This window comes from Dethiobacter alkaliphilus AHT 1 (genome assembly GCF_000174415.1).
Lineage (GTDB): Bacteria > Bacillota > Dethiobacteria > Dethiobacterales > Dethiobacteraceae > Dethiobacter > Dethiobacter alkaliphilus.
Genome location: NZ_ACJM01000005.1, coordinates 1 through 57,671 on the forward strand (window position 1 = coordinate 1; position 57,671 = coordinate 57,671).

Below are 57,671 nucleotides of genomic sequence, written 5' to 3' on the forward strand. Positions count from 1 at the left end.
AAACCACGGATTTTTTTGAACTCCCGTGGTTTTTTATTTTTTCTCTATTTTTTTCATTTGTATGCCAATTTGTAGAGGTTGCCCATTATCAACGGCAAATACAAAATCATGCATTGCTGGTTGACAGAGCATCAGATTAGCTGTATGATGAAGTCAACAGAGCCCACCACGCCTCTTAACAATGCGGACCAGGGTGGGACATTTTTATTTCTGGAGAAGATCATGGGCAATAATAGTGAGAAGGCCAGGATCAAAAAGCCAACCACCTTTGGAGAGCAAGTCAATATATTAAAAAGCAGGGGCTTGGCAATTAAAGATGAAGAGCGGGCTATAGAAACCCTTAGCAGAATAAATTATTATCGGCTAAGTGCATACATGCTTTCATATAAGGCCGATAATAAGTTTTATGAAGGGGTATCATTTGACGATGTCTATAGTCTTTATGAGTTCGATAAAAAGCTACGCAGCATGATTATGGGCGTGTTGGAAACTATTGAAGTTGCTTTTAGAACACATATTTCATATATAATCGCTCATAAATATGGGGCGACAGGCTACGAAAACCAGGAGAACTTTAGAAATACAACTCATCATAGTAACATGATGCAAAAAATTAAAGAAGAAATAGAACGAAGTGATGAGGTTTTTGTACAGCACCACAAATCAGCTTACGAAGGAGTTTTCCCTGTTTGGGTTGTTATTGAACTGACTTCTTTTGGTCTGTTGTCAAAAATTTACAACAACATGAGAGACGATGATCAAAATAAAATAGCTGGCGATTACTATAATACAAAGGGTGAGTATGTTAAGTCTTGGCTGTACGCTTTATCAGTTTTTAGAAATATTTGTGCGCACTACGGAAGATTATATGACAGGCGTCTAAAAATCACCCCAAAATTATTTAGGGGTGACATGAAAAAGGGGATAAAGAATGATACGGTATTTTCTGTACTTTTTATCACCGGTAGGTTGCTACGGAACAAAAGTGAGTGGAAGAATTTTGTGACAAACCTTACGGCTTTAATCGAGAATACCGAACAAGTAGACTTGAAATTGATGGGTTTTCCTGATAATTGGGAGGAAGTACTTAGAACAATATAGTTGCGTGAGATTATGGCCAATGGGTTTTCCTTCCGGCTCCATACAAATGCAGAAACCATGAGAGCTTTGAACTGCTCCCGTGGTTTTTTTATTTCCCTGAACTCTTTGCTTTTCCACCCACCTTTCAAATTTGTTTGCAAGAATATTTTCCACAATAACAGAACGGTGGACTTTGTGTATCGGTACAGAAATGGCCGGCGTCAAAGCAGATTCTCCATTGTTGATGTCTTAGAGAAATAAAATGATTTTAAATGCCGGAGGATATGACCAGGATTGAAGATACGCCCTGCGGTACCGTCGGAATTGGCGGTGTTTTTTTGTTGTCAATTTGCCATACTAAGCGGTATGGGGGTGGGAAGATGGCACGTGTTGTTTGCAGGGCAGTGTATTGTGCGCATAATGTGGGCGGCGATTTTTGTAACGCCGCAGGAATCACCATAAATGAAAATAAGTCGGGTGAAGAAGAAACAGATTGTAGTACTTTTTTGCCAAGGGATTTTTCCGCATCGCTTTCTTCCATGGATAATGTAAACTATGCCGGCATGGTGGCCCGTGCTTTTAGCCGACTGCCGCTGGCTAATCCGGATGTAGAGTGTGAAGTGGATTACTGTGAATATCATAACGGAGATAAAGGTTGCGCAGCCGGAGAAATCCAGGTTCTAAGCGCCAATGCGCTTACCTCGGCGGAAACCTTTTGCGGCACGTACCGACCTAAATCGATAGGAGATTATAAATGATAGAATTTTTTAAACTTTCCATTGTGAAATACTAGACAAAACATTGAGCCCATGTTATTATTAGAACAAGCACAGAGAATTACTAACAATAAGGTAGCGGTTTTTTATTTAGGATAAAATGTGAAGAAGGTAACAATCAGTACGTAGTTGCTTGAAAATTCAGAGGAATAAATATTTTAACAATAGGAAGAATAGTTGGGGGAAATACTACTGAGAAAGGGAGGTAAACAGCATGGCAACCACTCAAATTCAAAGCCTTTCCGAAGCGAGGGATGAACTCCTCCGCGAGTTCATGCTAGCCTCAGGGAATTACAAAGCTGAGATTCTGGCAAAGATCATGGAATTAGATGAGCAAATTGAACAGCGCCAAAACTGACAAAATGCCGACGATGCATAAATCGTCGGCATTTTGTGTTTCTGCTAAACCTGCACATCTTCGCCTGGATTTAAAACCAGGCAGCGGCTGGAGGTGTTTTTCTCCACCTTGTTTTTAAATTCCAGCGGATCGGCGGCAATCAGCGGCCAGGTATTGTAATGGAAGGGGATAACCGTATCTGCACCCACGAACTTGGTGGCGTACACCGCATCATCAATGTCCATGGTGAAATTTCCGCCGATGGGGACTAAAAAGAGGTTAATGCGCTCTATTTCGCCCAGCAGTTTCATGTCACCAAACAGGCTGGTGTCTCCGGCAAAGTAAACAGTAAACTCACCGAAATTGAGGATGAAGCCGCAGGCATGACCTCCGGCAATGCCGGCTCCGTGAAAGGCCGGGGTGACACGGACATAACCAAATTCAAACTTTGTTTTTCCACCCACATGCATGGGATGTCCTTTGACATCCTCTTTTTCGCATTCCTGGATAATTTCAAAGGTAGAAATTACTGTGGCTCCCGTTCTTTTGGCAATTTCAAATGTGTCCCCCAGATGGTCGGCATGGGCGTGGGAGACAAAGATGTAATCTGCCTGCACTTCATCTGCTTTTACAGTAGCCTGTGGGTTATCGGTGATGAAGGGGTCAAAAAGATACGTTTTGCCGTTCTGCTCCAGTTGAAAGCAGGCGTGGCCGAGAAAGCGGACATTAGGCATTACATTTCCTCCTAATCTCTTTTTTGTATAGCATACTTTTGTTTGTCTGTATTATACCATTTTTAACCTGTGAGACAAGGAGAGGAAAATAAATGCAGGAATAATCAGACAAAATGACGAAATATCGCAAAGATGCTTAATGACTACCATGATTGCGTATGCTAATGATGATAAATGTGAGGAGGGATTTTTGTGGAAAAGGTTGATGTGGCCATTATCGGATGCGGTCCTGCCGGACTGTCTGCGGCGGTAAATGTAAAAGCGCGAAACCGAAGCGTATTGTTGGTGGGTCCCAAGCTTTGCAGCTCGGCGTTGCATAAGGCTCATAGGGTAAATAATTATCTGGGCATGCCCGGATTATCCGGTGATGAACTGCGTAAGAGCTTTATTCGCCATGTACGGGAAATGGGTGTTGATATTACCCAGGTAAGTGTTTCAGGCATCTTTCCCATGGGAGATTCCTTTCAGCTGCAGGTCCAGGACGAGTTCTGGGAAGCCAGGACAGTTATTTTAACCACTGGAGTTTTTGCGGCTAAAAGCCTGCCCGGTGAAAACACATATGTGGGCAAAGGTATCTCTTACTGCGGTACCTGTGACGCCATGTTCTACCGGGATAAAACCATTGCGGTGCTGGCTGATGACGTGGAGCATGAGGATGAAGTGCGCTTTTTAGCGGAAGTGGCCAAAAAGGTCTACTTCCTGCCCAAGTATGAGAAAACCGGTGAACTGCTGCCCAACGTGGAAGTCCTCCGTGATAAGGTAAAAGAGTTTCAGGGCGGTGAAAGAATGGAAACCCTGCTTTTGGCTGAAGGCGGGGAGCTAAATGTGGACGGAGCCTTTCTGCTAAAAGAGCAGATGCCCATGGCCCAGCTGGTAAACGGTTTGGAATTGGTTGAAAAGCATATTAAAGTTGATACCAATATGGCTACCAATATTCCCGGAGTTTTTGCCGCCGGAGATGTGGCGGGTAAGCCGTATCAGGTAGCCAAGGCTGTGGGGCAGGGTCAGCTGGCTGCATTAAGTGCGGTGGCCTATGTGGACAGCAAGAAAGGGGCGCCGGTTTAAAAAATAACGTTTTATTAATCCAACGACACCCGTATTCTGCGAGAATGGTAGTAGAATTTTCTGAAAGTGTGATTTGTGTCATGTTCCGGCACAAATGCCACAGGATATAATGTAATTACATCAAAGAGGAAGGGTGATGGAGTGATGGACGTTTCAATTGCTGATTTACGCAAAGCGTTTGAAGAAGTGGGTTATATTACCGATGAACAGGTGATTATCACCGTTTATCTGTCTTTAAAGCTGGAAAAGCCGCTTCTCATTGAAGGAGCCCCCGGTGTGGGTAAGACGGAACTGGCGAAGGTGCTTTCCCAGGTGTTTGCCACAGACCTGATTCGTCTGCAGTGTTATGAAGGACTGGATGAAAATAAAGCGCTTTATGAATGGAATTATCAGCGGCAGCTGTTAAAGATTCAGATTTCCAAAGAGACCGCCTGTACAGAGGACTTGGAACAGGATTTGTTTTCCCGGGAATATTTGCTGGAAAGGCCTTTGTTAAAAGCAATTCAGGCTGAGGAGAAGCCGGTTTTGCTGATTGACGAAATTGATAAGACCGACGAAGAGTTTGAAGCTTTTCTTTTTGAGGTTCTTTCTGATTTTCAGGTCTCAGTTCCCGAGTTGGGCACGCTGACTGCCAACCGGATCCCCATGGTGGTGTTGACCAGTAACAATGAGCGGGAGCTCTCCGATGGGTTGAAAAGGCGCTGTGTATACCTGTATCTTGATTACCCCAGCGTGGAGCGGGAAATCGATATTATCCAGGCGCGTGTTCCCCAGTGCGGTGAAAAACTGGCCCACGAAATTGCCCGTGCCGTTTCGCTGGTGCGCAATGAACAGGAAATTAAGAAAAAGCCCTCCATTGCCGAGACGCTGGACTGGACCCGGGCGCTTTTGGCCATGGATAAGGATCGCTTAAACAAAAACGGTGTGGAGCAAACGCTGAACATGGTCCTGAAAACCAAAGGAGATATGGAGGCTTTCGAGAAAAAAATCGGAGCCGAACGCCTGGCGGAATATGCACGGTCGGATAAGGACTGATTGCGATGAAAAATTATCTGGAGATTAATGTGGTGCGCTTTATTCATCTGCTGCGCCATGCCGGTATCCGCATTGGCAGCGGAGAGGTAATTGATGCCCTGCAGGCCCTGACGCTGATGGATTTATCCGACAGGGAAGCGGTGCGTGCCGCCCTTAAGGCAACGCTGGTGAAACGGCCCGGTGAGCAGCAGGTGTTCGATAAAGCATTTGATATATTTTTTGCACCGCCGGAGATGCAACAGGAACGCCAGGCCGACTACCAGCAGAAACAGGAATACCGCCAGCAGATGCTGGATGAGGCCACCGAAGATCTGAGTTTTCAGGGAACTCCCATGGATATCTCCGACCAGGAGAAGACGGTGTATGCCAGCATTCCCGAGCAGGATCGGGAAAAACTGCAGGACTATATTAACAAAACGGCGGGCGGCAAGAATGTGGAAGAGCATTTTCGCCCCTTATTGGAAAGTGTGGTCAAAGGGTCGCTGTCTTACTGGCGTAAGAACCTGCGCAACGAAATAGATTTGTCTGAAGCGCCCAAAACCGGCGATGAAGAACTGGACGCCATGGTTGAAGGGGTGGGTAGCGGCGGTGGCGACGGCTCTTTGTTGGAAGAAGACATGCAAAATATTGCCGATAAAGATGTTCCCCGGGCCCGTGCCTTAATCCGTAAACTGGCACGGCAGATGGTGGCGCGGATTAGCCGGCGCTACCGGCAGAGCAAAAAGCACAAGCAGCTTGATTTACGTAAAAGCATCCGTCATAATATCCGCTTCGGCGGCACCATGTTCCGTCTGCGCTACCGCAGCCGCCGGATACAAAAACCTAAAATTGTGCTGATTTGTGATGTTTCCGGGTCCATGGCCCGCTACGCCAGTTTCGTGATGCAGTTTATCTATGGTATTCATGATGTGGTGGGCAGTATTGAAAGTTTTGTCTTTTCCGAGGACGTGGAACGGGTAACCGGCTATTTCCAGCACGGCTCGGATTTTAACGCCACCATGCTGGAGGTAGTTAACCGCTCAACGGAATGGGGACGCGGCACTAACCTGGGAGCGTCACTGAAGTCTCTCAGGCAAAAATACCCGGATGCCCTGTCCGGCCAGAGCTATGTGCTCATTGTCAGTGATACAAAAACCATGGCTTTGGAAGACAGTGTGCAGGAATTGGAGCAAATTAAAAGAATCGTTAAAGATGTCATCTGGCTCAACACACTGCCCGATGATGAATGGGACGGGAAATCTGTGCAAATGTTTCAGAAAATAGTGCGGATGTATCCCTGCAATACGCTGTCTGATTTAGAAAAGGTCATGCGGCAAAAAATAATAGCCTAGGTACAGAACAGGAGGATGTAACATGAAACAGATTGCTATAGCCGGTAAGGGCGGTGTGGGCAAAACCACATTTACAGCGCTGATGCTGCGCCATATCCTAAAGAACAAGGCCAATAAAACAGTGCTGGCGGTGGATGCGGACCCCAACGCCAACCTAAATGAAGCGCTGGGCCTGGAAGTGGAAGACACCATTTCCACCATGCTGGAAGAAACCAAAAAACCCGGTGCTATTCCCACCGGCATGACAAAGGAAATGTTTATTGAATACAAACTGCAGCAGGCCTTGGTGGAAACTAAGAGTTACGACCTGTTGGTGATGGGTAATCCGCAGGGTTCCGGCTGCTACTGCTATCCCAATGACTTGTTGCGCAAACACCTGGAAACGCTGCGTGATAACTATGACTATGTAACTGTAGACAACGAAGCGGGCCTGGAGCATTTGAGCCGCCGCATCATCAATAACGTCCACACCCTGATTGTGGTCAGTGACGCTTCCGCCCGCAGTATTCGCTCTGCCGGCAGAGTTCATGAAATCGTAAAAAATGTGAAACTGGACTTGGAGGAAATCGGCCTGGTGGTCACCAAAGTAACAGGCAATGAAATTGAAGACCTGCAGCCGGAAATCGATAAAACCGGTCTGAAGCTTTTGGGCACCGTGCCGCTGGATCCCCTGGTTGCCGAATATGATGTAAAGAGCAAGGCGCTGGTGGACCTGCCCGACGATGCACTATCGGTGCAGGCGGTGGAACAGATTTTAAATAAGATCAACCTGTAGTTAGTACAGATAAAGCCTCGCATTCCCCACTTTAGGGATGCGGGGCTTTTGCTTGCATTTATTAAAAATTGCTGACAAAAAGTAAATCGTGGAGGAAATCAATAGCTTTGATATGAAGACAAACATATATATTTTAGCTCTCTACCGCCGTCGCTTTGTAACTTGCAAAAGCGTTTTTATTTTTGAGGAGGTATACAAATGAGGCGCAAAATTATTATGTTAATGCTATTGCCGGCGCTGATGTTGTTATTAGCCGGCTGTAATGAGATTGAGGAAACCTTTGCAACGGATAGCCAGCCGCCAGGAATAAAAGAAGAAGAGACAAATTCCGGCGATGATTTAACGACTGAGGATGATGCGTCAGATGAGCAAGAAAATGCAAAAGAGGATGCAGAGAAAGAAGAGGAAACAGAGGGTAAGGAGGAAAAGGAGAGAGAAAGCATACCAGAAGACAGGGAGGAAGAAATAGAATACAGAGTCAAAAAAGGAGACACCCTAACTAAAATTGCGGCCAGGTACCATGTTGAAACAGAGGCAATAATTAATAAAAATGAACTGCACAATCCCAATTTAATTAAGGCGGGAGAGTTGCTCGTAATACCACCGCCAGGGGTGGAAATACCTGTTCCTGATTCTCTGAAGAGGCAGAAAGCAGAACAACCTGCTTTGCGGGAGGGGGGCAATAAACCGGCAGAATTAGATTTTAAAAGAATGTCGGCAGCTCAGCTTATTAACGCGCTCTCATATATGAAAATGCCCATCAAGGGGGCAGCTGTAACCTCAGTAAACGGACAGTTACCTAATGCCCCACGTAGCTATCGTAACGGTGTGCATGAAGGGTTGGACTTTTACAATACTGCAGGAAAGTCTGTACGGGCGGTGGCGGATGGGAAAATAATCCGGGCTGATCATGACTTTAAAGAGATGACGCCAAAAGAGTATGATAAAGCCATAGAAAGGGCAATGGCAGCCAGTATTACCCCGGAGGAGATTTTGGACAAGCTGCGCGGAATGCAAGTTTGGATTGAACATAAGGATGGTGTAGTGACCAGATATTGTCACCTGGATAGTATTTCTTCCGATGTGAAGGTCGGCCAAAGCGTAAGTCAGGGGCAAACAATTGGCAAGGTGGGCAACACAGGTACAAAAAACTCTGTGGTTGGGGAAAATTTAAGTGCCAGTGGTGCGCCGCATTTACATTTTGAAATCTGGTATCAAGGGGCTTTCCTGGGCCAGGGCCGTCCTTTAAGTGAAGTGCGCAAGATTTATACGCAAGTTTTAAGGTAAACCAGGAGCAAGGTAAGAAATAAGCACAAAAGGAGTCACCGCAAAAAACGACCGTCTCCAAATGAGGCGGTCGTCTCTATATGCTTTAGTATTATAATCTAAAGCGCACAAAAAGCACCTTGTCTGTGAAGTTAATGGGGGCGCGGCAGCTTCCAGCCAAAACGAATGGCCAGCACCCGCAGGACTATGACCAGGAGGGTAGTGACAGCCATGGTAGCGTTTTGGGGTGCCTGCAGTGAATTTAAGGCCAGATAGGTTATGCCACCTAATATACAGCTCACGGCATAAAAATCCCTGGTGAGCACAAAGGGAATTTCGCCGGCCAACACATCGCGGATCATGCCACCGGCTACTGCTGTGATGGTGCCCAGGATTACTGCACTGGTGGCGGTAATATCCACCGACAAGGCTCGGGTCACACCAATGGTGACAAAGGTGCCCAGTCCCACCGCATCGGCCAGAAGGACAATGGACTTGATGCGCAGCAAGTACTCCACAAACAGGTAGGTAAAGAGGGAGCCGATAATTGCCACGTAAAAATAAACGTCCTGCCGAAAAACAAACGGTGGGAACTGCCCGATTAGCACTTCGCGGAGAGTACCGCCGCCGATGGCCGTCACAGTGCCCAGGACAATTATGCCAAACAGATCCATATTTTTTTTGACTCCCACCATGGCACCGGATACGGCAAAGAAAAAGGTGCCGGCCATATCTAAAAAGAACAGTAAACCCATAAAATCATCTCCTTGTGATTGAAAGAAATTCCTTTCTCTTTGTTGAAATTCCTGCCAAGGAGTATGTATTGGCAAAATGACACTAATAAATTTGTATTATTTGCCTTTTAAAGGTAAAATGAAAGGTGACTGTTTTGGAGGACATGATGATTCATTATACATTTTTACCAACTGTACCGGGAGTATTTGTGCGCCGCTTAAACCGCTTTGTGGCTGAAGTGGAATATGGGGGTCAGTTATGGCAGGCCCATATAGCCACCTCAGGCAGGCTGGGAGAGCTGCTTGTGCCCGGTGCCGAAGTTTTGCTGGAGAAAAGTGCAAAAAAAAACAGGCGCACCGCTTATAGCTTGCGGGTTGTGCGTTATCAGGGGGTGTGGGTTTCCATCGATGCCCAGATTCCCAACCGGTTGGTGGCCAAAGGACTGCAGGAAGGACTCCTGCCGCCTTTTGCAGAGTGCGAATTTATTCGCAGTGAGCCCGCTTATGCCGGCGGACGGTTCGACTTTCTCCTCTCCGATGCGGGGCAGGCCACCTATGTGGAGGTCAAGTCGGTTACGCTGGTGGAAGAAAAGGTAGGTTTGTTTCCCGATGCTCCCACCGAGCGCGGTCGCCGTCATCTGCAGCATTTGGGGGAGTTGGCCAAAGGAGGCTGCCGCTGTGCGGTAATCTTTGTTATTCAGCGAGATGATGCGGAAGCCTTTACCCCTAATGAACGCACCGATCCGGCTTTTGCCGGGGAGTTGAGGCAGGCGGTTGCCCACGGTGTGGAAGCTTTTGCCTATCGCTGTCAGGTGCGTCCCGCCGGAATTACCCTGACGGAGTCTGTGCCTGTTTTAGTCTGAAGATTAACTTCTTTGCGGAGGTGCTGTGAGTGATAACCCGTTATCGCAATCGCCGGGAAGCCGGAGAAATTCTGGCCCGGGAACTTGAAGGCTATAAGAATTACGACACAGTAATATATGCTGTGCCCAGAGGTGGTGTTCCTGTGGCGCTGCCGGTGGCAGATGCTTTGGATTCCCAGTTGGACCTTATTATCCCCCGGAAAATTCCCGCTCCCCATCAGCCGGAAGTTGCCATCGGTGCGGTCTGCGAGGACGGAGAGGTGCTGTTGGACCCTTATTTGGTTCAGCGACTGGGAATTAGTGATGAGTATATCAATGAAGCGGCAGCCCGTGAAGTGTCGGAAATCAAGAGGCGCCTGCAGGCTTACCGCGGCAAGCGACCCGTCACCGATTTGTCCGGGCGCACAGCCATGGTTATTGATGACGGAGTTGCTACCGGTTTTACCATCACCGCCGCGCTGCAGTCCATCTCTCGCCGTGGTCCCAGGGAATTGGTCCTGGCCGTTCCCGTGGCCCCGCCGGATACGGTGGAGACTCTCTCTCAGGAAGTGGACCGTATTTATTGCCCGCTGCAGCCGGAAAATTTTTATGCTGTGGGCCAATTTTATGATGATTTCAACCAGTTGACAGATGACGAAATTAGTCGGATGCTGCAGAAAAGGGAAACGCAGTACCCGGGTCGAACGTAAGATATAGAGAGAAAAGCCCCTGCTAGGGGAAATGGAGGCTAAAATGAAACTTACATTTTGCGGAGGCGCCAGAACGGTGACCGGTTCCGCCTTTTTGCTGGAAGCGGCGGGGAAAAAGTTGCTCATCGATTGCGGCCTGTTTCAGGGAGGAAAACGCCTGCGGGCCAGAAACTTCAGTCAGTATCCATATAATCCTGCGGAAATAGATTATATTATTTTGACCCATGCGCATATAGACCATTCGGGCCTGATTCCCCGCCTGGTAAAAGACGGCTTTCGCGGCCGAGTTTTGGCCACTCCGGCCACCACGGACCTGGCAAAAATAATGCTGCCCGACAGCGGCCACATTCAAATGATGGAGGCCGAGTGGACCAATCGCAAAAATAAACGGGCCGGGCGGCCTGAGGCTGACCCGCTGTATACTGTGGAAGATGCGGAAAAGGCACTTAACTATTTCGACAGTATCCCCTATTACCAGCAGGAAAATCTGTCAGAGGATATTATCCTTAAATTTTATGATGCCGGCCATATTCTGGGCTCTGCCATTACCGAGCTGATAATTACCGAAAACGGTAAGCCGGAAACGGTGGTATTTACAGGTGATTTGGGCAAGTCAAATCAGCCCATTATCCGCGACCCCGATGTGCTGGAAGAGGCGGATTACCTGATTATTGAGGGAACTTACGGTACAAGGGATCATGAAGAGGAAGAGCAGAAGCTGGAAAAACTGCAAACCCTGATTCATGAGACGGTGAACAAGCAGGGTAACATTGTGGTACCATCCTTTGCGGTGGGGCGTACTCAGGAAATGCTCTATTTTATGAGCCGGCTGATGCGCGACCATAAGATTCCCAACATTCCCATTTATATCGACAGTCCGCTGGCTATTTCCGCCACCGAGATTTTTTCCCGTCATCCTGAATGTTTTGATTTGCAGATGCGCCAGCTTTTGCACAGCGGCCAGGATCCTTTCCATTTTCCCGAGGCCATATTCACACAAACTGCGGAAGAATCACAAAAAATTAACCGTCTTCCCGGCGGGGCCATGATTATCTCCGCCAGCGGCATGGCCGATGCGGGACGGATCAAGCATCATCTCAAACACAACCTGTGGCGGGAGGAATCCACCGTGCTTTTCGTGGGTTACCAGGCCGAAGGGACATTAGGTCGCCGCATCCGGGAAGGGCGCAAAAAAGTAAAGATTTTTGGCGAAGAAATCATGGTTAGGGCCCGCATCGAGGCCATTGACGGGTTCAGTGCCCATGCAGACCGGACGGAACTTTTAAAATGGCTTGGCAAATTTCAGCAGATGCCCAAGCAGGTTATTCTGGTTCACGGTGAAGAAGACGTGCTGACGTCCTTCTCCGCTGAGATTGAAAAAAAATTCGAGGTCTCCACCTATATACCCAACTATATGGAGACCATGGAATTAAAGCCTCTGCCCGAAGAAGTGGAAGACACTTCTCAGGTGATGGCCAAGTTGAAAGCGCGGGAGCTTTTGCGGGAGTGGCTGGACTTTTCCGAGGAATTTACCTCCCGTCTGGAGCTGGCCCTGTTGGAAGAGGACGATGAAGAGCGGCTTATTCAGTTGGAAAAAGAGCTGGAATCCATCAAAGGTTGTTTGGTGGAAAACTTTTAAGTGCAGTTAAGGAGGAGTTTTATGTCACAGGAGTGGGATATTCAGTCGGTTTTGCCCCACCGCTACCCTTTTTTGCTGGTGGATAAAATGTTGGATGTTGTGCCGGGCCAGTCGGCCAAAGGCATGAAGAATGTAACCATTAACGAGCCTTTTTTTCAGGGGCACTTTCCCGGCTACCCGGTGATGCCCGGAGTGCTTATTGTGGAGGCCATGGCCCAGGTTGGCGCCTTTGCCATTCTCAGCATGGAGGGAAATGACGATAAGCTGGCGCTTTTTACCGGCATTGACAACCTGCGTTTTAAAAAGCAGGTGGTACCCGGCGATACCCTGGTATTGGAGATGGAGATTCAGAAAATCCGCGGGCCGGTGGGCAAGGGGCGCGGCACAGCCACTGTGGAAGGCAAAGTGGTGGCCTCCGGCGATTTAATGTTTGCCTTGGTGGATAAGGAACAATAAAAAAATATTTGACAACCATATCCATATCCTTTATTATTTAATCTGGAGCTTGTGAATAATACAATTAAATACTCTTATCAAGAGAAGGTGGAGGGACTGGCCCGATGAAACCCGGCAACCGGACACGCGTCGCGGTGCTAATTCCAGCAGGGAGTGAAACCCTGATAGATAAGAGAGGTTACTTCTCAAATAAGAACCTCTTTCATCGAAAGAGGTTCTTTTATTTGTCTGCAGTGTAATTTTTGCACAATGAGTAAAACTAAACCAAGGGGGTATGAATGATGGGCAAAAACTTTTTATTTACCTCGGAATCGGTCACCGAAGGGCATCCTGATAAAGTCTGTGACCAGATTTCCGATGCCATACTGGATGCTATCTTTGCGCAGGATCCTACAGCGCGGGTGGCGGCGGAGACTTCTGTAACCACCGGCCTGGTGTTGGTAGCGGGTGAAATCACCACATCCTGCTATGTGGACATTGCCAAAATTGTGCGTAAGACCGTAAAGGATATCGGGTATACCCGGGCCAAATATGGTTTTGACGGCGATACCTGTGCTGTTTTAACCTCCATTGATGAACAGTCTCCGGACATTGCCATGGGTGTTGACCGTTGTTTTGAAGCCAAGGCGGGCAATTACTCCGAAGAAGAACTGGAAGCAATCGGAGCCGGTGACCAGGGCATGATGTTTGGCTATGCCTGTAATGAAACGCCGGAGCTGATGCCCCTGCCCATTGCCATGGCTCACAAACTGGCGCGGCAGCTGGCAGCGGTGCGCAAAGACGGTACCTTCCCGTACCTTCGTCCCGATGGAAAAACTCAGGTGACGGTAAGATACGAGGACGGTAAGCCGGTGGGCATTGACACCATCGTAGTGTCTACCCAGCATCAGGAAGATGTGTCCCTGGATATCATTAAAAGAGATGTGTTGGAAGCGGTGGTACATAAAATTGTACCCGCAGAATACCTGAGCAAAGACACTCAGTACTATGTAAACCCCACAGGACGCTTTGTGGTGGGTGGCCCGCAGGGTGACGCCGGCCTCACCGGCCGGAAAATTATTGTGGATACTTACGGTGGTTATGCCCGCCATGGCGGCGGCGCGTTCTCCGGTAAGGATCCGACAAAAGTGGACCGTTCCGCCGCTTACGCAGCCCGTTATGTGGCTAAGAACGTGGTGGCCGCAGGCCTGGCCGATAAGTGTGAAGTTCAGCTGGCTTATGCCATTGGTGTGGCCCGTCCCCTCTCCTTAATGGTGGAAACCTTCGGCACCGCCAAGATCGCCGAAGAAAAAATTGAAGCACTGATTAATCAGCACTTTGATCTGCGTCCGGCAGCCATTATCCAAAACCTGGAGCTGCGCCGGCCCATTTACCAGCCCGTTGCCGCTTATGGCCATTTCGGCCGTGATGATTTGGACCTCCCCTGGGAAAAAACAGATAAAGCCGCTTTGCTTAAAGACGAAGCCGGCCTGAAGTAAAAACCGTATTTTAAAAGGGTGACGCATTTTGCGTCACCCTTTAATCGTTTTCAGGCAGTTTATCAATGAAGCGCTCTACGGCTTCAATATCCAGTTGCGGTTCTAAAATTTCGTATTCTGTACCGTTAATTTCTAGTGGTTTTGCAAAGGTAATTTGAAAGGCCTTCTCACCGTTTTCGTAAAACTCCGCTGCCCACCGATCCTCTGTACGCTCCTGTTGATCGCTGCTTTCCTGCAGGACAAAGTCTTCCAGATACCCGGTGAATTCCCAGATCTTTAATCTGTCTTCCGTCACTATACTTTCACCGGACGTACTGTGGACAAAGACGATTTTTGTGATACTTCCCAAATCGGTATCCGTAATTTCTTGTATGGTATTTTCCTGTGGGGTGCAACCCACAAGAAACAGGCTGCAGATGATAAACAATAGTATGTATTTTCTCAGAATCAATGCCGCCCCTCCCTACTGTATGAACAGTGCCGCTATATTATAGATGCATTTAAAGACAAAAAGGTTCCAGTGAATAACAAAAAATTTCCAAATATATTTTGTGCCCTGGCAAAAAGCTGTTATATGTTTAGTAAAGTTAATTATAAAAATGCTGGTTTCCTACTTAGGGTGTCCAGTTATTATTTGTTGCCTGTTGCTAAGCAAACTCCTTATTTGTCGCGGACAAATATTCCAATATATACTCACAATGCAAGATGATAAAGGCAAAAAGGGAGGTGAGCAAGATGGCTGTGATTTTGGAAAAGAATTATTCACGCTGTCAGGTTACCCTGGAAAACGGCATTGACAACGAAGGCAATCCCATTTTTGTCAGCCGCACTTTCGGCAGAATAGATCCGGAAACAACGCATCAGGATCTGTATGATGTGATGCAGGCTCTTTTGGAGCTGCAGGAGCTGCCGGTACGTGTTCTGCGGCGGTTGGATGACGGTGAACTGATTGTAGAGTAAAAAAAGCGCTGTCAGAAAGGAGGTGACGTGGTGGAAACCACTTTACAACTAATATTCAGAAATGAGGAAGGTTCACTGTTTACCATCAACCTTCCTTTCCCCAAGGAAGACCTGACCGAAGCCCAGCTGGCCGCAGCCATGGATGAGGTTATCGCTAAAAACATCTTTCGCAGCACCGGCGGGCCCTTGGTGCAAAAGGTCCGGGTCAGAAAAACTGCCCGTGAAGTAACCGAGCTGGTCTCGTTTTAAAATAATGAGCCCGAAAAACGGGAGGTCTGCCTCCCGTACATATGTTTGTTGCTACTGGGCAGGAGAACGACACTTCGTGTTGAATACATCAAGCGGAGGGGAAACAATGCATTGTCTGGAAGGGACCCTGGAACGAATTACATATTATAACGAAGAAACGCTGTTTTTGGTGGCGCGCCTGCGCTGTGCCGATGATGGCTTAAACACCATAATCGGTAATATGCCAAAGTTTGCAGTGGGTGAGCGACTTAAAGTGCAGGGCGACTGGTTCCAGCACAAAGAGTTCGGTCGCCAGTTTAAGGTGCAACAATACGAAGTTGTCCTGCCGCATAATGAAAAAGGCATTGAGCGGTTTCTTGCCTCCGGTCTCATTAAAGGCGTGGGCCCTTCCACCGCGGAAAAAATCGTGGAGCATTTTGGAGTGGATGCTCTGGAGATAATTGAAAATGACCCGGGCAGGCTGTGTGAAGTTGAGGGAATCGGGGTAAAAAAGGCCGCCACTATTTCAGACAGTTTGGCGGAGCGTCAGGAAATTATGAAAGTGATGACCTTTTTGCAAAGCTATGGCGTGACCATCGGTTTTGCTACCCGTATTTATCGTAAATACGGCGAGGAAACGGTGGCCCGGGTCAGTGAAAACCCCTATCGCCTGGCAGAAGATGTGTTTGGTGTGGGTTTTAAAACCGCAGATAAAATGGCTCTGGAGATGGGGATAACCGCCGACTCACCCCACCGCATCCGGGCCGCACTGTTATATTTACTAAAAGAGGCACAGGATGAAGGCCATGTTTTCCTGCCACGGGACAGTTTGCTGGAAAAGACGGTGGAGGCATTGTCCACCGGAGACAGTCCGCTGTCAACGGAATCGGTGCAGTCTCAACTGGAGAAGCTTTGCCAGGGCGGGCAGCTGATGCAGGAGGAATATGAGGGAGAGGCCGCGGTATACCAGGCTCCTTTATACTACGCTGAGCGTTATGTGGCTCAGCGCCTGCGGGAAATCGCTTCCTATCAGCTTTCTTTGGATACCGTTAATCTGGGCAGGGTGGAGGCAGAGGGGATTAATCTGGCTCCCGCTCAAAAGCAGGCGGTGCAGCAGGCTCTGGACACCGGTTTATTAGTGGTCACCGGCGGCCCCGGTACAGGAAAAACCACCACCATCCGTTCTTTGCTGGCCCTTTTTCAGCAGCATGGGCTGGAGGTGATGCTGGCTGCACCCACGGGGCGGGCCACAAAAAGAATGACGGAAGCCACCGGAATGGAAGCTAAAACCATTCACCGGCTGCTGGAGTATGCCCAAACCGAAGGGGAGGGGTTTTCTTTCCAGCGCAATGAGGAGCGGCCGCTTAAAAGCCATGTGGTTATTGTGGATGAAGCGTCCATGGTTGATTTGCTGCTGTTTTACCATTTACTCAAAGCTATCCCCCCCGGTTGCAAGCTGATTCTGGTGGGTGATATGGACCAGCTGCCTTCGGTGGGCGCCGGTAACGTGCTGCGGGATATTATTAATTCTGAAGCGGTGCCGGTTGCTAAGCTGGACCGCATCTTTCGCCAGTCCGGCGAAAGTGCCATCATCAGCAATGCGCATCGCGTTAACCAGGGGGAAATGCCGCAGTTAAACGGGGAGGCCACCGATTTTTTCTTCATCAATGAGAAAGACCCGGAACAGATTCTGGGCATGATTCTGGATTTATGCGGACGCCGCCTGCCCAAATATAAAAACAGCGATGCCATCGCCGATATTCAGGTGCTTTCCCCCATGCGACGCCACCTGCTGGGGGTTGATAACCTAAACGTCCACCTGCAGAAAACCCTGAATCCGCCGGCACCTTTTAAAACAGAGATGAAAGGCGGCGGCACCAACTTCCGCCTGGGCGACAAAGTAATGCAGATTCGCAATAATTACCAGAAAGAAGTGTTTAACGGCGATATCGGCTTTATTTCCTTTATCAACAAAGAGGACGGGGAAATGATCGTCCGTTTCCCCGATGTGGCCGGAGCGCGGGAGGTGATTTATGATCAGGCTGAACTGGACGAGCTGTCTTTGTCGTACGCGGTGTCTGTTCATAAAAGTCAGGGCAGCGAATATCCCATAGTAGTTCTACCGGTAGTTACACAACACTACATATTGTTACAGAGGAACCTACTTTACACAGCAATTACCCGTGCTAAGGAACTTGTTGTTTTGGTTGGAACAAAAAAAGCATTGGCTATCGCAGTAAAAAACAACAAGGTAGAGGCACGCTACACCAGGTTAGCGGCCAGGCTGGCCGAAAAGACTTAGTCTGGGAGGCGAAAATTTTGAGCTTGCTGACACCATTGTTAGATTTGTTGTTCCCGCCGCGCTGTATTTTCTGCCGCAGCCGTAATCATTTGGAAAACGAAATCGGTACCGTGTGTGACCCCTGTCTGGAAGAAGTCAGTGACCCCCAAAATTGCTGCCGGCGGTGTGCCTATCCTCATGTTGGCCAGGCCGAAGTTTGCTCCGCCTGTGGAGACCGCGCTTTTTCGTTTTCCGCCGCCTGTTCCGTCAGCCTTTACAGAGGAAAACTAAAGAAAGCTATCCATAAATACAAGTATAAAGGTGGAAAGGATTTGGCGGGCCCGCTGGGGCAGTTAGTATCCCGGCAGGTAAGGCGCAGCCAATGGCCGGCGCTGGGGGCAGTGGTTCCGGTGCCGCTCCATCCAGATAAATTGTTGGAGCGGGGGTATGATCAGGCTCTGCTTTTGGCACAGGTAATTGGCGCGGAGTTGGAGCTGCCGGTGAAAAAAAGCCTCATCAGGACCAAATCCACAGATAGCCAGACAAAGCTGGGCGCAGCCCATCGTTGGAACAACGTTGCCGGTGCCTTTGACACGGACCCGGACATTGAGCTGCCCAAACGGGTGTTGTTGGTTGATGATTTGCTCACCACAGGTGCCACCGCACATTTTGCGGGCCAGACACTCTTAAAAGCAGGGGTTGGCGAGGTTTATGTGGCCGTTGTGGGAAGATAGTCACATTGACTTTTTTGCCAATTTATGATAAATTTATGCTGTGTTAATGCTTTTGCAGTAGCATAGTTTTATTTCAGGAGGAATGTAAATTGCTCGGAAAAGTAAAGTGGTTTAACCAGGAAAAAGGGTACGGTTTCATCGAAAGAGAAGACGGTGGGGATGTATTCGTTCATTATTCCGCAATTCAGCAGGAAGGCTTTAAATCTCTGGCTGAAGGGGAAGAAGTTGAATTTGAAATTGTTGAAGGCACCCGCGGACCGCAGGCAGCTAACGTTGTAAAACTGTAGCCAGCGATGGCAGTGAAATTATATGAGGATAAAAAATCCCAAAGAAATTTGGGATTTTTTTAATCCCCGCTTTTTCTTAAGTTATTTATCTTTTGTTAAGCTATTTTGGGCAGGATTTTTATAGACTAAAGGTTAATACTAGAAAAAAGCGGGAAGGAGATGAGCGAGATGAAATTGATTCTACGCGGCAAAAATATTGAGGTGACCAACGCTTTAGAGGAGTATGTGAATAAACGGATTGGTAAAATAGACAAGTATTTTGATGTTGATACAGAGGCACAGGTAACGCTTACTGTGGAGCACGGGATGCACAGAGTAGAAGTTACCGCTGCCATTGAGGGAATGATCCTGCGTGCGGAGGAAAGCACAGGTGATATGTATGCATCCATCGACAGTGTGGTGGATAAGTTGGAAAGGCAGATTGCCAAATATAAGACCCGCATAAACCGTAAAGCACGGCAGGGAGGCGGCATTAAAGCCATGAATGAACTGCCGCAGGTGGAAGATGAAGAAGAAGACTGGGATGTGGTGAAGACAAAACGCTTTGTGGTGAAGCCCATGCCGGTGGAGGAAGCAATTCTGCAGATGAATTTGCTGGGCCACGACTTCTTTGTCTTCATGAACGCCGATAATGAGGATGTTAATGTTATTTACCGGCGTAAAGACGGCAAGTACGGCTTAATTGAACCGGCTCTCAAATAAACAATAAGGAAAGACACCCCTTGGTAGACACACGGCGGAAAAACCGTGTAGAATACTAAGGGGTGTTTCTTTTTTTCTAAAAACAGCGATGAAGTGATAACAGGGAGGTTTTGCAAATGATAGATGTGGTGATTTTTGAAGGTAACGAAGCTCATAGCGCTGTGGAAGAGATGCTGATTTGTGCCCGGCGCGCAGCACTGCAGGATAATTTGGCCAAACTACTGTCTTTGCCCGAAGTGGGACGGGTGTTTTTGTCCACCAACCAGCCGGAGATTGCCGCCCTTGCCGGCAGTGAGGTACATATAGAGATGAATGAAGCGGCGCCGGCAGACTTTCATTTTGGCCGGGAACTGCTGCGTTTGGTACAGAAGCATCAGATGCAGGCGGTGATATGCCTGGGGGGAGCGGCCCTGCCACTGGTACAACGGGAAGAATTGGCCGAAGCCTGCCGTCGCGTCCTGGAAAAGCAGGGTCGCTATGTCACCAATAATGTCCAGTCTGCAGACATGGTGGCTTTTAATCCCGCAGAGGTGCTGAGCCGGCATGAACTGCCTGCCACCGATAACGCCCTGGTTTTGCTTTTGCGCTATGATGCCCGTTTTGAGCAAAATCTGATGCCCACTACACTGGGAACCCAGTTTGATATTGATACACCATCAGATCTTTTGGTGCTAGCTGACTCCCCCTTCGGCGGGCCCCATTTGCGCAAAGCCCTTGATGAACTGCAGTTAGACACCACTGCTGTGAGACGGCTCAAAGATGTTTTAAAAAGCAATTATCCCGACGTGGCCATGATTGGACGTATTGGCGCGCCGGCCATTGCCCGCATTAACCATAACTTTAAAGTGCGCCTGCGCATTTTTTCCGAGGAACGGGGCATGAAGGCCCTGGGACGGCTGGACAGAAATGAAGTGGTGTCGCTGTTGGGTTTTTGGCTGGAAGAAATAGGGCCGGACCGTTTCTTTTCCTATCTGGAACAAACGGTTGACGCCGCACTTATAGATACCCGGGTCCTGTTTGCCCATATGAAACAGCCCCTTAGCGATGCGGACCGTTTTTATTCCGATCTGGGTGACTATGAAAAGGTGCAGAATCCCTTTGTCCGGGAATTTACCCGGGCTGCCACCCAAAGTAAAATACCAGTACTGTTAGGCGGCCATTCTCTGGTAACCGGCTGCATTTGGGCTTTCGTGGAAGAAATTGGCTGTATGATTTAGAGCTAATTTTCCTAGTTAGGAAGGATTTTCACATACTGGGTCGAAATATGGTTAGTAGTATTGAAATTTCTGCCAAATAAGTTTTAAATTTCGGGGGAGCACATCCAAAGTTCATACAGAGATGGAGGGGTTGAATTGGCCGATGCTCCAAAGGAAATCAGGCTTGCTGAATGTGAGAACCTGATTAAACAGATACGCGATGTGATATCGGTAAATATTGTGCTCGGCGATAATAAAGAAATCGAAGAGATTCATATCCTGGCGGAAGATACCAGAAACGCCAAACAATTGGTTCGGGATGTGGAAACTCTGCTTCGCGTCGAGTACGGGTTGGATCTTGATCATAAAAAAATATCCGTTGTTCAACTCAAAAACGAGCAAAAGCTTTTGCAGGACAAGCGTGTCAAATTTACAGCCATCCAGTATTCCCTGCAGGGGAGTCAGTTGGAAGCTCTGGTTGAACTTACCTCGGACAAGCGTTCCTGTCAGGGAAAAAGCTGCGGCGTAAATTCCAGTTCAAACCGGTTACGCCTCTTTGCCGAAGCTACCCTTAATGCGCTCAATGATTTTCTGGATTCCGGCACCACCGTGTTTCTTGAAGATGTGGTGCAATACCCAATGGGGAGGCGCAACATGATTTCCGCCGCCCTTACATATATGCAGGGTCCCAGCGAAGAGTATCTGGTGGGCAGCGCCCTGATTAAACAGGATGAAAAAGAAGCGGTGGTCAGAGCCACCCTCGATGCCATCAACAGACGCATTCCTATTGATATTTGACATTTATCATAGCAAAAAAAAGGGACCGACACTCTCCTTTAACCCCGAGCGAAGCGGTTTACCTGCCGTCATCTAGCGGACCACGGTAGAGGAAACCGTAAAGGGGGCTTTCTCAATGGCAAAAGTTATCCGTGCTATCGTAGCGCTGGCGACTCTCGTACTTGCTGGTGGTGCTGCTTTTAAGTGGTTCTAAAACCTTACTAAGAAGTCGGTCCTTTTTTTATATTTTGGAAGAGATTATGTCATTTAAAGAAGAGCCACTTCAAATCAAAATATATATACTTTTCGTAACTTTGATAGGGCTAATTGTATTATATTCAGATCGCCCTGATTTTAGAGAGCTTGGCTTGCACTTTTTCTTGTTTGTAATCCTGTATATTATATTAGAGCACCTCGACGTACCTATTCCTCGCGGCCAAGGTTATGTATCGGTTAGCTATGCAATCAGCCTTGCAATGTTAATCATTTTTGGCCCTACAGCAGCAGCCTGGGGAAGTGCTGCACTTATTTTCCACGTTAGAACATTTAAATTTTTCCGCACTAAACTTCACCGGATGATTTTTAATGCTGCACAGATGGCTATTGCAACAAGAGTTGCTGGTGAAATTTTTGTCTTACTGGGTGGAACGGTTGGAAACATCTCTTTATCTATTGATCTGCTGCCAATCACAATTAGTGTTTTTATATATCTTTTAGCGAACACTATGCTGGTAATGACCGTAATTTCTTTATCGGAGAAGCGGTCATTTCTTGGCGTCTGGTTGACCAGTTTTAGCTGGTCTGTGCCCAACCTTCTGGCAACTGCTTCTTTAGGTATCCTGATTGCTGCTGTACATCTTAACATAGGTTTTTACGGAGTCTTGATGCTATTAATACCGTTGATGGTTGCACGACACACATTTATTATGTATATTGACATGCGCAACCAATACATCAGCACTATTAAAGCATTAACCAAGGCCATCGACGCCAAAGATCATTATACTCACGGTCATTCGGAGCGGGTGGCACAATACACCGTACAGATTGCTCAGGAGTTAAAACTGCCGGAAGACTTTGTAGAGAAACTGGAGTACCTGGCATTAATGCATGATATCGGTAAAATCGGTATTCCGGAGCAGATTCTCAATAAGCCCAGCCGGTTGTCTGATGATGAATTTGATCTGGTACGGTCCCACTCGGCAGTGGGGGCGGAGATTATCAGTAATATTAAATTTATCGGTGAGCATGCCGATATTGTGCGCCATCATCATGAACGCATCGACGGACGTGGCTATCCTGATAACCTGCCGGGGGATAAAATGTCACTGGGAGCAAAGATTGTGGGTGTGGCCGATGCTTTCGATGCCATGACTTCGGAACGCATCTACAGTAATCCCATGAGTAAGCAGGAAGCTGTGGCCGAGCTGCGGCGCTGCTGTAATACTCAGTTTTGCGAACAGGTGGTTAATGCTTTTGTTAAAGTTTTGCGGCGCAGGGGGGAAATCGAGTGATTGTCCTGGGAATTCTCCTGGCTGTGGTGGTAGGCCTACTGCGAGGGGGGAAACTGGCGCGGCTGGGTGATGTTAGCCTGAAAGCCATGCCTTTGGTGTGGGTGGCATTAGTGATGCGGGCCTTGGTGGGTGTGGTGGAGAATGCAGGTTTTACCTATGCACCGGGACTGCAAATTGCAGCCTATATCCTTTTTTTCTATGCGGTTTGGCTTAATCTGGCTCAGCCCGGGATTAAACTGTTTGGGCTGGGGAGCCTGCTGAATTTTGTGGTGATTGCGGCCAACGGGGGCAGAATGCCGGTTTCCGCTGATGCCATTGCTGCGGCGGGCGGTAGCGGTACCCCTACGGGAACCCATGTTTTGCTGACGGAAGGAACACGACTCTGGTTTTTAGCTGATGTGATTGCCCTGCCAAGGATCTCGCCGGTGGCGCAGGTAATCAGTGTGGGTGATATCCTGATTGTGATGGGTGTGTTTCTTTTTATCCAGCGGCGGATGGTGGGAGAGGAAGAGCCTGCCGTACTTGTATCAGCCAAGAAATAATGGTAAAATAACGGTGGATTCTGCAAAGGAACCGAAAGGTTCCTTTTATTGTACCGGTAGGAAATTAAAACGCTTCGCAGTTTGCGAAGCTGCTAAGGAAACCGGTATGGAAAAGCGCGCGTTGAGGGAACTTAATAAGCGCGCCTTTCTTAATTATACAAAAATGGAGGGTATTGCATGCGCGGCCTCATAGCTAAAATTATTGGTGATCCCAATCAACGGGAACTGAAAAAATTAAATCCCATTGTGGAAAAAGTGAATAGTTTTGATGAGCAAATGCGGGCTTTGGCTGATGATGAGCTTCGCAATAAGACCACCGAGTTTAAACAGCGGCTGGATGAGAGGGTGGCGGGTCTGCGAGAGAAGGTTGAACAAGAGCGTTCACAGCTTTCTCCCAATGCGGATGCCACTGAACGCCGGGTGCTGGAAGAGGCGGAGAAAGAGCTGTATCAGGCGGAGCAGGACGTGCTGTGGGAGATTCTGCCTGAAGCCTATGCGGTGGTGCGGGAAGCGGGCAGCCGGGTTCTGGGCATGCGTCACTTTGATGTGCAGGTGCTGGGCGGTATTGTGCTGCACCAGGGCCGGATATCGGAGATGAAAACCGGTGAAGGTAAGACACTGGTGGCCACGCTCCCGGCGTATTTGAATGCCCTTACCGGACGCGGCGTTCATATTATTACGGTTAACGACTATCTGGCCAGCCGGGACAGGGAATGGATGGGGCCTCTGTATGAATTCCTGGGCCTTTCGGTGGGCTTGATTGTGCATGGTTTGGATCCGGTGCAGCGCAGGGAATCCTATGCGGCGGATATTACTTATGGGACCAACAATGAGTTCGGTTTTGATTATCTCCGGGATAACATGGTGTTGTACCGGGAGCAGCTGGTGCAAAGGCCGCTGCATTATACCATTGTGGACGAAGTGGACAGTATTCTGATTGATGAGGCCCGAACTCCGCTGATTATTTCCGGGCAGATGAAAGACGATAAACAGGAAGAGGATTATTCCCGGGTTGACAGCGCTGTGAGCCGTCTGAAAGAAGAAACTCACTTCACCGTGGATGAGAAGGCTCATTCTGTGGTGCTCACCGAAGAGGGGGAGGAAAAGGTTGAATCCCTTTTGGGTGAACGGGGCTTGTACGGTGAAGAGGATATAGTCTATGAAGAGGTGGAAGAAGAGCAGGCGCAGGGAAGCCAGGAGGCGGAGCGCCGTAATATAATCAAAAAGAAAGTGGAAAATGCCCTGAAGGCATATGGCCTGATGAAACGTGACCGCAATTATGTGGTTAAAGACGGGCAGATTATTATCGTGGATGAATTTACCGGCCGGCTGATGTACGGCCGGCGCTACAGCGACGGCTTGCATCAGGCCATTGAAGCCAAGGAAAAGGTGAAAGTGGCCAAGGAAAGCATGACGCTGGCTTCCATTACTTTTCAGAATTACTTCCGCATGTACAGTAAACTGGCGGGGATGACCGGTACCGCCAGGACTGAGGAAGCGGAATTCCAGGCGATTTACGGCATGGACGTGGTGGAGATACCCACCAACAAGCCCATGATCCGTCAGGATTTGCCGGATGCCATTTATAAAACGGAAAAGGGTAAATTCCGCTGGGTTGTGGAGGAGATTGTGGAGCGCCACAATACCGGTCAGCCCCTTTTGGTGGGGACCATCTCCATTGAAACTTCCGAAGATCTGAGCCGTATGCTGCAAAAGCGCGGTATTGCCCATGAAGTGCTAAACGCCAAACAGCATGACCGGGAAGCTAAAATTGTCGCTCAGGCCGGGCGGCTTGGTGCGGTGACCATTGCCACCAACATGGCGGGCCGTGGTACAGACATTGTGCTGGGCGGAAATCACGAGTCCCTGGCAGAAGATGAATTCCGCAGCGAGAAGGGCATGCATATTGAAGATTTAATGACCAGCGATGAAGTTGATGAGGCGGCAAAAGAAGCGGCCCGTAAACGGTTTGGTGAACTGCTTGAAAAATATGAGCGGGAAACCAAGGCGGAGCGGGAAAAAGTTGTGGCTGCCGGCGGACTGCATATTATTGGTACGGAGCGCCATGAATCGCGGCGGATTGATAACCAGCTGCGAGGACGTTCCGGACGTCAGGGTGACGCCGGTTCCAGTCAGTTTTATATCTCCCTAGAAGATGACCTGATGCGCCTCTTCGGTGGCGATAATATCTTTGGTGTAATGGAGAAGCTGGGGCTGGATGAGGATACCCAGATTGACCATCCATTGATTACCCGGGCCATCGAAACGGCGCAGAAGAAAGTGGAAGCGCGTAACTTTGATATCCGCAAGCACATTCTGGAATACGACGATGTGATAAATGAGCAGCGGGAAGTAATTTACAGCCAGCGCCGCCGTGTTCTGGAAGGAGAGAACCTGCGGGATACGGTGATGGAGTGGGTTCCGGAGCTAATTGATGATGCCATCGCTCATTATGCCAGCGAGCAGGTTTACGAAGATGAATGGGATCTGGCCGGCCTATTGGAGTGGGCCGAGGCAGTCTTTCTGCCGCCCAGGCACTTTGCGGTCAGTGATCTGCAGGAGAAAAACCGTGATGAGATACGCGAGATGCTTTTGCAGGCAGCCTTTGATTTCTATAGTGAACGGGAAGAAAAAATAGGTGCGGAACTCATGCGTGAAGCGGAGCGTGTGGTTATTCTGCGGGCGGTGGACACCAAATGGATGAATCATATTGATGCCATGGATGACCTGCGTCATGGCGTGGGCCTGCGGGCTTACGGACAGCGTAATCCGCTGGTTGAATACAAATACGAAGCTTATGAAATGTTCAATGAAATGATCCGCTCCCTGAAAGAAGAAGCAGTGGGCAGGTTATACCGTGTTGAGGTGAAGGCGCCGCCGAAGCGTCAGGCTGTGGCGGTTACCAATGAAACTCCGCCCAGTGATGGTACGGCGGTGCATGGCCCGGCAAAGTCTGATAAAGTGGGCCGCAATGCACCATGCCCCTGTGGTAGCGGTAAAAAGCATAAAAAATGTTGTGGGAAGTAGGTGTCAGAATGTCTTCCGAACTAAAGGAGATGTATCAGCAGTTTCGCGAGCGTCTGAACGAAATGAGGGGGTCTCTTTGACGCTGCCAACAAACAGCAGGAAATAGAAAAACTGACAAAAGAATCGTCTCAGCCTGAATTCTGGAACAACTCGGAGCAGGCGCAAAAGACTATTCAGAAGTTAAAAGCACTGCGCGACGATGTGGAGCCTCTGGAAAATGTCCGCCGTAAGTTGGATGATCTGGAGGTAACCATGACCCTGGCAGAGGATGAAGGGGATAAGGAACTGTGGGTGGATGCGGAGCAGGTGGCAGCAGAACTGGCTGCCGAAATGGACAAGCTGGAATTGGCTGTACTGTTTCGTGGCCGGTATGATGCCAACAACGCCATCATTGCCATTCATCCCGGAGCCGGCGGGACCGAGTCGCAGGACTGGGCCAACATGCTGCTTAGGATGTATACCCGCTGGGCGGAACGGAGAAATTATCAGGTAGAGGTTCTTGATTTGTTGCCCGGTGATGAAGCGGGGATTAAGAGTGCCACGCTCCTGATTAAAGGCCGTAATGCTTATGGTTTTCTGAAGGCGGAACGCGGTGTTCACCGGTTGGTCCGTATTTCTCCCTTTGATGCCGCCAGTCGGCGCCACACATCTTTTGCGTCCCTTGACGTGCTGCCCGAGGTGGAAGAAGGGGACAGTGGAATTGAGATTTCTCCCGATGATCTAAAAATTGATACCTACCGGGCCAGCGGGGCCGGGGGGCAGCATGTTAATACCACCGATTCTGCAGTGCGGATTACCCACATTCCCACCGGGACTGTGGTACAGTGTCAGAATGAGCGTTCCCAACATTCTAACCGCGACAGGGCCATGAAGATTCTCAAGGCCCGCCTGGCGGACCTCTATCAGCGGCAGCAGGCAGAAGAGCTGAGTAACCTGCGCGGTGAGCAGAAGGAAATTGCCTGGGGGAGCCAGATTCGCTCCTATGTATTCCAGCCGTACACCATGGTTAAGGACCATCGGACCGGGGTGGAAGTGGGGAACATTAACGCCGTAATGGACGGAGATCTTGATGAACTGATAGAATCCTACCTGCGTCAGACTGCCGGCGAGAACGGTTAGACTGGAGGGTGTGCGTGTGTCCAGGTTTCAGATTATAAGGGAATATACCGGTGTTTTACTTGGTACCGCAGTGGTGGCCGCTGCATTTCAGATGTTTCTTATTCCCAATCAGATTGCGGCCGGCGGCATTAGCGGCCTGGGTGTAATCCTTTTTCATCTGCTGGGTTTACCGATGGGTATAACAATTTTTTTGTTAAACCTGCCGTTATTTCTGTTATCAGCAAAACTTTTTGGTTGGAAATTTATTGTCCGCGGCTTGTTTGGCGCGGTTTCTCTTTCTTTAATGGTGGAATTATTGGTTTTTTTGCCGCGGGTTACCGAGGACTTGCTGCTGGCTTCTTTGTACGGCGGCATTCTGATGGGTGTAGGTATTGCCCTGGTTTTTGGAGCAAGGGGTTCCACCGGCGGTACGGTGTTGGCTGCTCAGGTGCTGAACAAACTGTTTGGCTTCACCATGGGGCAAAGCCTGCTCAGTGTGGATTTTTTGGTGGTGACTCTGGCCGGTATTGTCTTTAACCTGGAGTTGGCCATGTATGCGCTGATTTCACTTTTTGTCACCAGCCGGGTGATTGACCTGGTGCAGGAAGGTATCAGCAACAGCAAGGCGACCCTGATTATTTCCAGTCATACCGAGGCTATAACGGAGCGTATCCTGCGTGACCTGGACCGTGGCGCCACCATACTCACCGGTAAGGGCGCTTATACCAAAGAAGACCGGGACATGGTACTTACCGTGGTTTCCCAGTCGGAAGTGCCCCGGCTAAAAAACATTGTCCACGAAGTGGACGAACGAGCCTTTGTTATCGTTGGCAACGCCCAGGACGTTCTAGGCGAAGGATTCAGACCCGGCCCCGAAAGCTAATCTGAGACAAAGGGGACCCTCTGCGAGGACAGGCAGGTGATTTTGTCTCATTATAAAGAGCAGTCTGGAAATATGCCAGACTGCTCTTTTAGAAGACACAAGGGGTTAGCTTTTTAGTTAAGCAAAGGAACTGATTCTCCCAGTAAGCATGGGACAGTTGACCTGTCCCCGTGTCCCATTTTGACAGCAAAAAGCGCAATCTGCTGCATGCAGACTGCGCTTTTTTGAGAATGAATTGTGGACAAATAAACCTGTCCCTCTGTCCACGCTTTTCCGTTAGAGGAATTCGTCCTGGAGGGAGGAGAGGTCGGCGGGGTTAAAGGGGCGGGTGGCCAGGGGTTCGCCCCGGAGAGTGGGGAAGTGAGATTCAAAGGTTTCGTGAGGGACGTTGTAGAAGATGCCCAGTGGTATTTCGTCGCCCCACTGTCGGGCCAGCTCCATGGCTGCCTGCCAGTTTTGTGGGTCATGGTTTTCCGGGTGGTAAACCCGTTCTTTGTACCAGCCGTATGTGTTTAGTTTGTTGAAAGAGACGCAGGGCTGCAGGATGTCGATTAGCGCGTATCCGGGGAACTGGATGGCCTGCTTCATGGTTTCTTTTAAGTGGTCCTTTTCTCCGGAAAAACAACGGGCCATAAAGCCGGCTCCCATCACCAGGGCGGTGGAAAGGGGGTTAAAGGGAGGCAGGATATTACCGGCGGTCTGGACCTTGGTTTTCATGCCGGTCTCGCTGGTGGGACTGGCCTGCCCTTTGGTGAGGCCGTAGATCTGGTTATTGTGGACGAAATGGGCAATGTCCGGGTTGCGCCGGATATTATGGATAAAGTGGTTGCCTCCTTCTCCGTAGGTGTCGCCGTCACCGGATTCTACGATAACTTTCAGGGATGTGTTGGCTACCCGGGCGCCGATGGCCGGGGGCAGTGCGCGGCCGTGCAGGCCGTTAAAGCCGTTGACCTTGATATAATGGGGCATTTTTGCCGCCTGGCCGATGCCGGAGCACAAAAGGACCTGATGATGGGGCAGTTCTAATTCTGCCAGCGCCGCCGCCAGTGCTTCCCGAATGGCAAAGTTGCCGCAGCCGGGACACCAGGCGGTTTCGTTAATAAGATAATCTTTGGCATTACACATCTTTTTGCACCTCCCTGACAATTTCGGAGGCCATAAAGGGCCTGCCGTTAAATTTGAGGATTTCCCGGTCTACTTTCAGGCCGGTTTCGCGACGCAGGAGGGCTGCAAACTGGCCGGTGGCATTGTTTTCCACACAAATTCTCTGTTTAAAGCGGGGAAAGAGTGACTTGATCTGGGCGCAGCGCAGCGGCCAAAGGTCGGCAAAATGCAGGTGTGTGACCTGTTGTCCTGTCTTGCTGAGCAGCTGTCGGGCTTCCTGCAGGGCACCGTATGTGGAGCCCCAGCCAATTAGCAGTATGTCGCCACTTTTCTCCCCTGTTATTTTGGGTTCATCCATCTCAGCGGCCAGCAGGGCCGTTTTTTTCATTCTTTTCCTCACCATTCTGGTGCGTGTTTCGGCGTCTTCGATAATGTTACCGTTTTCGTCGTGCTCGTCACTGTCGGCCAATACCGTTTCTCCGGCAAACTGGCCTGGCAGTGCCCGGGGGGAGATGCCGTTTTCTGTGATGCGGTAGCGCTGATAGGGTTTTTTCAGGTTATCTTCGCTCACCAGATGCCTTCTGTAGCATAGCTTGGAGAAATCAAAGGGTGGGATGGAGCGGGCGGTGTCACCGAAATCCTGGTCTGAGAGGAAGATGACCGGTGTTTGGTATTTCTCCGCCAGGTCAAAAGCTTTATTTAGCCGGTAGAAGGCATCTTCGGCATGGGTGGCGCTAAGAATGGCGCGCGGGAATTCACCGTGTCCCCCGTGGAGGGCAAATTCCAAATCACCCTGCTCGGTGCGGGTGGGCAGGCCGGTGGCCGGTCCGGGGCGCATGGCCAACGCAATTACCAAAGGTGTTTCCGTCATGCCGGCCAGGGAGAGTCCTTCCACCATCAAAGCAAACCCGCCGCCTGAGGTGCAGGTCATGGCCCGGGCCCCGGTAAAAGAAGCTCCCAGGGCCATGTTGATGGCGGCAATTTCATCTTCGGCCTGCTCAACCACCACGTCATGGGAGTCCTGTTTGCCGGCCAGATAGGTCATGATGCCGGTGGACGGAGTCATGGGATAAGCGGAAAGGAAGCGGCAGCCGCTGGCTAGCGCCGCCATTCCCAGTGTTGAGTTGCCGTCCAGGAAAAGTTGCTTGCCTCTCTCCTGTTTATCCGGCAGGGTCAAGCAGGTCTCACATTGTTTGCCCGCCTCCTGGTGGCCCGCTTTCAGGGCCAGGATGTTCTTCCCCGCCAGTTCTTTGCCAAAGGTTTCAGTTAATAGCTCTTCCGTTTCTGTTGTTTGCAGTCCCAGCAGTGCCAGGGTCGCTCCTACGGCAACGGTGTTGGCCATAATCTTATTGCCTGCATCTTTAGCCAGTTTCTCCAACTGCACCGCCACTTGGTTGTCATTCTTGTTTTCAGGGGTAAATTCTTCCGGGTCAAAAATAATCCGTCCATTGTCGGCCAGGTCTGCACTGTGGATCTGGTAGGCCTCTTCATTTAAGGCCACCAGGAGGTTAATTGGGCCGTCGGCCGTCCAGGGCGTTTTTCTGCCGATGCGCAGGCGCGTGAAATTGTGTCCGCCGCGCACTCTTGACATATAGTCCTTGGCGCTCAGTACGCCATATCCTGTCCGTACCAGCGCTTTGCCCAGCAGCTGGGCAATGGTCTCCATGCCCTGGCCTGCGGCACCGCCAATCAGGATGTTCATATCTGTTCCTCCTTTGTTTTTCTATCTTACTGTATTTTCTTCTGTCCGGCAGGCAAAAACTCCTTTGTGGAAAGGGAAGTCAGATACGCCAACACTTGAGGGGATTTTACAAAAAATATACAAAAAAAGTGGCGCAGGTAAAAGGTTTTTCTAGATTGCTGTCGAAATTATGTTAAGTGTTTATTAGGAAGTTTAAGATTTTGTTAAGCTAAACCCAATGTTAAAGCAGGAATGGAGTGACCAGGACAAAATGATTGAAGTTCAACGCGTTTCCATGGCCTACCCAAACGGCGTGTCAGCGTTGAAAAACATAAACGTCTGTATTGAGCGTGGAGAGTTTGTTTTTGTAGTGGGGGAAAGCGGCGCAGGGAAATCAACGCTAATCCGCTTAATGTGCCGTGAGTTTTTGCCCACTTCAGGCAGTATCAGAGTACAGGGCCGGGACATCACCCGGCTAAAACGCAGGGAAGTACCGCTGTTTCGGCGCAATGTAGGTGTGGTCTTTCAGGATTTCAGACTGTTGAACAATCGCAGTGTATATGACAATGTGGCCTTTGCCATGCAGGTTATCGGTGCTCCTGGCCGTGAAGTCCGGCGTCGTGTGCCCGAGGCCCTGGAGGTAGTGGGCATATCCCACAAGGCAAAAATGAAGCCGCAGGAGCTTTCCGGCGGTGAACAGCAGCGTGTTTGCCTGGCGCGGGCTATTGTGAATCAGCCCACATTGATTATTGCCGATGAACCCACCGGAAACTTGGATCCCAAGACATCCACCGGCATTATGGATGCATTAAAAAATATTAATATTCGTGGCACCACCATTGTTATGGCTACCCATGACAAGGATATTGTGGATACCATGAGGCAGAGGGTTCTTGTGCTAAGCAATGGCAACATTGTGCGGGACGAAAAGAGAGGAGTATACTGCCAGCATGCTAATTAGAAACTTTATATATTACATCAAAGAAGCGTTCAGCAGCATTTTTCGCAACGGCTGGATGAGCTTTGCCTCAGTGGGCGTTGTGACGGTAACCCTGTTTATTTTGGGCAGTTTTCTGCTGTTGAATATTAACGTGGAGCATTTGGCGGAAGATATCAAGGATCAGGTGGAGATTATCGCTTATGTGGATGAGGAATTATCCACCCGTCAAGTGGATTCGCTGCGGGTTCAGGTAATTCAGCTTGAACAGGTGGAGGAAGTCCGCTTCGTGGGCAAAGACGAAGCGCTGTACCGCCTGCGGGACCAACTGGGCGATCTGGTGGAAGGGTATGAGGATGACCGAAATCCGCTCCGTGATTCTTTTGAAGTCCGCACCATTATTCCGGAAGATATTCCGGCGGTGGCGGCACAGTTGGAGAGAATGCAGGGTATTGCCCGGGTGGACTACGGCACGGAAGTGGTGGAGCGGCTCTTTATGTTTACCGGTACCATCAGGTGGGTGGGGATGGCCTTTATGACCGGGTTGGCGCTGACGGCCATGTTCCTGATTGCCAACACCATCAAACTCACCGTAAATGCCCGCTCCAAGGAAATCATGATTATGAAGTATGTGGGGGCCACGGAATGGTTTGTGCGCTGGCCCTTCCTGATAGAAGGGGTATTATTGGGGTTTTTGGGTGCCTTGATGCCCACGCTGGTGCTGGTGTTTGTGTACGGCGAAGTGGTGGCGTGGACAAGCCTCAATCTGTATTTTTTACCGTTGGTAGCTCCGGAAGTTATTATCAGTGAACTGGCGAAACTGTTGCTCCTGTTGGGGACCGCCATCGGCGGAATGGGCAGCCTGGTTTCTATGCGCAGGTTCCTGAAAGTTTAAGTGCGGGAGGGATGGAATTGTCGAAGGTAAAAGCGGGAATCGTTTTGCTGTTGGTGGTGCTGTTGTTGGGCACCGGTATTCTGCCGGTCTTTGCCAATCAGATTAGTGATAAGCAGCAGGAACTTGATTCCGTCCGCGGGGGCATTGATGATCAGAAGAAAGAGCTGCAGCAGAACAAAGAGGAACAGGAGCGGGTAGAAAGGGAAATCCGCCGCCTGGAGGCCGAAACCAGGGTTATTCAGGCCGAATTGCGCTCCATTGGCAACCAGATCAGTGCCACGGAGGCCGAGATTGAGAAGATAGTGGCGGAACTGGCCGACGCTGAAGCAAGCATTAAGGAAATGGATCAGGTCATGGCGGTGCGCTTGCGGGCCATGCATGAAAACGGCGCCGTCAGTTACCTGGATGTGCTGTTTAGCAGCTCCTCCTTTGGCGAGTTTCTAACCCGCTACAATGATTTACAGCTAATTATCGCGGAAGATAAGGCCATTCTAACCGAGTTACGGGAAGAACGGGCCCGGATTGTGGCGATGAAAGAGGAGCTGGAAGGCCGGCGCCAGGAACTGGAACTGTTACGTCGGGAGAATATTGCCAAGCGTACTGATTTGGAAAAGAAGCAGGCCGAACAGCAACGACTGGCATCAGCTTTAGAAGAGGCTTTTCGGGAAATGGATGAAGCTGTAAGCTCCATGGAAGCGGAAGCTAAACAGCTGGAAGAAACCATTAAGCAGCTGCAGGCTGCCGCTGCCCGGGCCAGTGCACCTGCTTCCCGCGGTACGGGACAAATGGTCTGGCCCGTGCCGGAATATGGTCCGGCATGGATTACTTCCCGCTTCGGGACACGCGTTAATCCCATAACCGGGGCTCCCGGAGCATGGCATGGTGGTGTGGATATAGCCATACCGCACAGCCGGTATCCCCGTAACCGAAGCGGAGCTCCCGTTAATACGGTGGCTGCCGATTCAGGGGTAGCGTACATATTCCCGGATCAGTTTCCGGGACAACGGAGGGGCTATGGAAACCTGGTAATTGTTGACCACGGAGGCGGTGTTGCCACAGCCTACGCACACCTGGCCCGTTTCCACGTCAGCAACGGGGAAACGGTAGGGCGTGGGCAACCCTTAGGGGTAATAGGTTCCACAGGCGCTTCTACCGGACCGCATCTGCATTTTGAAGTTCGGATAAACGGCGAGAGGGTCAATCCACTGCCATATATTCAATAGCATAGACTTGTGAACGCACCTTGCACTGGGGTGCGTTCTTGTTTGTACTGCCAGCATTATAAAGCTTCGGAGATAGCGAAGCTGCTAATGTGGCAGTACAAAAGCGCGCGCTGAGGAAACCGAAAGAGTGCGCCTTTCTTGTCAGATATTGCGGTGGAATCTACAGTAGAAAAAAACGCGTGATAGGTTTATAATGATAATTAGGGCGAATTTCATTTATTCATTCTAAGTCTGTGTTAGTGACTGAAAAAACTAGGCTGAAAGTTGGTGTCTTTAGTTTGAAAAGACGAATCATAATTATGCTGGCTGTGGCGCTGGTTCTCAGTAATCTGATTACCTATCGCGCTACCCGGAATGCCTATCGCTGGCCTGTGAACATGCCTCCCGCTGCTGAGGAAAACGGTGACGATAACGTTGCTGAGGAGAAGTCCGCAGAATTGGCAGCTTTTTTGGAAGTGTTGTCCATTCTGGAAGACCGCTACCTTGATGAGGTTTCGCAGGAAGAGCTGTTAACGGCGGCGATTCAGGGGATGGTGGAATCGCTGGACGATCCCCAGACCAGCTTTTTGGATCCCTCCCACTGGGAAGAGATGATGATCACCATTGACGGTTCTTTTTCCGGAATTGGCGTGGAAATCAACTCAGTGGACGATTATATTACCATTATTTCACCCATCAGAAATACTCCGGGTGAGCGCGCCGGCTTGTTGGCCGGTGACCGCATCGTGGAGGTAGACGGGGAAGATATTGTAGGTATTACCACCATGGAAGCGGTCCAGCTGATGCGCGGTCCGGAAGGGACACCGGTCACCATCACAGTGGAACGGGACGGGGTGGATGAACCCATTACCGTAGAAATTATCCGGGAGAGTATCATGCTGCCCAGCGTCTTTCCCAAGATGTTGGAGTCGGGCATCGGCTATATTGAAGTGACCAACTTTGATGAGCATACCGGGGAAACTTTCCGCGAAGCTCTGTTGGAGTTGGAAACGGAGGATATGGGTGGCTTGATTCTCGATTTGCGGGATAATCCCGGCGGTTTGCTCAATGAAGCGGTAAAAATTGCCCGGGAGTTATTGCCGGCCGGACCCATTACCCACATGGTGGACCGGGACGGAGAAATTCTGGAAACGTACCAGTCCTTCGGAACAGAAAAACCATATCCCATAGTTGTGCTGGTTAACGGTGCCAGTGCTTCCGCCTCAGAAATTATTGCCGGCGCTTTCCAGGATACCGGTACCGCCACAGTGGTGGGTACAAAGACCTACGGCAAGGCAACGGTACAGCATCTGGAAGGCTTGGCCAACAGCACTGGATTGCGCTATACCGTGGCCAAGTACCAGACGCCCAATGGCCGGGACATTAACGAAGTGGGCCTGGAGCCGGATGTAGAGGTGGAACTGCCTGACGAGCTGCGCGTGCTTTTTCATCGGGTGGCCAGAGACCTGAAGCCCGGCGATGAGGACATGAATGTCCAGTTCCTGCAGCAGATGCTTAAGAGTCTGGATTATAATGTTAATGATACCGGTGTCTACGACAGCGCCACCGAGCGGGCCGTCCGTTCTTTCCAGAACGAACACGGTTTAAATGCTACCGGTGAGCTGAATCTGGAGACCCGCACCCAACTAAATGAAGAAATAGACCGATTGCTGGAAGAAAACGATACTCAGATGCAAAAAGCGGTGGAAGTTATCCTGGAAAAAATGTAGCGAGGGAGTGGGCAGATGGAGTTTATGCAGATCGTCCGTCTGTTTCTGGGCACCTATGCCATGTTTCCGCTAAACATCCTGTTTTGGATAGTGGTTTTACTGATTACCTCTCAATACAGAAGGGTGGCCCGCAATGAAGCTCAACTGTTGGGGCGGGCGAAATATCCTGTAGGGTGGCAGGTAGCCTATTCCGCCGTTTTTGGCTTGGCGGGCGGACTGTTGGCCAGTGCTTTGCTGGTGTTTTTCGGAATTTCTCTGATAGAAATCGGCATCTTCCCCTTTGTCTGGCCCTTGGCCATCATCCTGATGCTGGTCCATCCCCGGTACCTGTGCTTTGCTTATGCCGGTGGTTTGGTGGGTTTTGCTTCCGCACTGCTGCGAATAATGTCTGCTCACTGGCCGGCACTGATCCAGGGTGACGGATTCCTGGCCGAGTTGTTGGCTCAGCTAGCCGGCCTCCATATTCCGGGTTTGCTGGTTTTAATCGGCATACTTCACCTTACGGAGAGTTTCCTTATTGCCGTGAGTGGACACCTTTTCCCCAGCCCACTGTATATTAAAACCGACCATGGTGTGGTGGGCGGTTTTTCGCTACAAAAATTCTGGCCCCTGCCATTGGTGGGGTTGGTGGCCATGGTGGTTACTATGGAAGCCGCTGATGCGGCCATTGGGGCGGCACGTATGCCTCAGTGGTGGCCACTGCTTTCCAGCGGCTCCGTGCCCGGCCCGGGAGAGACGCTGATGTATATGTTGATGCCCATTGTGGCCGGACTGGGTTACGGCGATATGGCTGTCTCCACTCCGCCCCGGGAAAAAAGTAAACAATCTGCGGTTAATCTCGGCCTCTACAGCGTGGTTCTCATCGCCGTGGCCTTTGCCGCTTTTTATGAGCCGCTGGTGATGATTCCCGCCGCCCTGTTTGCTCCCTTTGGCCACGAATTTTTAATCATGCGCAACAATCAGCGGGAGTTTTCCAGGCAGCCTTTGTTTGTGGCACCGGACAAAGGGGTGAAGGTGATGGATGTTTTTCCCGGTTCTCCGGCGGAAAAGGCAGGCCTGCAGCCCCATGATGTTATTCTTGCCATGAACCGGTTTGCGGTCCATGATACAGCCATGTACAAAAATCTGCTGGCCATGGCCGGACCCGACCTGGAGCTGGAAATCATGCGGGACGGACTGCGCCATACCGTGGATATACCCGGCCCGGACCCGGGCATTATTCCGGTGCCGGACCGATTCACCCCGGCTTATGCGGAAATAAACCACAATCATTTTTTCTCCGCCCTGGGAGAAAAAATACAAAAGTTAAGAACAGCGGAAAAATAGGCGGCGCATCCGTCTATTTTTTTATTGTTGGGAAAAAATAACGCCGGGAGGTGTTTATTATGCCCGAAGGTAGCGAAAAGAAGTTATTGGAGATGCAGAACCTGCTTAAGCAGCTAACGCTGCGTCAGGCCGAAACCAACAAGCAGATACTACGGTCGCTGCAGCAGACCAATGCCGCTTTGCTGGAAGCACAGCAGCTTTTGCAGGCGGACTTGAAGTTTCATGAAGGTTTAAGCAAGTCTGGGGATTTTCAGGCTTTAAAAGATGCGGAGTGGCCGGTTTCCTTACAGGAGCTGGATACGCAAATTCCGCCCTGGCGGTTGGCCAAGCCGCCGGAGCTGCAGTAAATTTTGCGGACAGGCATTATCTGGCATAGCTTGACAAAAAATGCAGCCTGTGATAATCTGAACGATAAAATGACATTCGCTCAGGGCAAACCTGTTGAAAGGCAGGGACGCAAAGCCAAGGGTCTAACACTGCAAAGCAGTCATGACAGCCGGTTGCCGAAGGAACGCCTGTTTAGGCCTGCTTTCCGCACCGGAAGGACAGGTCTTTAAATTTTCTAACATAAATCTCCTCTTCACTAAACTGTGGCCTCACAGTTTTTTTTTGTGTGCAAATCGTGCAAATCGGGGACGGACCTTTTTTCGCATTTAGTGTGCAATTTCTTGCAAGGAGGCGTCTTCTCCAACGGTGTGGACAGAAAAACCTGTCCCTCTGTCCACGAAAAGTGAGACAAAATCACCTGTCCCCTTTGTCTCACCTTGTTCGGGGTGGTCAAAAATCGACATGTTTGTGGTATAATAGTTATGTTTACTTGTATGAGGAAAATTTATAAGGAGCAGGATAGATGACACGGTTTCAGATTAAAAGTGAGTTTGGCCCGCAGGGCGATCAGCCCAAGGCCATTGAGGAGCTGACGGAGGGGCTGAAAAAAGGCTTTCGGCACCAGACTCTGTTGGGGGTCACCGGTTCAGGTAAAACCTTTACCATGGCCAATATTATTGAAAAAGTGCAGCGGCCCACGTTGGTAATTGCACATAATAAAACGCTGGCGGCTCAGCTGTGCAGCGAGTTTCGTGATTTTTTCCCCGACAATGCCGTGGAGTACTTTGTCAGTTATTATGATTACTACCAGCCGGAGGCGTATATCCCCCAGTCCGATACTTATATCGAAAAGGATTCGGCCATTAATGATGAAATTGAAAAGTTGCGCCACTCAGCCACCAGTGCGCTGTTTGAGCGCCGCGATGTTATTATTGTGGCCAGTGTGTCCTGCATCTACGGCCTGGGCTCCCCGGATGAATACCGAGAGCATGTGGTTTCGCTGCGGGTGGGGATGGAAAAGAGCAGGGACGAGATTGTCAAGCAGCTGGTGTCCATCCAGTTTGAACGCAACGACGTGCAGCTGGAGCGCAGCCGTTTCCGGGTGCGCGGCGATGTGCTGGAGATTTTCCCCGCCTCGTCTACGGAGAAAGCGGTGCGGGTGGAGTTTTTCGGTGATGAAATAGAGCGGATCCGGGAGATAGATACGCTGACCGGTGAAATTCTTGGTGAGCGGCAGCATATTGCTATTTTCCCCGCTTCCCACTTTGTCACTTCCCGGGATACGCTGGAAGCGGCCATGGTTGATATCCGGTCGGAGTTGGAGGTGCGGCTGCAGGAGCTGCGCAGCAGGGATAAACTGCTGGAAGCCCAGCGGCTGGAGCAGCGGACCAACTATGATTTGGAGATGATGAACGAAATCGGGTTTTGCACCGGCATCGAAAACTATTCACGCCACATGGACCGGCGGCCTGCAGGCAGCCGTCCCCATACGCTGATAGATTATTTTCCGGAGGATTTTCTGCTGTTTATAGATGAGTCGCACCAAACCATTCCCCAGGTCCGGGGGATGTACGCCGGGGACCGCTCCCGTAAGGAGACGCTGGTGGAGCACGGCTTCCGCCTTCCTTCGGCGCTGGATAACCGCCCCCTGATTTTCCATGAGTTTGAGGAGCTGGTGAATCAGGCGGTATATGTTTCTGCCACGCCGGGCCCCTACGAGCAGGAACACAGTCAACAGGTGGTGGAGCAGATTATCCGGCCCACCGGCCTAATTGACCCGGAGATTATTATGCGTCCCGTAAAAGGACAGATTGATGATCTGTACGGTGAAATCCGCCTCCGGGCTGAGGCCAATGAGCGGGTGCTGGTCACCACGCTGACCAAACGGATGGCGGAGGACTTAACCGAGTATTATAAGGAATTGGGCGTGCGGGTCCGTTACCTGCACTCGGAAATTAACACCCTGGAGCGGATGGAAATTATCCGTGATTTGCGCCTGGGTGAGTTTGATGTACTGGTGGGTATTAACCTGCTGCGGGAAGGGCTGGATTTGCCCGAGGTTTCCCTGGTGGCCATTTTAGATGCCGATAAAGAAGGCTTCCTCAGGGCGGAGCGTTCCCTGATTCAGACCATTGGCCGGGCGGCCCGTAACGTCCACGGCACCGTGATTATGTATGCCGATAAAGTAACCGATTCCATGCAAAAGGCCATGGATGAAACAGAACGGCGCCGTCAGATTCAGATGGAATTTAACCGGGAGCACAATATTACACCTGCTACTATTAAAAAGGCGGTGCGTGCCGTAATTGAAGCCACCCAGGTGGCAGAAGAGGCGCTCTCCGACTATGTGGATAAAGACAGCCCGGCAGAGCTGAGCCCGGCGGAACGTAAGAAGACAATTGCCAAGCTGGAAAAGGAAATGAAAAAAGCAGCCAAGGAGCTGGATTTTGAACAGGCTGCCCACCTGCGCGATATGATTGCAGCGCTGCGAAAAACAGGAATAGAGGAGAAATAAATGATTCAGGATAAGATTTTAATTAAAGGGGCCCGGGAACATAACCTGGCCAATATTGATGTGGAAATCCCGCGCAACCGGTTGGTTGTGATTACCGGTGTGTCCGGTTCAGGGAAATCTTCCCTGGCTTTTGATACGGTCTATGCCGAAGGGCAGCGCCGCTATGTGGAATCTTTGTCCGCTTATGCCCGGCAGTTTCTGGGACAGATGGATAAGCCGGATGTGGACTATATTGAGGGGCTCTCACCGGCAATTTCCATTGACCAGAAAACTACCTCCCGCAACCCGCGCTCCACGGTGGGTACGGTGACGGAAATATATGACTACCTGCGGCTGTTGTTTGCCCGCATCGGCCGGCCCCACTGCCCCCACTGTGAGATCCAGATTGCCCAGCAAACGGTGGAGCAGATGGTGGACAGGATAATGACCATGCCGGAGCGCACCAAAATTCAGGTGTTGGCGCCGCTGGTACGGGGCCGTAAAGGTGAATACAGCAAACTGTTCCAGGATGCCCGGGCCGACGGCTTTGTCCGGGTGCGGGTGGACGGTGAGCTGCGTGACTTGGATGAAGAAATTACTTTGGATAAAAACAAAAAGCATAACATCGAAATTGTTGTAGACCGTCTGGTAATCAAGGAAGGGCTGGAACCGCGGCTGGCCGATTCGCTGGAAACTTCACTGAATTACGGTGGAGGACTGGTGATAATCGACGTTATTGACGGGGAGGAAATTCTCTTTTCCTCGGCTTTTGCCTGCCCGCAGTGCGGTTTTTCCTTTGAAGAGTTGTCTCCGCGGATGTTTTCTTTTAACAGTCCGTACGGAGCATGCGCGCCGTGCACCGGCCTGGGCAGCAAGGCAGAAATTGACCCGGATCTGGTAATTCCCGACAAACGGCGTACTTTAAGAGAAGGGGCCATCGCTCCCTGGAAATCAGGCACACAGGGTTATTATCAGCAGCTACTGGAGACGGCGGCCAAGCATTTTGAAATCGATATGGACAAACCCTTTGCCTCACTGCCTAAAAAGCAGCAGAAACTGCTCTTATGGGGAGCAAAGGAGCGGATTCCCTTTAGCTATACAGATGCTCACGGCCGTTTGCATCAATATAACCTGCGCTTTGAAGGGGTTGTCCCCAATCTGGAGCGGCGCTACCGGGAGAGCACCTCGGAGCAGGTTCGTGAAGACCTGGAAAGTTATATGTCCCATACGCCCTGCCCGGAATGCGGCGGCAGCCGGCTGAAGGCTGCCAGCCTGGCGGTGACGGTGGGGGAGAAAAACATCGCCGAAGTAACGTCCCTCACCGTGCATGCGGCGCGGGAATATATAGGCAGCCTGGAGTTATCGGAGAAGGAACAGCAGATTGGCCGCCTGGTGATCAAGGAAATTGAAGAGCGGCTTGGCTTTCTCTTAAATGTGGGTTTGGAGTACCTGACGCTGGACCGTGCCGCCGGCACCCTGTCCGGTGGCGAGGCACAGCGCATCCGCCTGGCCACCCAGATTGGCTCCAGTCTCACCGGAGTGCTCTATATCCTGGATGAGCCCAGCATCGGCTTGCACCAGCGCGACAACGAGCGGTTGATTAAAACTTTGGAGCGTTTACGGGATCTGGGCAACACTGTGATTGTGGTGGAGCACGATGAAGAGACCATTGAACGCGCCGACCATATTCTTGATATCGGTCCCGGTGCCGGTGCCTGGGGCGGCCGGGTGGTGGCCGCCGGGCCGGTGGAGGAGATTAAAAAAGTTCCCGAATCGGTGACCGGGCAGTATCTGAGCGGCAGAAAAGCCATTCATGTACCTGATAAACGGCGGGAGCCCAACGGTAAGTGGCTGGAAGTCCAGGGCGCCAAGGCCCATAACTTAAAAGACCTTAGTGTGCCCATTCCTCTTGGTGTGCTGACCTGTGTCACCGGAGTTTCCGGCTCCGGGAAAAGCACCCTGATTAATGAGATTCTTTACCGGCGGCTGGCACTGGAGTTGCACCGCGGTCGGCAGAAACCGGCGGACCATGATGAGCTTTTGGGGCTTGAGCATCTGGATAAGGTAATTGATGTGGACCAGTCACCCATCGGGCGTACGCCGCGTTCCAACCCCGCCACCTATACCGGTGTTTTTGATTATATCCGGGAGCTGTTTTCCCGCACCTCCGAGGGGCGGGCCCGCGGCTACATGCCTGGACGCTTCAGCTTTAACGTTAAGGGTGGCCGCTGCGAAGCCTGCCGCGGTGACGGCATTTTGCGCATCGAGATGCATTTTCTGCCCGATGTTTATGTGCCCTGCGAAGTATGCCGCGGCAAACGTTACAACCGGGAAACTCTGGAGATCCGTTATAAGGGCAAAAACATCGCCGATGTGCTGGCCATGACGGTGACCGAAGCGCTGGAGTTTTTTGATGCCATTCCCCGCATTAAACGCAAACTGCAGACACTCTACGATGTGGGACTGGGCTACATTCGCCTGGGACAGCCTGCACCCACCCTCTCCGGCGGAGAGGCGCAGCGTGTAAAGCTGGCCACCGAACTTTCCCGCCGCAGTACGGGCAAAACCCTCTATATTCTGGACGAACCCACCACCGGCCTGCACAGCGATGATATCAGCAAACTTTTGACCATCCTGGACCGGCTGGTGGATAACGGTGACAGTGTTTTGGTCATTGAGCATAACCTGGATGTGATTAAGCGCGCCGATTATCTGATTGATCTGGGGCCCGAAGGCGGGGATGCCGGCGGTAGGATTGTGGCCAGCGGCACCCCCGAAGAGGTGGCTCAGGTGGCGGAATCGCACACCGGACGGTTTTTACAGAAAGTCCTGGCTAGGGCCCAGGAGTAGCGGAGGCATGTATGACTGAGAAAGATACTATCCAGGATAAACTGGCGCGGCTGCCGCGCCGCCCCGGTGTCTATCTGATGAAAGATCAGCGGGGCAAGATTATTTACGTTGGCAAGGCGGTGGATCTGAGACAGCGGGTCCGCTCCTATTTTCAGTCTGCCCAGAAACTCTCACCCAAGGTGCGGGCCCTGGTGGAGAAGATTGCCGACCTGGACTACACGGTGACGGACACCGAAGTGGAAGCGCTGATTCTGGAGAGCAATCTGATTAAAGAGTACAAGCCCCGTTACAATATCGATTTAAAAGATGATAAACATTACCCCTATCTCCGTGTTACGGTGCAGGAGCCATTCCCCCGCATCCATGTGGCCCGGCGGGTGGAAAAGGACGGTGCCCGTTATTTCGGCCCCTATACCAACGCCGGGGCGGTACGGGAGACAATCCGTCTCATCAGGCGGTTGTTTCCGCTGCGGCACTGCCGCGGGCCGGTGGATCCGGCCAAGTCCGGGCGCCCCTGCCTGAACCGCCATATCGACCGCTGTTTGGCTCCCTGTGACGGAGAAGTGGGTGAAGAAGAGTACCGCAAGCTGGTGGATGAAGTGCTGCTGTTTCTGGAGGGAAAGCAGGACCGGCTGCTGCATGAACTTGCAGCCCGGATGGAAGAGGCGGCACAAAACCTGGAATTTGAGAAGGCTGCCCGGCTGCGCGACCAGTACCAGGCGGTGGAGGCTATCCGGGAGAAACAAAAAATCGCCCTCACAGAAGGGGGCGACCGCGATATTATTGCGCTGGCCGCCGGGGAAGATCTGGGCTGCGCCCAGCTTTTTGCGGTGCGGGGCGGTAAGCTGACCGGCAGGGAGCATTTTTTGCTGACTAATCCCACCGGTGAGGATGAGGCGGAAATGTTGGCCGCTTTTTTGCGCCGCTATTACACCCATGCCGGGGAGATTCCGCCGGAAATTCTTCTTTCCGGGGAGATACCCGATGCAGCTCTGTTGGAGGAGTGGCTGCGGGGTAAAAGAGGCGGACGGGTCCGTATCCATGTGCCGCAGCGCGGAGCAAAAAAAGATCTGGCGCGTATGGCGCTGGACAATGCTGCCATGTTTTTGGAGCAGGAAGTGCTGCGTCAGCGAGCCAGGGATCCCCAGGCAGCGCTGCGTGCCCTGACCGAAGCACTGTCTCTGGAAGAGCCTCCCTGCCGCATTGAAGGGTATGATATTTCCCATCTGCACGGAGAGGGTACGGTGGCGGCCATGGTAGTCTTTGAAAACGGAGTGGCAAAGCCGTCTGATTACCGGCGGTTTCGCGTCCGTAGCGTAGATAAGCCCGATGATTATGCATCCATGCGGGAAACACTCTCCCGGCGTTTTGCCCGTCTGGCGGCACTGCGGGATGCCGGTGAGCCCCCGGAGAACATGGAAGATCCGTTTTTGTTGGTGCCGGATTTGATTCTCATTGATGGCGGCATCGGACAGCTTAATGCGGCCCGGCAAGCCATGGAGGAGGCCGGCTATAACGATGTGCCCATGATCTCTTTGGCCAAGGAAGAAGAACTGGTTTTTGTCACCGGCCGCCGTGAGCCGCTGCGCCTGCCACGCAATAGTGCTGCGCTGCAGCTTCTGCAGCGGGTGCGGGATGAGGCTCACCGCTTTGTCATCACCTATCAGCGCAAACGCCGGCCAGGGGTCCGGGGATCGCTTTTGCTGGATGTGCCGGGGATTGGTGAGGCACGCAGAAAAGCTCTGCTAAAACATTTTGGCAGTATTGCCGAAATGCGCAGAGCTTCCGTTGAACAGTTGGCTGAGGTGGAGGGCATGAATGAAGCTGTTGCCGCCACCCTGTATGAGTATCTCCGTGAAGAGGACCGGACTTAAACCGGGGTGAGATGTTTTCTGGCAAAACCATTGGCAAACTGTTCCGCCATTTGCCGCCGGCTGGCGTTATCTGGCTGCAGTTTGTTGTTTTGTTTGCCGGCATAAACCACGTGACCCAGTTCATGCAGCAGGCAGTGCAGTTGCCGCTGGGGGGTAAAATCGGTGGCCCCGCAGACAATGGAGTGTGAAGGGTAGAGATAATAGGCTGGATCCGGCATTTCATAATCCAGGCAGTAGATATGCAGGGGATGCTCACCCAACAGCATTTTGCTGCTTAAGCCCTGTCTCTCCATTATTTTTAAGGCGCGGATCACTATTTCCTCAGGAGGCGCTTTTTTTTCCAGGCATAAATGAAAGCCGGCAAAAAAGAAATATTCATGAGCCAGGCGTACACAGGTCTGCTGAAAAACCCTGTCCAGATCATGCAGTAAGCATTGTCGTGCAGGCAGTACCGATAGTAGCTGACGAATCACAAACAGCCGGGCGCCTTCCCGTCCTGCGGCAAAAAAAACGGGCTTCTTGGCCGACGGGGCAGTATTCATTAATTCCTGCCATACGCCGCGCAGCTCTTCCCGTTCCAGCGCCAGTAACTCCAGGCCATATTCGCTGTCGGTGGCTCCTTCCTGCAGTGTTTCCAGGATATCAAGCACATAATCTGCGGCCCATTGTACCGGCTCCGCAGTAAAAATTGTTTTGCTTCCTGTTAACATATTGACCCTCCCAAAAAGCTTGCATTCTCTTCTTAGTATTCAGGTTCGGGCCCAAAATATGTCCGTAATAATCGGCAAATCAGGGTTTATCCGGTAATGTTTAGCAATTAAAAGGGATTTTGCTTGTTGTGTCGAATTGAAGTATTGTTACAAAGCACGCTTATTACATAACCGAGGTGAGAAATGTGCGGGGTTTTATTTGGCGTTGGATTCTCAATGCGATTGCGCTTTATTTAACAGCGCAGATTATAACCGGAATTACGCTGGACGGTTTTGCCGCAGTTGTGGTGGCTGCATTGGTCTGGGGCTTTGTCAATTCGGTAATACGCCCGGTGGTGAATTTGATTGCCCTGCCCATCACCATATTGACCGTGGGGCTCTTTACTTTGGTTATTAACGGCTTTTTGTTGTGGCTTGTTGCCGAAGCGGTGACCGGATTCTATGTGGACGGGATTTTGATGGGCATTGCCGGTGCGCTGCTGCTATCTATCATCAGTAGTGTGCTCAGTGCAGTTTTTGATGAAAAGTAGAGAACTGAATAGTCTGTTGATATAAAAGAGGCACGCCGCCGGCGTGCCTTTTACTTCTTACTTTAAGATGTTTCATTAGTTGTACGGAATCTGCAGCCTGGTTAAAGTGCCGTTTTGTTTGCTGCTTTGTATTTCAATGTCGGCGCCGATTTGTTCGGATCTGTCCATGATATTTTGCAGACCACTGCGCCGCTGTTTGGCAGGCAAGCCGATGCCGTTATCGGAAACTTCCAGGATGAGATGTTGGGGATGAAAGACCAGGGAAACGGCTGCCTTGGTGGCTTTGCTGTGCCGGGCAATATTAGTCAAAAGCTCCTGAACGATAAAATAGATCTGCTCTTTATGTTGCGAACTTAATTTTTCATTCCGGGAGTCATGAATGCGCACTTCCACCGGCAGTTTATGCTGGTCCTTGAACTCTTCCACCATGCCCAGAACAATTTCTTTAACGGAAAGCTCGCCAAATGTGGTAGACTGCATATCCATGATGTAGTGTCGTATTTCCGTATTGATTTCATCCAGGCGCTGATTGCCTTTGGCGATGATGTCGGCAGCTTTTGCCGGATTTACCGTGGTCAGGTGTTTGGCGGTGTCCATGGAGAGTCCCACCGCATAAATTCCCTGAAGAATTCCGTCATGCATATCGCGGCGAATGCGCTGCCTTTCCCGCAAAATGGCATAACTCTGCTGGGTTTCGATTAGTTCCTGGCGATATTCATAATTAAAAATTGCCGTCAGGCGAATGACAAAATAAGAAATTACTGCAACAATTGTGGCCCGATAGACTGCCACCGGAAAACCGGTGAGACTAAACAGGTTTTGAATGTTGAGCCGGTTGGCGGGGAAAAACGGTGCCTGGGGCACAATCAAACCGGCAAAGACGGCATAAAGGGCAAACATTACCGCCGTCCAGCGCAGATGGCCAAACACGCTGGGCTGGCCCAGGGAGGCCAGATCATCCCGCTGCAGCCAGATGCCATAGGCGGCCAGAGCCGAACCGGGGAAGGCAAAAGCATAACGGGAAACAATGTCGGCCAGCAGATACCATTGATTAATGTCCGGCAACTGCATCAAATGCGGGTAGACAATAAGGCCGGTAAACCAGAGGAAACCTGCAATTTTGGGAATCCACAGGATTTGCTCCGGCAAATCCAGCGTATCCACACACAGCTTGACGCCGAAGTACAATAAAAAGACAAAGGAAAAACCAATTAGGTTTGCCTCAATCAGGTGCATGGCGGCAATAGCGGCGTCACTGCTGTACCTCTCCGCAATGGGAATAAAAACATGGCCCCATTCCGAGATGCCGTGAACGATGCCAAAGATGGCCAGATAATTAAAGGATCTGGACAGAATCAGCGAGCTTTTTTTCTCATTTTGCAGAGCAATGGCAAACCCCATCATAAAAAAAACCAGGCCATAAATAAAGTACACCAGCTTGATGTTTGCCTGAAAGAATAAATATATGGATTCCATTTATGCCGACCCCTATAGTTGTATTTTTTTCAACAAAGTGTGCAACGCTTTCTGCTATATTCTAGCTTTTATAGTTAATTCCTGCAGGAAAACTTTTGCTTGCACTGGTAGAAATTATAACGCTTCGCAATTTGCGAAGTTGCTAAGGTAACCAGTATTGAAAGCACGCGTTGAGGGCACAGAATAAGCGTGACTTTCTTATTTTTTTTACAGAGCAACTGGAAAAAACATGGGGATGCGTGATATGATAATAAAGCTGACAGTCTTTATGCCTGAGAGCTTCTGTTGGCAATGAGGTGATGTGGTTGACATTTAAACTATTGGCTTTGGATCTGGACGATACCTTACTGGGCGATGACTTTTTAATCTCGCCCCAGAACCGGCACGCCATACGCCAGGCAGCAAAACATGGTGTCCTGGTGACGCTGGCTACGGGGAGAATGTTTCGTTCGGCGGTGCCTTTTGCCCGGGAATTGCAGATTGACCTGCCCCTGATAACCTATCACGGTGCTTTAATTCGCACTGCCGGAGGAGAAGATACCCTTTATCACCGGCCGGTACCGCTTAATCTGGCGCAGGAAATGGCGGAGCTGGCGGCAGAAGAGAATCTGCATCTTAATGCCTATATTAACGATGAACTGTTTGTGGCCCAGGAAAATGAGCTGTCCCGCTATTATCAGAACCTGGCCAAGGTGAAGGTGACGGCGGTCGGCGATTTGGCTGAGTTTCTACATACACCACCCACCAAGCTCACCATTATAAACCGGGACGGCTGGCTGGACGGCATAAAAGACAGGATTCTGGAGCAGTATGGAGATGAGTTGTCCATTACCATTTCCCGGCCGCATTTTCTGGAGATTACCGACCGTTTGGCCACCAAAGGCCAGGCGCTACGGTTTTTGGCGGAAAAACATAATATCCCGCAGGCTGAAGTGGCGGCGGTGGGAGACAGTTTTAATGATCTGGATATGATAATTTATGCCGGCATGGGCGTGGCGGTGGCAAACGCCCGCGAAGAAGTAAAAGCGGTGGCCGATATTATCACCTCCGCCAATACGGAGCATGGAGTGGCAGATTTTATATATAAGTATCTTTTCGACGGTGAGGAAGGTGGTCGCCATGGATGAAAAACAAATCAGGGACCGGGCCCGGGAAAAAATGCAGGGATACTGCCGCGTGTGTCCGCAATGCAACGGTAAAGCCTGCGCCGGTGAAGTTCCCGGCATGGGCGGCCTGCTTACCGGTTCTGCCTTCATAAACAATATCGAATCGTTGGCAATGTATCACATCAATTTGCGCACCATGCATCAGATTGATGAGCCGGACACCACACTTAAAATGTTCAATCATACCTTTTCCAGTCCCATCTTTGTGGCACCGCTGACCGGAGCGTCTTATAATATGGGTGGGGCACTGACGGAAGCGGAGTTTGTCTCCTGTTTGACTGAGGGAGCAAAGGAGGCCGGTTCACTGGCCTTTACCGGCGACGGTGCAGAAGATGAAATTTACACCGCAGGGCTGGATGCCCTCCGGTCAACGGGATTGGGGATTCCCATTATCAAGCCCCGCTCCATGGATTCCATTAAGGAGCGGATTGGTCAGGCCGAAGCAGCCGGTGCGGTGGCGGTGGGTATTGATATCGACGGCGCCGGCCTGGTGACCATGGCCATGAAAGGCCATCCGGTGGGGCCCAAGACTTTTTATCAATTGCGTGAACTAAAGAGCTTTACCAAGCTCCCCTTGATTCTAAAAGGTATTATGACTGTTCAGGAAGCTGAAATGGCGGTGGAAATGGGTGCGGAAGCCATTGTTGTTTCCAACCACGGAGGCCGGGTCCTGGACGGTACCCCCGGCGTGGCCGATGTGCTGCCGGAAATAGTGGAGCGGGTGAAAGGTGAAATTTTCGTTTTTGCCGATGGTGGTGTGCGCAACGGCATTGATGCCCTGAAAATGCTTGCCCTGGGAGCCAATGCGGTGCTGGTGGGACGCCCGTCGATTTGGTCTGCTTTTGGCGGCGGAGCGGAAGGTGTGGGGCAAATGCTGGAGAAAATGACAGCACAGCTGCGCCACGGCATGCTGATGACCGGATGTGTCAACCTTAAAGCAATTGACTATCATGTTATATACTGATGAGGTGTATTTTCTGTAATGAAGATTCTTGCTGATTTGCATGTCCATACATTGGCCAGCGGGCATGCGTACAGTACCATTGAAGAAACTGCCAAAGCGGCGGCGGCCAAAGGTTTGGAAATGATAGCCATCACTGATCACGGGCCGGCTATGCCCGGCGGCCCCCACCAGTACTATTTCGGCAACATGCGGGTTTTGCCGCCTGAGATTCATGGCGTGGAAATTTTGCGGGGTGCCGAGGTCAATATTCTGGACGAGCAAGGTTCGTTGGATTTGAAGGAATACTATTTAAAGAGGCTCGATATAGTGCTGGCCGGGTTGCATAATGTCTGTATGGAGCCCCTTTGCCAAAAGAAGAACACCAAAGCTCTGGTAAATGCGCTGCAAAACCCCTATGTGGACATCATAGTCCATCCCGGCAATCCGGACTTCCCCATTGAGATGGAAAAGGTGGTCCAAACAGCAAAGCAGCAGAATAAAGCTCTGGAAATTAACAACAGTTCGTTTCTGGTCCGCAAGGGAAGCAGGAAGCCCTGCCGGGAAATTGCCCGCCTGGCCAGAGAATACGGTATTCTGGTATCTATAAGCAGTGACTCCCACTTCTCCGGAAATGTGGGTGAGCTGGACCTGGCGGTGGAAGTGGCACTGGATGCCGGGATTCCCGCTGAAAATATCCTGAACATAAACGGGGACCGTGTCCGCCGTTTTCTGGCCCGACGAGGCAAAAGACGGTTTGTTTCCCAAAGCGACGGAAAGTAGGTGGCGGCACTGAATAAGAATGTGGAATATCTGAAGAAGGTTCCTTTTTTCGAAGGTCTGAGCGAAGAGGACCTGGGAATGGTGGCCGCTGTAATGATTGAACGCTCATATGCCAAAGGCTCGGTTCTCTTTATGGAGGGAGAACAGGGGGAGGCATTATTTGTAATCCGGCAGGGGCGGGTGAAAATCTCCAAGTCTACCGCCGACGGACGGGAACAGATTTTGCATATGCTAAAAGACGGTGACATCTTCGCCGAAGTGGTTCTCTTTGACCGCGGGCCATATCCGGCCACGGCGGAAGCGGTGGAAGACACACAGTGTTGGCTTTTGCGCAGTGCGGATATGGAAAAACTGATGCAGAGCCATCCGCTCTTGGCCATTAAATTGCTGCGCGTAATGAGCAAACGTTTACGCCAGGCGCAGCTTTTGGTGCGTGATTTAGCTCTGCACGATGCTTATGGCCGGATGGCTGGCCTGCTGCTGCGTTTTGCCAGGCGTGAGGGGAAGCAGACCAAAGACGGCATCGTGCTGGAGTTGGATCTTACCCGTCAGGAAATGGCCAGCATGATTGGGACCTCCCGCGAAACTGTGGCCCGTATTTTGAGCCGCTTTCAGAAAGACGGTGTTTTGACCCTTGATAAACAGCGGATTGTGCTGCTTGATGAAGAAAAACTCCGTGAATGGACTTAATTTGGGCACACTACCTATAAGGAGGTGCCTTTTTTGTTATGAAAGTTATAGCAGATTATCATACCCATACCAGATACAGCCATGGTAAGGGCAGTATTAAGGATAACGTAGAGGCTGCCGTTAAACGGGGCCTGTCCACGCTGGCCATTGCCGACCACGGTCCCGGCCATTTCTTTATTGGCATTGGCGGTGTACAGGCTTTTTACCGCATGCAAAAAGAAGTGGCCTCGCTGCGGCGCAAATATCCAAAACTGGAAATCCTGTTAGGCGTGGAGGCCAATATCGTGGATACCGACGGAACCATTGATGTGCCCACCACCATGCTGCGGGAATTGGATATTCTGTTGGTGGGGTATCACAAATTGGTTAAGGTAAAAAGCTTTGACGGCTTTAAGCAGATGGCGCAAAATTTCTTGGCCGGTTGGACGGGAAGAAGTTCGTCCAGGTTGAGACAAATTAATACCGACGCCATTGTGGCAGCGGTGAAACGTTATCCCATCGATATTATTACGCATCCCGGTTTACAGGTGGACATAGATACGGTGGCGCTGGCCCGTGCCTGCCATCAGCAGAATACTTTCCTGGAGATTAACAGCTCCTACGGAGAAGAACTGGATCCCTTTATTAAAGCAGCCATGCCCACAGGCGTCCGTTTTGTTATTAACAGTGACGCCCATGAGCCCGGGCGGGTGGGGGATTTTGCCGCAGCGTACAAGCTGGTGGAGCGGCTCAATATTCCGCGGGAGCGTATTGTCAATCTGGAAGGCAATCTGTCGCAAAAAAGCAGGACTTTAGGCGCCTGAAACGGAACTAGTATTTAGCTTGGAATGGAGGGAGATCTGTGGAAAATATCCGGTTTGTCATTATTACCGGGCTGTCGGGGGCAGGCAAAAGTCAGGCCATGCGCAGCTTCGAAGATTTGGGATATTTCTGTATTGACAATTTGCCGCCGATGCTAATCCCCAAGTTTGCCGAGCTGGCTGCCCAGTCAGAAGGTAAAATAAACCGGATTGCTCTGGTATCGGATATCCGGGGGGGCGAATTTTTCACCAGTCTCCTGGAAGCGCTGCAGGCCTTGGAGGATATCGGGTTTGATTATGAAATTCTTTTCCTGGAATCGGACCAAGATGTTTTAATCAGGCGTTTTAAAGAAACAAGGAGACGCCATCCTCTGGCTTCCCTGGGCAGTATTCTGGAGGGTATCAAGGAAGAAACCAACCGGCTGGCCATGATTCGCAGTAAGGCAGATAAGATTATTGATACCACCGCCTTGACCCCCCAGCAGCTAAAAGAAGAAATCACTTCGTTATATGCACCGGACAGCGAACAGGAGAATATACTGATAACGTTAGTAGCCTTCGGTTTCAAGTATGGCGTCCCGCTGGATGCCGACCTGGTTTTCGACGTTCGTTTTTTGCCTAATCCGCATTATGTTGAACATTTGCGTCCGCTCACGGGCAATAACGAAGAAGTGAAAGAATATGTCTGGAAGTGGACAATTACCCACAAATTTTTTCAAAAGCTTGTGGACATGATTCAGTTTCTTGTGCCCTGTTATATCAAAGAGGGCAAGCCGCAATTGGTAATAGCCATCGGCTGTACCGGCGGCAAGCACCGGTCGGTATCTATGGTCAATGAACTGGGGAAGATCCTCAGCGGCAAGAATTATCGTGTGATTAAAGAGTATCGGGATATTGACAAAGCTTAGGAGACGAGATTATGCAAATTCGCGATTTTTTCCTGGGCCTTGCACTGGGCAGTGCCGCTTTTATTTTTCCCAGACTGCGAAATCTGGGCCGTCACAAATCCGCCCGCAAGGAAGCACAGCTTTGGGAAGAGCTCTATAAGGACTATTGCCGTGAGAACGGACCGCTGATTACCTCCATCGGAGGCGGGACCGGCTTGTCCACCCTCTTGCGCGGTTTAAAAGCGTACAGTTCCAATTTGTCCGCCATTGTGGCTGTAACCGATGACGGTGGCAGTTCGGGGCGCCTGCGTGAAAACTTAGGTATGCTGCCCCCCGGTGATATTCGCAATTGTCTTTTGGCACTGGCTAATACCGAGCCGCTTTTAGAAAGGGTATTTCAATACCGTTTTGCCAACGGTGAAGGTTTGGAAGGTCACAACCTGGGCAATTTGTTTTTGGCTGCTCTGACAGAAGAGTTCGGCTTTGAAGAAGCGGTGGTTGCCGCCAGCCGGGTTCTGGCCGTTAAGGGGCAGGTATTGCCGGTAACCCTGGATAAACTGGACCTGGTGGCCCGTTTAGACGACGGACGCCTAATCCGGGGCGAAAGCCGTATCCCCGAAGAGCAGGGCAAAATTGAGCGCCTGCACTTGGAGCCGGATACCTCACAAATCTATCCCGGCGCCGCCAGGGCCATTGCCGATGCAGAAATTGTGGTGATTGGGCCGGGGAGCCTTTACACCAGCGTGCTGGCCAACCTGCTTGTGCCGGGAGTGGCAGAAGCGCTGCGGGAAAGTAAGGCCAAGAAAATTTATATCTGTAACGTAATGACCCAACCGGGTGAAACCGATGACTATACTGCCGCCGATCACCTGCAGGCCATTTATGACCACGTTGGTCCGGGCCTGGTTGACATGGTGGTGGTCAATGATAATCTGGATATTCCCGACCCGCTTTTGGAAAAGTACGCCAACGATGGGGCGGTGCCCGTTGTTCCGGATAAAGACCGGCTACGGCAGATGGATGTGGATGTGCAAACTGCCGCACTGATTTCCCATGAAGCATTAGTACGGCATGACCAGGATGCGCTGGCAAGAAAAATAATTTCCCAGGCCCAAGCAATGCGTAAAAAACGGAAACGGTAGCAAGGGTCCTAAACTGCTGACACGTATACTTCGCCGTGAAAGAGGTGTACAGTATGACATACGCACTGCAGACAAAAAATGAACTGTCCCGCAAAGAGTTGGGTGATTCCTGCTGTCAGGTGGCGGAATTAACCGCTTTTATCCGACTCAGCGGTAATGTCCAGATTAGCGGCAAACGCCTGACATTAAATGTTGTTACCTCTAACCCTGCCGTGGCACGTCGTATTTTTCAGTTATTTAAGCAGATTTTCAATCTGAATTCAGAGCTTTTGGTGCGTAAGAAAATCCGCCTGCGAAAAAACAATATCTATCTGATACGCATCTCCGAGCCCGGTGGAGTCCGCCAGGTACTGACCCGCCTGGGATTAATGAGGGAAGGCGCCTTGGTGCAGGAACTTAATGAGCAAATTCGCAGGAAAAAATGCTGCCGACGGGCCTATCTGCGCGGAGCGTTTCTGGCCGCCGGATCCGTGTCCAATCCGGAAAACTCCTATCATCTGGAAATATACACTGATTATCAGCACCAGGCAGAGGAACTGGTGGAGATGATGAAAACTTTCGGTGCCCATGCCAAAGTAACAACCCGCAAAAACGGTTTTTTGGCCTACTTAAAAGACAGTGAGCAAATTGTGGCCTTTTTAAATGTGATCGGTGCCCACTCGGCGCTCTTAAATTTTGAAAATGTGCGCATCCTGAAAGATATACGTAACCGTATTAACCGCCTGATTAATTTTGAAACGGCCAATGTAAACAAAACGGTGGAAGCAGCGGTTAAGCAGGCGGAGAGCATCCGTGCCATCAACGATACCATCGGCCTTGACTCTCTGGATCCGCCGCTTAGGCAGCTGGCCAGGCTGCGCATCGAACATCCAGAAGCCAGTCTGCAGGAGCTGGGAGAGATGCTGGATCCCCCTTTGGGGAAATCAGGTGTAAATCATCGCATGCGTAAAATAGAGAAGATGGCTCAAAATTTAGGTAAAAAAAGATAATTGTAAGAATTTTCTGTCATAAAGTTGGCAGGAATTTTGCAATGCATGGAGAAACTGTACTTAAGCTGATGCTTTGTACAGTTTCTTTTTATGTCTTGTCATCATCGTCCCGGGCGAGCATAGGATATATTACAACTTTTCATTAAATGTAAGGGAGTTACCGTTATGCGGATGTCCTACCACCTTAAATTGGAACAAACTCAAAAGCTTGTGATGACTCCGGAATTGCAGCAAGCCATTACTCTGCTGCAGTATTCGGCGTTGGAACTGCAGACATATGTCCAGAATCAATTATTGGAAAATCCGGTCCTGGAAATTGATGAGAGCGAGGATACGGAAAAAAAGACCGATGAGTCTGTGGAAGAGCCTGTGCAGGAAAAAGACTCCATTGACTGGGAGGAGTATCTGAAAGATGAGGGCATGGAGCCCATGACATCCTTTACCATTCGCCAGAATGAAGATGCTCCCGGGTTTGATTATTATCTCAGCAATGAGCCGACGTTGCAGGAACACCTGCTTTTCCAGCTGGGCCTGTGCAGCCTGACGCCTACCGAGAAACATATCGGCGAGTTTATCATCGGCAACCTGGATCAGCACGGTTATCTGAAAGGTGATTTTAAAGAGCTGGCCATGCTAATTGGTGCGGAGCCGCGCGAGATATTGGGTGTTCTGGAAGTAATTCAAAAGTTCGACCCCGTTGGTGTGGGCGCCAGGGATTTACAGGAATGCCTCTTGCTGCAGATTCAGGAACACAATAGCCCTCATCCTTTAGCCAAGCCCATTGTCCGTACTCATCTTGCCGACGTAGCCGATAATAAAATAAAAAAAATAGCCTCCGAATTGCGGGCCGGCGCTACCGACGTGCAGGCGGCGGTAGATTTTATCCGTACATTGGATCCCAAACCGGGGAGGCTGGCGGGAGACGTTGGTGATGTGCGTTATGTTGTCCCCGATGTGGTGGTGGAAAAAGTGGACGGCGAATATGTGGTTATCGTAAATGAGCAAAATATTCCACGTCTGGCCGTTAATCCTTATTATCGCTCCCTATTGGGCAAGGACAGTGAATCGGTGACCTCCACTTTTATTAAAACAAGGCTTGACTCAGCCCTTTGGCTTTTAAAAAGTATAGAACAGCGGCGGATTACCGTTTATCGCGTTACCGAATGTATTACACGTATCCAGCGGGATTTCTTTGATCAGGGCATTAAACATTTACGTCCCATGACGCTGCGCCAGATTGCCGATGAAATAGGCGTACATGAATCCACCGTCAGCCGGGCTACCTCCAATAAATTTGTGCAGACTCCGCGGGGCCTGTTCCCACTGAAGTTTTTCTTTGCCTCCGGTGTGGATGATTACCATGGAACCGCCGTTTCTTCCGAGTCTATAAAATGCCACCTGAAAGAATTAATAGAAGCGGAAAATGTGCAGCGGCCTCTAAGTGATCAAAAGCTGATGGAGCTGTTGTCAAAGCGGGGCATTGTGGTTTCCCGCAGAACCGTTGCTAAGTACAGGGAAGAAATGTCCATCCCCTCTTCCAATAAGCGAAAACGCCTGTAATTAAGGCATAAGCAGGGCGTCAAAGCGGCGCCCTGCTTCTTTATTTATTAACGGGGTCATTTTTCCGTTTTATAAGGTATACAAATTATTAAAATAGAGTATGCAATTTAATCCTGCAGCAGGAATTTATGCACAATTCGCGAAATAAAGTAGAGCGACTTTCGCCAACAGGCGAACTTTTTGTTGTTCTAAGGCGATTTGCGTCAAAATTGTCCCAATACACTTTATAAACAGACAGACAAATATTTAGCGGGAGGGAATTAAGATGACAGTAAAAATTGGTGTAAACGGCTTTGGCAGAATCGGCCGCGCCTGCATCCGCATTGCAGAAGAACATCCTGATGTGGAAGTGGTGGCGTTTAACAGCACTCGGGATCCGGAGATGCTGGCCCATTTGCTAAAATATGATTCTTTATACGGGCGCACTTCCTACGATGTGCAGGCTGCAGACGGAGCGTTAATCATTAACGGCCGGGAAGTGAAAATTCTGGCGGACCGTGACCCGTCTAAGCTGAACTGGGGAGACCACGGTGTAGACATCGTGGTGGAAGCAACGGGAGCATTCCGGGATGCTCAGGAGGCAGGCCACCATCTTGGCGGCAGCGCCAAAAAAGTAATTATTACCGCACCGGGCAAAAATGAAGATTATACCATTGTTATGGGCGTTAACGAAGAAGATTATAACCCGGAAAAGCACCATATTATTTCCAACGCCTCCTGCACCACAAATTGTCTGGCCCCGGTTTGTAAAGTATTAGACAATGAATTTGGTTTTGTAAAAGGTTTAATGACCACCATTCATGCATATACTAACGATCAGCGGATTTTGGATTTAACACACAAAGACCTGCGTCGTGCCAGAGCCGCAGGCCTCTCCATGATTCCCACCACCACCGGTGCGGCCCGTGCCGTATCCGTGGTTCTGCCCGGCATTAAAGGCAAAATTGACGGCTTTGCCGTTCGTGTGCCCACCCCCACGGTATCGCTGGTGGATTTGGTGGCTGAGCTTGACAGCAAGGTTACCGCTGAGGATGTAAACAACGCTTTCCGCCGTGCGGCCCAAGGGCCCATGCAAGGCGTTCTGGGCATTT

At 50.4% G+C, this 57,671-nt stretch carries 53 protein-coding genes and 2 riboswitches (1 of these 55 running past the window's edge); of the genes, 46 read left to right on the forward strand and 7 right to left on the reverse strand.

The window, feature by feature from the left end; genetic code table 11:
* The first annotated feature begins 222 nt into the window (after positions 1-222).
* From DEALDRAFT_RS05535 to DEALDRAFT_RS16840, 3 genes are all read left to right on the forward strand, one after another.
* Positions 223-1,101 (forward strand): Abi family protein, encoded by an 879-nt coding sequence (locus DEALDRAFT_RS05535; protein WP_008515642.1) that lies wholly within the window; start codon positions 223-225, stop codon positions 1,099-1,101.
* A gap of 263 nt (positions 1,102-1,364) precedes the next feature.
* Positions 1,365-1,838, forward strand: a complete 474-nt coding sequence (locus DEALDRAFT_RS05545) for a DUF1540 domain-containing protein (protein ID WP_161598019.1) — start codon at positions 1,365-1,367, stop codon at positions 1,836-1,838.
* Positions 1,839-2,070: 232 nt separating this feature from the next.
* Positions 2,071-2,214 (forward strand): hypothetical protein, encoded by a 144-nt coding sequence (locus DEALDRAFT_RS16840; protein ID WP_008515645.1) that lies wholly within the window; start codon positions 2,071-2,073, stop codon positions 2,212-2,214.
* 44 nt (positions 2,215-2,258) lie between these two features.
* Here DEALDRAFT_RS16840 and DEALDRAFT_RS05550 read toward each other — a convergent pair whose 3' ends face one another.
* Positions 2,259-2,927, reverse strand: coding sequence for a metal-dependent hydrolase (locus DEALDRAFT_RS05550; protein ID WP_008515647.1), 669 nt, complete (start codon positions 2,925-2,927; stop codon positions 2,259-2,261).
* A gap of 192 nt (positions 2,928-3,119) precedes the next feature.
* Here DEALDRAFT_RS05550 and DEALDRAFT_RS05555 point away from each other — a divergent pair, with 192 nt between their 5' ends.
* The 5 genes from DEALDRAFT_RS05555 (at position 3,120) to DEALDRAFT_RS15905 (ending at position 8,420) form a co-directional block, all read left to right on the forward strand.
* Positions 3,120-3,992, forward strand: a complete 873-nt coding sequence (locus DEALDRAFT_RS05555; protein WP_008515650.1) for an NAD(P)/FAD-dependent oxidoreductase — start codon at positions 3,120-3,122, stop codon at positions 3,990-3,992.
* A gap of 144 nt (positions 3,993-4,136) precedes the next feature.
* Positions 4,137-5,027: an AAA family ATPase gene (locus DEALDRAFT_RS05560; protein ID WP_008515651.1), complete on the forward strand. Its 891-nt coding sequence runs from the start codon at positions 4,137-4,139 to the stop codon at positions 5,025-5,027.
* Between the two features lie 5 nt (positions 5,028-5,032).
* Complete coding sequence (locus DEALDRAFT_RS05565) at positions 5,033-6,358, forward strand: vWA domain-containing protein (RefSeq protein WP_008515653.1); 1,326 nt, start codon at positions 5,033-5,035, stop codon at positions 6,356-6,358.
* A gap of 22 nt (positions 6,359-6,380) precedes the next feature.
* Positions 6,381-7,133, forward strand: coding sequence for an ATP-binding protein (locus DEALDRAFT_RS05570; RefSeq protein WP_008515655.1), 753 nt, complete (start codon positions 6,381-6,383; stop codon positions 7,131-7,133).
* Between the two features lie 198 nt (positions 7,134-7,331).
* Complete coding sequence (locus DEALDRAFT_RS15905; protein ID WP_008515658.1) at positions 7,332-8,420, forward strand: LysM peptidoglycan-binding domain-containing M23 family metallopeptidase; 1,089 nt, start codon at positions 7,332-7,334, stop codon at positions 8,418-8,420.
* A gap of 131 nt (positions 8,421-8,551) precedes the next feature.
* On the opposite strand, the gene DEALDRAFT_RS05580 is transcribed toward DEALDRAFT_RS15905, so the two are convergent.
* Positions 8,552-9,154 (reverse strand): trimeric intracellular cation channel family protein, encoded by a 603-nt coding sequence (locus tag DEALDRAFT_RS05580; protein WP_008515659.1) that lies wholly within the window; start codon positions 9,152-9,154, stop codon positions 8,552-8,554.
* Positions 9,155-9,297: 143 nt separating this feature from the next.
* Here DEALDRAFT_RS05580 and sfsA point away from each other — a divergent pair, with 143 nt between their 5' ends.
* From sfsA to metK, 5 genes are all read left to right on the forward strand, one after another.
* Positions 9,298-9,996 (forward strand): DNA/RNA nuclease SfsA, encoded by a 699-nt coding sequence (gene sfsA / locus DEALDRAFT_RS05585; protein WP_040378548.1) that lies wholly within the window; start codon positions 9,298-9,300, stop codon positions 9,994-9,996.
* Between the two features lie 29 nt (positions 9,997-10,025).
* Complete coding sequence (locus DEALDRAFT_RS05590; protein WP_008515664.1) at positions 10,026-10,685, forward strand: phosphoribosyltransferase; 660 nt, start codon at positions 10,026-10,028, stop codon at positions 10,683-10,685.
* A 43-nt stretch (positions 10,686-10,728) separates the two neighbouring features.
* Complete coding sequence (locus DEALDRAFT_RS05595) at positions 10,729-12,324, forward strand: MBL fold metallo-hydrolase RNA specificity domain-containing protein (protein ID WP_008515665.1); 1,596 nt, start codon at positions 10,729-10,731, stop codon at positions 12,322-12,324.
* A 21-nt stretch (positions 12,325-12,345) separates the two neighbouring features.
* The gene (gene fabZ, locus DEALDRAFT_RS05600; RefSeq protein ID WP_008515668.1) at positions 12,346-12,780 is read left to right on the forward strand and encodes a 3-hydroxyacyl-ACP dehydratase FabZ; all 435 of its coding nucleotides are present in this window, start codon (positions 12,346-12,348) and stop codon (positions 12,778-12,780) included.
* A 71-nt stretch (positions 12,781-12,851) separates the two neighbouring features.
* Positions 12,852-12,955, forward strand: a riboswitch (SAM riboswitch).
* A 103-nt stretch (positions 12,956-13,058) separates the two neighbouring features.
* On the forward strand, positions 13,059-14,258 hold the full coding sequence (metK, locus tag DEALDRAFT_RS05605; RefSeq protein WP_008515670.1) for a methionine adenosyltransferase: 1,200 nt from the start codon (positions 13,059-13,061) through the stop codon (positions 14,256-14,258).
* Between the two features lie 40 nt (positions 14,259-14,298).
* On the opposite strand, the gene DEALDRAFT_RS05610 is transcribed toward metK, so the two are convergent.
* Entirely contained in the window at positions 14,299-14,709 is a 411-nt protein-coding gene (locus DEALDRAFT_RS05610) for a hypothetical protein (protein WP_008515672.1), read from the reverse strand.
* Positions 14,710-14,993: 284 nt separating this feature from the next.
* Here DEALDRAFT_RS05610 and DEALDRAFT_RS05615 point away from each other — a divergent pair, with 284 nt between their 5' ends.
* The 13 genes from DEALDRAFT_RS05615 (at position 14,994) to DEALDRAFT_RS05675 (ending at position 28,487) form a co-directional block, all read left to right on the forward strand.
* Positions 14,994-15,218 (forward strand): DUF1659 domain-containing protein, encoded by a 225-nt coding sequence (locus DEALDRAFT_RS05615; protein ID WP_008515674.1) that lies wholly within the window; start codon positions 14,994-14,996, stop codon positions 15,216-15,218.
* Between the two features lie 30 nt (positions 15,219-15,248).
* Entirely contained in the window at positions 15,249-15,467 is a 219-nt protein-coding gene (locus tag DEALDRAFT_RS05620) for a DUF2922 domain-containing protein (RefSeq protein WP_008515676.1), read from the forward strand.
* A gap of 106 nt (positions 15,468-15,573) precedes the next feature.
* A complete protein-coding gene (recD2, locus tag DEALDRAFT_RS05625; protein ID WP_008515679.1) occupies positions 15,574-17,748 on the forward strand; it encodes an SF1B family DNA helicase RecD2 in 2,175 nt (724 codons plus the stop codon).
* 17 nt (positions 17,749-17,765) lie between these two features.
* Positions 17,766-18,461, forward strand: coding sequence for a ComF family protein (locus DEALDRAFT_RS16710; protein ID WP_008515681.1), 696 nt, complete (start codon positions 17,766-17,768; stop codon positions 18,459-18,461).
* Positions 18,462-18,550: 89 nt separating this feature from the next.
* On the forward strand, positions 18,551-18,748 hold the full coding sequence (locus DEALDRAFT_RS05635; protein ID WP_008515683.1) for a cold shock domain-containing protein: 198 nt from the start codon (positions 18,551-18,553) through the stop codon (positions 18,746-18,748).
* Positions 18,749-18,916: 168 nt separating this feature from the next.
* The gene (gene hpf / locus DEALDRAFT_RS05640) at positions 18,917-19,450 is read left to right on the forward strand and encodes a ribosome hibernation-promoting factor, HPF/YfiA family (RefSeq protein ID WP_008515685.1); all 534 of its coding nucleotides are present in this window, start codon (positions 18,917-18,919) and stop codon (positions 19,448-19,450) included.
* 116 nt (positions 19,451-19,566) lie between these two features.
* A complete protein-coding gene (locus tag DEALDRAFT_RS05645; RefSeq protein WP_008515687.1) occupies positions 19,567-20,667 on the forward strand; it encodes a hypothetical protein in 1,101 nt (366 codons plus the stop codon).
* A gap of 135 nt (positions 20,668-20,802) precedes the next feature.
* The gene (locus DEALDRAFT_RS05650) at positions 20,803-21,444 is read left to right on the forward strand and encodes a hypothetical protein (RefSeq protein ID WP_008515689.1); all 642 of its coding nucleotides are present in this window, start codon (positions 20,803-20,805) and stop codon (positions 21,442-21,444) included.
* Between the two features lie 239 nt (positions 21,445-21,683).
* A complete protein-coding gene (locus DEALDRAFT_RS17540) occupies positions 21,684-22,937 on the forward strand; it encodes an HD-GYP domain-containing protein (RefSeq protein WP_008515691.1) in 1,254 nt (417 codons plus the stop codon).
* Positions 22,934-23,479, forward strand: coding sequence for a DUF5317 domain-containing protein (locus DEALDRAFT_RS05660; protein ID WP_008515693.1), 546 nt, complete (start codon positions 22,934-22,936; stop codon positions 23,477-23,479). The genes DEALDRAFT_RS17540 and DEALDRAFT_RS05660 overlap by 4 nt, the downstream gene beginning before the upstream one ends.
* A 177-nt stretch (positions 23,480-23,656) precedes the next feature.
* Positions 23,657-26,506, forward strand: coding sequence for a preprotein translocase subunit SecA (secA, locus tag DEALDRAFT_RS05665; protein ID WP_008515695.1), 2,850 nt, complete (start codon positions 23,657-23,659; stop codon positions 26,504-26,506).
* An 8-nt stretch (positions 26,507-26,514) separates the two neighbouring features.
* Positions 26,515-27,625 (forward strand): peptide chain release factor 2 gene (prfB, locus tag DEALDRAFT_RS05670; RefSeq protein ID WP_196776603.1). Its coding sequence is split into 2 segments (ribosomal slippage): positions 26,515-26,583 and positions 26,585-27,625, totalling 1,110 coding nucleotides; the frame shifts between segments, so codons are not numbered across the junction.
* Between the two features lie 16 nt (positions 27,626-27,641).
* Positions 27,642-28,487, forward strand: a complete 846-nt coding sequence (locus DEALDRAFT_RS05675) for a YitT family protein (protein WP_008515699.1) — start codon at positions 27,642-27,644, stop codon at positions 28,485-28,487.
* Between the two features lie 276 nt (positions 28,488-28,763).
* Here DEALDRAFT_RS05675 and DEALDRAFT_RS05680 read toward each other — a convergent pair whose 3' ends face one another.
* Positions 28,764-29,612: a thiamine pyrophosphate-dependent enzyme gene (locus DEALDRAFT_RS05680; RefSeq protein WP_008515700.1), complete on the reverse strand. Its 849-nt coding sequence runs from the start codon at positions 29,610-29,612 to the stop codon at positions 28,764-28,766.
* Positions 29,605-31,293: a 2-oxoacid:acceptor oxidoreductase subunit alpha gene (locus DEALDRAFT_RS05685; RefSeq protein WP_008515702.1), complete on the reverse strand. Its 1,689-nt coding sequence runs from the start codon at positions 31,291-31,293 to the stop codon at positions 29,605-29,607. The genes DEALDRAFT_RS05680 and DEALDRAFT_RS05685 overlap by 8 nt, the downstream gene beginning before the upstream one ends.
* Before the next feature lie 250 nt (positions 31,294-31,543).
* Here DEALDRAFT_RS05685 and ftsE point away from each other — a divergent pair, with 250 nt between their 5' ends.
* The 9 genes from ftsE (at position 31,544) to uvrC (ending at position 44,907) form a co-directional block, all read left to right on the forward strand.
* Positions 31,544-32,233 carry a cell division ATP-binding protein FtsE gene (gene ftsE, locus DEALDRAFT_RS05690; RefSeq protein WP_008515705.1) on the forward strand — a complete coding sequence of 230 codons (690 nt, stop codon included), beginning with the start codon at positions 31,544-31,546 and terminating at the stop codon, positions 32,231-32,233.
* The gene (gene ftsX / locus DEALDRAFT_RS05695) at positions 32,223-33,104 is read left to right on the forward strand and encodes a permease-like cell division protein FtsX (protein WP_008515707.1); all 882 of its coding nucleotides are present in this window, start codon (positions 32,223-32,225) and stop codon (positions 33,102-33,104) included. Before ftsE ends, ftsX begins: the two co-directional genes overlap by 11 nt.
* A 17-nt stretch (positions 33,105-33,121) precedes the next feature.
* A complete protein-coding gene (locus tag DEALDRAFT_RS05700; protein WP_008515709.1) occupies positions 33,122-34,327 on the forward strand; it encodes a murein hydrolase activator EnvC family protein in 1,206 nt (401 codons plus the stop codon).
* A gap of 278 nt (positions 34,328-34,605) precedes the next feature.
* The gene (locus DEALDRAFT_RS05705) at positions 34,606-36,036 is read left to right on the forward strand and encodes a S41 family peptidase (protein ID WP_050780774.1); all 1,431 of its coding nucleotides are present in this window, start codon (positions 34,606-34,608) and stop codon (positions 36,034-36,036) included.
* Between the two features lie 15 nt (positions 36,037-36,051).
* On the forward strand, positions 36,052-37,362 hold the full coding sequence (locus DEALDRAFT_RS15910) for a PDZ domain-containing protein (protein WP_008515713.1): 1,311 nt from the start codon (positions 36,052-36,054) through the stop codon (positions 37,360-37,362).
* 59 nt (positions 37,363-37,421) lie between these two features.
* Complete coding sequence (locus tag DEALDRAFT_RS05725) at positions 37,422-37,709, forward strand: hypothetical protein (RefSeq protein WP_008515715.1); 288 nt, start codon at positions 37,422-37,424, stop codon at positions 37,707-37,709.
* Between the two features lie 74 nt (positions 37,710-37,783).
* Positions 37,784-37,870, forward strand: a riboswitch (cyclic di-GMP riboswitch).
* Positions 37,871-38,212: 342 nt separating this feature from the next.
* The gene (gene uvrB / locus DEALDRAFT_RS05730; protein ID WP_008515716.1) at positions 38,213-40,204 is read left to right on the forward strand and encodes an excinuclease ABC subunit UvrB; all 1,992 of its coding nucleotides are present in this window, start codon (positions 38,213-38,215) and stop codon (positions 40,202-40,204) included.
* On the forward strand, positions 40,205-43,033 hold the full coding sequence (gene uvrA, locus DEALDRAFT_RS05735; protein WP_008515719.1) for an excinuclease ABC subunit UvrA: 2,829 nt from the start codon (positions 40,205-40,207) through the stop codon (positions 43,031-43,033).
* An 11-nt stretch (positions 43,034-43,044) separates the two neighbouring features.
* The gene (gene uvrC, locus DEALDRAFT_RS05740; RefSeq protein WP_008515721.1) at positions 43,045-44,907 is read left to right on the forward strand and encodes an excinuclease ABC subunit UvrC; all 1,863 of its coding nucleotides are present in this window, start codon (positions 43,045-43,047) and stop codon (positions 44,905-44,907) included.
* Here uvrC and DEALDRAFT_RS05745 read toward each other — a convergent pair.
* Entirely contained in the window at positions 44,904-45,617 is a 714-nt protein-coding gene (locus DEALDRAFT_RS05745; RefSeq protein ID WP_008515722.1) for an ImmA/IrrE family metallo-endopeptidase, read from the reverse strand. The two genes, uvrC and DEALDRAFT_RS05745, sit on opposite strands and share 4 nt — an antisense overlap.
* Before the next feature lie 185 nt (positions 45,618-45,802).
* Here DEALDRAFT_RS05745 and DEALDRAFT_RS05750 point away from each other — a divergent pair, with 185 nt between their 5' ends.
* Complete coding sequence (locus DEALDRAFT_RS05750; protein WP_008515724.1) at positions 45,803-46,147, forward strand: phage holin family protein; 345 nt, start codon at positions 45,803-45,805, stop codon at positions 46,145-46,147.
* Between the two features lie 75 nt (positions 46,148-46,222).
* Here the strand turns inward: DEALDRAFT_RS05750 and DEALDRAFT_RS05755 are convergent, their stop codons facing one another.
* A complete protein-coding gene (locus DEALDRAFT_RS05755) occupies positions 46,223-47,623 on the reverse strand; it encodes a sensor histidine kinase (protein ID WP_008515725.1) in 1,401 nt (466 codons plus the stop codon).
* A gap of 305 nt (positions 47,624-47,928) precedes the next feature.
* Here DEALDRAFT_RS05755 and DEALDRAFT_RS05760 point away from each other — a divergent pair, with 305 nt between their 5' ends.
* From DEALDRAFT_RS05760 to gap, 10 genes are all read left to right on the forward strand, one after another.
* Positions 47,929-48,750, forward strand: coding sequence for a Cof-type HAD-IIB family hydrolase (locus DEALDRAFT_RS05760; protein ID WP_008515728.1), 822 nt, complete (start codon positions 47,929-47,931; stop codon positions 48,748-48,750).
* Complete coding sequence (locus DEALDRAFT_RS05765; protein ID WP_008515729.1) at positions 48,743-49,753, forward strand: alpha-hydroxy-acid oxidizing protein; 1,011 nt, start codon at positions 48,743-48,745, stop codon at positions 49,751-49,753. The genes DEALDRAFT_RS05760 and DEALDRAFT_RS05765 overlap by 8 nt, the downstream gene beginning before the upstream one ends.
* Before the next feature lie 18 nt (positions 49,754-49,771).
* Entirely contained in the window at positions 49,772-50,512 is a 741-nt protein-coding gene (locus tag DEALDRAFT_RS05770; protein WP_008515731.1) for a phosphatase, read from the forward strand.
* On the forward strand, positions 50,513-51,202 hold the full coding sequence (locus DEALDRAFT_RS05775; RefSeq protein ID WP_008515732.1) for a Crp/Fnr family transcriptional regulator: 690 nt from the start codon (positions 50,513-50,515) through the stop codon (positions 51,200-51,202). It begins immediately after the preceding gene.
* A gap of 38 nt (positions 51,203-51,240) precedes the next feature.
* Complete coding sequence (locus DEALDRAFT_RS05780; protein WP_008515734.1) at positions 51,241-52,005, forward strand: PHP domain-containing protein; 765 nt, start codon at positions 51,241-51,243, stop codon at positions 52,003-52,005.
* Between the two features lie 38 nt (positions 52,006-52,043).
* A complete protein-coding gene (rapZ, locus tag DEALDRAFT_RS05785) occupies positions 52,044-52,910 on the forward strand; it encodes an RNase adapter RapZ (RefSeq protein ID WP_008515735.1) in 867 nt (288 codons plus the stop codon).
* A gap of 11 nt (positions 52,911-52,921) precedes the next feature.
* A complete protein-coding gene (locus DEALDRAFT_RS05790) occupies positions 52,922-54,031 on the forward strand; it encodes a gluconeogenesis factor YvcK family protein (RefSeq protein ID WP_008515737.1) in 1,110 nt (369 codons plus the stop codon).
* Between the two features lie 53 nt (positions 54,032-54,084).
* Positions 54,085-55,020 carry a DNA-binding protein WhiA gene (whiA, locus tag DEALDRAFT_RS05795; protein ID WP_008515739.1) on the forward strand — a complete coding sequence of 312 codons (936 nt, stop codon included), beginning with the start codon at positions 54,085-54,087 and terminating at the stop codon, positions 55,018-55,020.
* Between the two features lie 165 nt (positions 55,021-55,185).
* Positions 55,186-56,580, forward strand: a complete 1,395-nt coding sequence (gene rpoN, locus DEALDRAFT_RS05800) for an RNA polymerase factor sigma-54 (RefSeq protein ID WP_008515740.1) — start codon at positions 55,186-55,188, stop codon at positions 56,578-56,580.
* A gap of 265 nt (positions 56,581-56,845) precedes the next feature.
* Positions 56,846-57,671: the 5' portion of a type I glyceraldehyde-3-phosphate dehydrogenase gene (gene gap / locus DEALDRAFT_RS05805; RefSeq protein ID WP_008515743.1), read on the forward strand. 182 nt of this gene lie beyond the right edge of the window; 826 of the gene's 1,008 nt are visible here — the first part of the coding sequence; it begins with the start codon at positions 56,846-56,848; the stop codon falls past the right edge of the window.

Excerpts from the sequence above, each read along its gene's own strand:
- DEALDRAFT_RS05535 (WP_008515642.1), top strand. The coding sequence starts at position 223 with ATGGGCAATAATAGTGAGAAGGCCAGGATCAAAAAGCCAACCACCTTT.
- DEALDRAFT_RS05545 (WP_161598019.1), top strand. The coding sequence starts at position 1,365 with ATGACCAGGATTGAAGATACGCCCTGCGGTACCGTCGGAATTGGCGGT.
- DEALDRAFT_RS16840 (WP_008515645.1), top strand. The coding sequence starts at position 2,071 with ATGGCAACCACTCAAATTCAAAGCCTTTCCGAAGCGAGGGATGAACTC.
- DEALDRAFT_RS05550 (WP_008515647.1), bottom strand. The coding sequence starts at position 2,927 with ATGCCTAATGTCCGCTTTCTCGGCCACGCCTGCTTTCAACTGGAGCAG.
- DEALDRAFT_RS05560 (WP_008515651.1), top strand. The coding sequence starts at position 4,137 with ATGGACGTTTCAATTGCTGATTTACGCAAAGCGTTTGAAGAAGTGGGT.
- DEALDRAFT_RS05565 (WP_008515653.1), top strand. The coding sequence starts at position 5,033 with ATGAAAAATTATCTGGAGATTAATGTGGTGCGCTTTATTCATCTGCTG.
- DEALDRAFT_RS05570 (WP_008515655.1), top strand. The coding sequence starts at position 6,381 with ATGAAACAGATTGCTATAGCCGGTAAGGGCGGTGTGGGCAAAACCACA.
- DEALDRAFT_RS15905 (WP_008515658.1), top strand. The coding sequence starts at position 7,332 with ATGAGGCGCAAAATTATTATGTTAATGCTATTGCCGGCGCTGATGTTG.
- DEALDRAFT_RS05580 (WP_008515659.1), bottom strand. The coding sequence starts at position 9,154 with ATGGGTTTACTGTTCTTTTTAGATATGGCCGGCACCTTTTTCTTTGCC.
- sfsA (WP_040378548.1), top strand. The coding sequence starts at position 9,298 with ATGATGATTCATTATACATTTTTACCAACTGTACCGGGAGTATTTGTG.
- DEALDRAFT_RS05595 (WP_008515665.1), top strand. The coding sequence starts at position 10,729 with ATGAAACTTACATTTTGCGGAGGCGCCAGAACGGTGACCGGTTCCGCC.
- fabZ (WP_008515668.1), top strand. The coding sequence starts at position 12,346 with ATGTCACAGGAGTGGGATATTCAGTCGGTTTTGCCCCACCGCTACCCT.
- metK (WP_008515670.1), top strand. The coding sequence starts at position 13,059 with ATGATGGGCAAAAACTTTTTATTTACCTCGGAATCGGTCACCGAAGGG.
- DEALDRAFT_RS05615 (WP_008515674.1), top strand. The coding sequence starts at position 14,994 with ATGGCTGTGATTTTGGAAAAGAATTATTCACGCTGTCAGGTTACCCTG.
- recD2 (WP_008515679.1), top strand. The coding sequence starts at position 15,574 with ATGCATTGTCTGGAAGGGACCCTGGAACGAATTACATATTATAACGAA.
- hpf (WP_008515685.1), top strand. The coding sequence starts at position 18,917 with ATGAAATTGATTCTACGCGGCAAAAATATTGAGGTGACCAACGCTTTA.
- DEALDRAFT_RS05645 (WP_008515687.1), top strand. The coding sequence starts at position 19,567 with ATGATAGATGTGGTGATTTTTGAAGGTAACGAAGCTCATAGCGCTGTG.
- DEALDRAFT_RS17540 (WP_008515691.1), top strand. The coding sequence starts at position 21,684 with ATGTCATTTAAAGAAGAGCCACTTCAAATCAAAATATATATACTTTTC.
- secA (WP_008515695.1), top strand. The coding sequence starts at position 23,657 with ATGCGCGGCCTCATAGCTAAAATTATTGGTGATCCCAATCAACGGGAA.
- DEALDRAFT_RS05680 (WP_008515700.1), bottom strand. The coding sequence starts at position 29,612 with ATGTGTAATGCCAAAGATTATCTTATTAACGAAACCGCCTGGTGTCCC.
- DEALDRAFT_RS05685 (WP_008515702.1), bottom strand. The coding sequence starts at position 31,293 with ATGAACATCCTGATTGGCGGTGCCGCAGGCCAGGGCATGGAGACCATT.
- ftsE (WP_008515705.1), top strand. The coding sequence starts at position 31,544 with ATGATTGAAGTTCAACGCGTTTCCATGGCCTACCCAAACGGCGTGTCA.
- ftsX (WP_008515707.1), top strand. The coding sequence starts at position 32,223 with ATGCTAATTAGAAACTTTATATATTACATCAAAGAAGCGTTCAGCAGC.
- DEALDRAFT_RS15910 (WP_008515713.1), top strand. The coding sequence starts at position 36,052 with ATGGAGTTTATGCAGATCGTCCGTCTGTTTCTGGGCACCTATGCCATG.
- DEALDRAFT_RS05725 (WP_008515715.1), top strand. The coding sequence starts at position 37,422 with ATGCCCGAAGGTAGCGAAAAGAAGTTATTGGAGATGCAGAACCTGCTT.
- uvrB (WP_008515716.1), top strand. The coding sequence starts at position 38,213 with ATGACACGGTTTCAGATTAAAAGTGAGTTTGGCCCGCAGGGCGATCAG.
- uvrA (WP_008515719.1), top strand. The coding sequence starts at position 40,205 with ATGATTCAGGATAAGATTTTAATTAAAGGGGCCCGGGAACATAACCTG.
- uvrC (WP_008515721.1), top strand. The coding sequence starts at position 43,045 with ATGACTGAGAAAGATACTATCCAGGATAAACTGGCGCGGCTGCCGCGC.
- DEALDRAFT_RS05745 (WP_008515722.1), bottom strand. The coding sequence starts at position 45,617 with ATGTTAACAGGAAGCAAAACAATTTTTACTGCGGAGCCGGTACAATGG.
- DEALDRAFT_RS05755 (WP_008515725.1), bottom strand. The coding sequence starts at position 47,623 with ATGGAATCCATATATTTATTCTTTCAGGCAAACATCAAGCTGGTGTAC.
- DEALDRAFT_RS05765 (WP_008515729.1), top strand. The coding sequence starts at position 48,743 with ATGGATGAAAAACAAATCAGGGACCGGGCCCGGGAAAAAATGCAGGGA.
- DEALDRAFT_RS05770 (WP_008515731.1), top strand. The coding sequence starts at position 49,772 with ATGAAGATTCTTGCTGATTTGCATGTCCATACATTGGCCAGCGGGCAT.
- DEALDRAFT_RS05780 (WP_008515734.1), top strand. The coding sequence starts at position 51,241 with ATGAAAGTTATAGCAGATTATCATACCCATACCAGATACAGCCATGGT.
- DEALDRAFT_RS05790 (WP_008515737.1), top strand. The coding sequence starts at position 52,922 with ATGCAAATTCGCGATTTTTTCCTGGGCCTTGCACTGGGCAGTGCCGCT.
- whiA (WP_008515739.1), top strand. The coding sequence starts at position 54,085 with ATGACATACGCACTGCAGACAAAAAATGAACTGTCCCGCAAAGAGTTG.
- rpoN (WP_008515740.1), top strand. The coding sequence starts at position 55,186 with ATGCGGATGTCCTACCACCTTAAATTGGAACAAACTCAAAAGCTTGTG.